Annotated in this window: 51 protein-coding genes and 3 pseudogenes (1 of these 54 running past the window's edge); 27 read left to right on the top strand and 27 right to left on the bottom strand. The window is 52.8% G+C overall.

Annotated elements, in window-relative coordinates; translation table 11 throughout:
• Positions 1–462, bottom strand: partial view of a siderophore-interacting protein gene (locus BG55_RS07195; RefSeq protein ID WP_420889609.1) — the 5' portion only. 333 nt of this gene lie to the left of the window's left edge; the window shows 462 of its 795 coding nt (coding positions 1–462); the start codon lies at positions 460–462; its stop codon lies off the left edge, out of view.
• A gap of 383 nt (positions 463–845) precedes the next feature.
• On the opposite strand from BG55_RS07195, the gene BG55_RS07190 reads away from it, so the two are divergent.
• The gene (locus BG55_RS07190) at positions 846–2,618 is read left to right on the top strand and encodes a putative phage tail protein (protein ID WP_152542676.1); all 1,773 of its coding nucleotides are present in this window, start codon (positions 846–848) and stop codon (positions 2,616–2,618) included.
• Positions 2,619–2,731: 113 nt separating this feature from the next.
• On the opposite strand, the gene BG55_RS07185 is transcribed toward BG55_RS07190, so the two are convergent.
• On the bottom strand, positions 2,732–4,108 hold the full coding sequence (locus BG55_RS07185) for an NAD-dependent succinate-semialdehyde dehydrogenase (protein ID WP_034935959.1): 1,377 nt from the start codon (positions 4,106–4,108) through the stop codon (positions 2,732–2,734).
• 136 nt (positions 4,109–4,244) lie between these two features.
• Between BG55_RS07185 and ptrR the strand changes: the two genes are divergently transcribed.
• Positions 4,245–5,132, top strand: coding sequence for a putrescine utilization regulator PtrR (gene ptrR, locus BG55_RS07180; RefSeq protein WP_034935958.1), 888 nt, complete (start codon positions 4,245–4,247; stop codon positions 5,130–5,132).
• Between the two features lie 229 nt (positions 5,133–5,361).
• Here the strand turns inward: ptrR and BG55_RS07175 are convergent, their stop codons facing one another.
• From BG55_RS07175 to BG55_RS23400, 4 genes and pseudogenes are all read right to left on the bottom strand, one after another.
• The gene (locus BG55_RS07175; RefSeq protein ID WP_071994990.1) at positions 5,362–6,081 is read right to left on the bottom strand and encodes a carbonic anhydrase family protein; all 720 of its coding nucleotides are present in this window, start codon (positions 6,079–6,081) and stop codon (positions 5,362–5,364) included.
• A 576-nt stretch (positions 6,082–6,657) separates the two neighbouring features.
• A complete protein-coding gene (gene fabV, locus BG55_RS07170; protein ID WP_034935988.1) occupies positions 6,658–7,854 on the bottom strand; it encodes an enoyl-ACP reductase FabV in 1,197 nt (398 codons plus the stop codon).
• Between the two features lie 213 nt (positions 7,855–8,067).
• A pseudogene (gene eptB, locus BG55_RS07165) lies at positions 8,068–9,725 on the bottom strand (kdo(2)-lipid A phosphoethanolamine 7''-transferase).
• A gap of 228 nt (positions 9,726–9,953) precedes the next feature.
• Positions 9,954–10,076, bottom strand: a complete 123-nt coding sequence (locus tag BG55_RS23400; RefSeq protein ID WP_268745053.1) for a hypothetical protein — start codon at positions 10,074–10,076, stop codon at positions 9,954–9,956.
• Positions 10,077–10,359: 283 nt separating this feature from the next.
• Between BG55_RS23400 and BG55_RS07160 the strand changes: the two genes are divergently transcribed.
• Entirely contained in the window at positions 10,360–11,634 is a 1,275-nt protein-coding gene (locus BG55_RS07160) for a Glu/Leu/Phe/Val family dehydrogenase (protein ID WP_034935955.1), read from the top strand.
• Between the two features lie 217 nt (positions 11,635–11,851).
• Here BG55_RS07160 and BG55_RS07155 read toward each other — a convergent pair whose 3' ends face one another.
• The 3 genes from BG55_RS07155 to BG55_RS07145 all read right to left on the bottom strand — a co-directional run bounded on the left by BG55_RS07155 (position 11,852) and on the right by BG55_RS07145 (position 14,048).
• Entirely contained in the window at positions 11,852–12,298 is a 447-nt protein-coding gene (locus tag BG55_RS07155; RefSeq protein ID WP_034935954.1) for a DUF441 domain-containing protein, read from the bottom strand.
• Positions 12,299–12,453: 155 nt separating this feature from the next.
• Complete coding sequence (locus BG55_RS23200) at positions 12,454–13,053, bottom strand: OspG family effector kinase (RefSeq protein WP_034935951.1); 600 nt, start codon at positions 13,051–13,053, stop codon at positions 12,454–12,456.
• A 359-nt stretch (positions 13,054–13,412) separates the two neighbouring features.
• The gene (locus BG55_RS07145) at positions 13,413–14,048 is read right to left on the bottom strand and encodes a hypothetical protein (RefSeq protein WP_034935948.1); all 636 of its coding nucleotides are present in this window, start codon (positions 14,046–14,048) and stop codon (positions 13,413–13,415) included.
• A 242-nt stretch (positions 14,049–14,290) separates the two neighbouring features.
• Between BG55_RS07145 and hpxO the strand changes: the two genes are divergently transcribed.
• Positions 14,291–15,448 (top strand): FAD-dependent urate hydroxylase HpxO, encoded by a 1,158-nt coding sequence (hpxO, locus tag BG55_RS07140; RefSeq protein ID WP_034935945.1) that lies wholly within the window; start codon positions 14,291–14,293, stop codon positions 15,446–15,448.
• Between the two features lie 76 nt (positions 15,449–15,524).
• On the opposite strand, the gene xdhC is transcribed toward hpxO, so the two are convergent.
• The 4 genes from xdhC to guaD are packed head-to-tail and all read right to left on the bottom strand — an operon-like array spanning position 15,525 to position 21,423.
• Positions 15,525–16,304, bottom strand: a complete 780-nt coding sequence (xdhC, locus tag BG55_RS07135; RefSeq protein ID WP_034935942.1) for a xanthine dehydrogenase accessory protein XdhC — start codon at positions 16,302–16,304, stop codon at positions 15,525–15,527.
• Entirely contained in the window at positions 16,294–18,660 is a 2,367-nt protein-coding gene (gene xdhB, locus BG55_RS07130) for a xanthine dehydrogenase molybdopterin binding subunit (protein ID WP_034935941.1), read from the bottom strand. The genes xdhC and xdhB overlap by 11 nt, the downstream gene beginning before the upstream one ends.
• On the bottom strand, positions 18,650–20,095 hold the full coding sequence (xdhA, locus tag BG55_RS07125) for a xanthine dehydrogenase small subunit (RefSeq protein ID WP_034935940.1): 1,446 nt from the start codon (positions 20,093–20,095) through the stop codon (positions 18,650–18,652). The genes xdhB and xdhA overlap by 11 nt, the downstream gene beginning before the upstream one ends.
• On the bottom strand, positions 20,092–21,423 hold the full coding sequence (gene guaD / locus BG55_RS07120) for a guanine deaminase (RefSeq protein ID WP_034935939.1): 1,332 nt from the start codon (positions 21,421–21,423) through the stop codon (positions 20,092–20,094). Before guaD ends, xdhA begins: the two co-directional genes overlap by 4 nt.
• A gap of 384 nt (positions 21,424–21,807) precedes the next feature.
• Here guaD and ydfG point away from each other — a divergent pair, with 384 nt between their 5' ends.
• Positions 21,808–22,554 carry a bifunctional NADP-dependent 3-hydroxy acid dehydrogenase/3-hydroxypropionate dehydrogenase YdfG gene (gene ydfG / locus BG55_RS07115; protein ID WP_034935938.1) on the top strand — a complete coding sequence of 249 codons (747 nt, stop codon included), beginning with the start codon at positions 21,808–21,810 and terminating at the stop codon, positions 22,552–22,554.
• Between the two features lie 52 nt (positions 22,555–22,606).
• On the opposite strand, the gene BG55_RS07110 is transcribed toward ydfG, so the two are convergent.
• The 4 genes from BG55_RS07110 to xopJ all read right to left on the bottom strand — a co-directional run bounded on the left by BG55_RS07110 (position 22,607) and on the right by xopJ (position 26,300).
• On the bottom strand, positions 22,607–23,626 hold the full coding sequence (locus BG55_RS07110) for an SMP-30/gluconolactonase/LRE family protein (RefSeq protein ID WP_034935936.1): 1,020 nt from the start codon (positions 23,624–23,626) through the stop codon (positions 22,607–22,609).
• Between the two features lie 11 nt (positions 23,627–23,637).
• Positions 23,638–24,210, bottom strand: coding sequence for a cupin domain-containing protein (locus BG55_RS07105; RefSeq protein WP_034935934.1), 573 nt, complete (start codon positions 24,208–24,210; stop codon positions 23,638–23,640).
• 132 nt (positions 24,211–24,342) lie between these two features.
• Positions 24,343–24,669 (bottom strand): YnfA family protein, encoded by a 327-nt coding sequence (locus BG55_RS07100; protein ID WP_034935987.1) that lies wholly within the window; start codon positions 24,667–24,669, stop codon positions 24,343–24,345.
• 587 nt (positions 24,670–25,256) lie between these two features.
• Complete coding sequence (xopJ, locus tag BG55_RS07095) at positions 25,257–26,300, bottom strand: YopJ family type III secretion system effector XopJ (RefSeq protein WP_034935933.1); 1,044 nt, start codon at positions 26,298–26,300, stop codon at positions 25,257–25,259.
• A 436-nt stretch (positions 26,301–26,736) separates the two neighbouring features.
• Between xopJ and BG55_RS07090 the strand changes: the two genes are divergently transcribed.
• The 6 genes from BG55_RS07090 to BG55_RS07065 all read left to right on the top strand — a co-directional run bounded on the left by BG55_RS07090 (position 26,737) and on the right by BG55_RS07065 (position 31,898).
• Complete coding sequence (locus tag BG55_RS07090) at positions 26,737–27,333, top strand: recombinase family protein (protein ID WP_034935932.1); 597 nt, start codon at positions 26,737–26,739, stop codon at positions 27,331–27,333.
• Entirely contained in the window at positions 27,326–28,978 is a 1,653-nt protein-coding gene (locus BG55_RS07085) for an IS481 family transposase (protein WP_034935931.1), read from the top strand. Before BG55_RS07090 ends, BG55_RS07085 begins: the two co-directional genes overlap by 8 nt.
• The gene (locus BG55_RS07080; RefSeq protein ID WP_034935929.1) at positions 28,978–29,955 is read left to right on the top strand and encodes an ExeA family protein; all 978 of its coding nucleotides are present in this window, start codon (positions 28,978–28,980) and stop codon (positions 29,953–29,955) included. The genes BG55_RS07085 and BG55_RS07080 overlap by 1 nt, the downstream gene beginning before the upstream one ends.
• A 169-nt stretch (positions 29,956–30,124) precedes the next feature.
• Positions 30,125–30,847 (top strand): hypothetical protein, encoded by a 723-nt coding sequence (locus tag BG55_RS07075; RefSeq protein ID WP_052018729.1) that lies wholly within the window; start codon positions 30,125–30,127, stop codon positions 30,845–30,847.
• 355 nt (positions 30,848–31,202) lie between these two features.
• Complete coding sequence (locus BG55_RS07070; RefSeq protein ID WP_034935928.1) at positions 31,203–31,550, top strand: DUF1283 family protein; 348 nt, start codon at positions 31,203–31,205, stop codon at positions 31,548–31,550.
• Positions 31,551–31,598: 48 nt separating this feature from the next.
• Entirely contained in the window at positions 31,599–31,898 is a 300-nt protein-coding gene (locus tag BG55_RS07065) for a DUF1161 domain-containing protein (RefSeq protein ID WP_084276243.1), read from the top strand.
• 462 nt (positions 31,899–32,360) lie between these two features.
• Here BG55_RS07065 and BG55_RS07060 read toward each other — a convergent pair whose 3' ends face one another.
• Genes BG55_RS07060 through BG55_RS22470 form a run of 3 tightly spaced genes read right to left on the bottom strand, consistent with a single transcriptional unit; the run spans position 32,361 to position 33,378 of the window.
• Positions 32,361–32,597 (bottom strand): hypothetical protein, encoded by a 237-nt coding sequence (locus BG55_RS07060; protein ID WP_034935926.1) that lies wholly within the window; start codon positions 32,595–32,597, stop codon positions 32,361–32,363.
• Positions 32,594–33,109, bottom strand: coding sequence for a T6SS effector amidase Tae4 family protein (locus tag BG55_RS07055; RefSeq protein ID WP_034935925.1), 516 nt, complete (start codon positions 33,107–33,109; stop codon positions 32,594–32,596). The genes BG55_RS07060 and BG55_RS07055 overlap by 4 nt, the downstream gene beginning before the upstream one ends.
• Before the next feature lie 38 nt (positions 33,110–33,147).
• Positions 33,148–33,378: a hypothetical protein gene (locus tag BG55_RS22470; protein WP_152542674.1), complete on the bottom strand. Its 231-nt coding sequence runs from the start codon at positions 33,376–33,378 to the stop codon at positions 33,148–33,150.
• A 150-nt stretch (positions 33,379–33,528) separates the two neighbouring features.
• Here BG55_RS22470 and BG55_RS07050 point away from each other — a divergent pair, with 150 nt between their 5' ends.
• Genes BG55_RS07050 through osmV form a run of 4 tightly spaced genes read left to right on the top strand, consistent with a single transcriptional unit; the run spans position 33,529 to position 36,993 of the window.
• Complete coding sequence (locus BG55_RS07050; RefSeq protein WP_034935984.1) at positions 33,529–34,245, top strand: ABC transporter permease; 717 nt, start codon at positions 33,529–33,531, stop codon at positions 34,243–34,245.
• Positions 34,246–34,270: 25 nt separating this feature from the next.
• Positions 34,271–35,197 (top strand): glycine betaine ABC transporter substrate-binding protein, encoded by a 927-nt coding sequence (locus BG55_RS07045; RefSeq protein WP_034935924.1) that lies wholly within the window; start codon positions 34,271–34,273, stop codon positions 35,195–35,197.
• 9 nt (positions 35,198–35,206) lie between these two features.
• Positions 35,207–35,854, top strand: a complete 648-nt coding sequence (gene osmW / locus BG55_RS07040) for an osmoprotectant ABC transporter permease OsmW (RefSeq protein ID WP_034935922.1) — start codon at positions 35,207–35,209, stop codon at positions 35,852–35,854.
• Positions 35,854–36,993, top strand: a complete 1,140-nt coding sequence (gene osmV, locus BG55_RS07035; RefSeq protein WP_034935921.1) for an osmoprotectant ABC transporter ATP-binding protein OsmV — start codon at positions 35,854–35,856, stop codon at positions 36,991–36,993. Before osmW ends, osmV begins: the two co-directional genes overlap by 1 nt.
• Positions 36,994–37,037: 44 nt before the next feature.
• Here osmV and bioD read toward each other — a convergent pair whose 3' ends face one another.
• The 3 genes from bioD to BG55_RS07020 all read right to left on the bottom strand — a co-directional run bounded on the left by bioD (position 37,038) and on the right by BG55_RS07020 (position 40,190).
• The gene (gene bioD / locus BG55_RS07030) at positions 37,038–37,709 is read right to left on the bottom strand and encodes a dethiobiotin synthase (protein ID WP_034935920.1); all 672 of its coding nucleotides are present in this window, start codon (positions 37,707–37,709) and stop codon (positions 37,038–37,040) included.
• 244 nt (positions 37,710–37,953) lie between these two features.
• On the bottom strand, positions 37,954–39,171 hold the full coding sequence (gene mlc, locus BG55_RS07025; RefSeq protein ID WP_034935919.1) for a sugar metabolism global transcriptional regulator Mlc: 1,218 nt from the start codon (positions 39,169–39,171) through the stop codon (positions 37,954–37,956).
• A gap of 125 nt (positions 39,172–39,296) precedes the next feature.
• Positions 39,297–40,190, bottom strand: a complete 894-nt coding sequence (locus BG55_RS07020) for a LysR family transcriptional regulator (RefSeq protein ID WP_034935918.1) — start codon at positions 40,188–40,190, stop codon at positions 39,297–39,299.
• 157 nt (positions 40,191–40,347) lie between these two features.
• Between BG55_RS07020 and BG55_RS07015 the strand changes: the two genes are divergently transcribed.
• Positions 40,348–41,538 carry an MFS transporter gene (locus BG55_RS07015; protein WP_152542683.1) on the top strand — a complete coding sequence of 397 codons (1,191 nt, stop codon included), beginning with the start codon at positions 40,348–40,350 and terminating at the stop codon, positions 41,536–41,538.
• 116 nt (positions 41,539–41,654) lie between these two features.
• Here BG55_RS07015 and msrA read toward each other — a convergent pair whose 3' ends face one another.
• Together msrA and BG55_RS07005 are read right to left on the bottom strand one after the other, a co-directional pair.
• Positions 41,655–42,182: a peptide-methionine (S)-S-oxide reductase MsrA gene (msrA, locus tag BG55_RS07010; RefSeq protein ID WP_034935916.1), complete on the bottom strand. Its 528-nt coding sequence runs from the start codon at positions 42,180–42,182 to the stop codon at positions 41,655–41,657.
• A gap of 10 nt (positions 42,183–42,192) precedes the next feature.
• The gene (locus BG55_RS07005) at positions 42,193–42,855 is read right to left on the bottom strand and encodes a TetR/AcrR family transcriptional regulator (RefSeq protein ID WP_052018728.1); all 663 of its coding nucleotides are present in this window, start codon (positions 42,853–42,855) and stop codon (positions 42,193–42,195) included.
• A 306-nt stretch (positions 42,856–43,161) separates the two neighbouring features.
• On the opposite strand from BG55_RS07005, the gene bhsA reads away from it, so the two are divergent.
• From bhsA to tus, 5 genes are all read left to right on the top strand, one after another.
• Positions 43,162–43,416: a multiple stress resistance protein BhsA gene (gene bhsA, locus BG55_RS07000; protein ID WP_034935914.1), complete on the top strand. Its 255-nt coding sequence runs from the start codon at positions 43,162–43,164 to the stop codon at positions 43,414–43,416.
• Positions 43,417–43,462: 46 nt separating this feature from the next.
• Positions 43,463–43,720, top strand: coding sequence for a hypothetical protein (locus BG55_RS06995; RefSeq protein ID WP_034935912.1), 258 nt, complete (start codon positions 43,463–43,465; stop codon positions 43,718–43,720).
• Positions 43,721–44,138: 418 nt separating this feature from the next.
• Positions 44,139–46,181, top strand: coding sequence for a choline transporter (locus BG55_RS06990; protein WP_034935910.1), 2,043 nt, complete (start codon positions 44,139–44,141; stop codon positions 46,179–46,181).
• Between the two features lie 775 nt (positions 46,182–46,956).
• Positions 46,957–47,358: an H-NS family histone-like protein gene (locus BG55_RS06985; protein WP_034935908.1), complete on the top strand. Its 402-nt coding sequence runs from the start codon at positions 46,957–46,959 to the stop codon at positions 47,356–47,358.
• 172 nt (positions 47,359–47,530) lie between these two features.
• Positions 47,531–48,460, top strand: coding sequence for a DNA replication terminus site-binding protein (gene tus / locus BG55_RS06980; RefSeq protein ID WP_034935907.1), 930 nt, complete (start codon positions 47,531–47,533; stop codon positions 48,458–48,460).
• Between the two features lie 73 nt (positions 48,461–48,533).
• Here tus and fumC read toward each other — a convergent pair whose 3' ends face one another.
• The gene (gene fumC / locus BG55_RS06975) at positions 48,534–49,931 is read right to left on the bottom strand and encodes a class II fumarate hydratase (RefSeq protein WP_034935906.1); all 1,398 of its coding nucleotides are present in this window, start codon (positions 49,929–49,931) and stop codon (positions 48,534–48,536) included.
• Between the two features lie 194 nt (positions 49,932–50,125).
• Here fumC and manA point away from each other — a divergent pair, with 194 nt between their 5' ends.
• The 3 genes from manA (at position 50,126) to add (ending at position 54,352) form a co-directional block, all read left to right on the top strand.
• A complete protein-coding gene (gene manA / locus BG55_RS06970; RefSeq protein ID WP_034935904.1) occupies positions 50,126–51,307 on the top strand; it encodes a mannose-6-phosphate isomerase in 1,182 nt (393 codons plus the stop codon).
• Positions 51,308–51,642: 335 nt separating this feature from the next.
• Positions 51,643–53,145 (top strand): YdgA family protein, encoded by a 1,503-nt coding sequence (locus BG55_RS06960; RefSeq protein WP_034935901.1) that lies wholly within the window; start codon positions 51,643–51,645, stop codon positions 53,143–53,145.
• Positions 53,146–53,353: 208 nt separating this feature from the next.
• The gene (gene add / locus BG55_RS06955; RefSeq protein WP_034935900.1) at positions 53,354–54,352 is read left to right on the top strand and encodes an adenosine deaminase; all 999 of its coding nucleotides are present in this window, start codon (positions 53,354–53,356) and stop codon (positions 54,350–54,352) included.
• Between the two features lie 130 nt (positions 54,353–54,482).
• On the opposite strand, the gene BG55_RS06950 is transcribed toward add, so the two are convergent.
• Positions 54,483–55,526 carry an oxidoreductase gene (locus tag BG55_RS06950; protein WP_034935898.1) on the bottom strand — a complete coding sequence of 348 codons (1,044 nt, stop codon included), beginning with the start codon at positions 55,524–55,526 and terminating at the stop codon, positions 54,483–54,485.
• A gap of 64 nt (positions 55,527–55,590) precedes the next feature.
• On the opposite strand from BG55_RS06950, the pseudogene BG55_RS23195 reads away from it, so the two are divergent.
• From BG55_RS23195 to BG55_RS21385, 3 genes and pseudogenes are all read left to right on the top strand, one after another.
• A pseudogene (locus tag BG55_RS23195) lies at positions 55,591–55,879 on the top strand (recombinase family protein); the annotation flags it as partial.
• Positions 55,880–55,953: 74 nt separating this feature from the next.
• Positions 55,954–57,033, top strand: coding sequence for a hypothetical protein (locus tag BG55_RS06940; protein ID WP_152542596.1), 1,080 nt, complete (start codon positions 55,954–55,956; stop codon positions 57,031–57,033).
• Positions 57,033–57,671 (top strand): annotated as a pseudogene (locus BG55_RS21385) (hypothetical protein); the annotation flags it as partial. The gene BG55_RS06940 and the pseudogene BG55_RS21385, both read left to right, overlap by 1 nt.

Below are 57,671 nucleotides of genomic sequence, written 5' to 3'. Positions count from 1 at the left end.
ACCGCTCTCGTCACAGACATACAGCTGAAAGTGGTAATCCTCCGGCACAATCAGTGAACCGCGTGGGCCTCCGACAGCCAGCCTGTCGCCAGCCTGAGCACGAGACGCCCAGTCGCTGGCAAGACCTGAGGCGTGCAGGTAGAAATCCACCGTGAGGCGACTGATACCATCAAAAAACAGCGGCGTGTAGTCACGAGCCGCAGGCCGAACGCCCTCTTTCCACACCACGCCCTCCTCTGTTATTTCCGGCAGATGAAACTCACCGGTTGCAGCATCCGGAAAAAACACTTTGATGTGATCGTCAAAACCCGCTGATGTAAACCCTGCCAGCGCCTCACCGCCAAACTCAACGCGGTAAAAGCTGTTGGCAATCAACGTTTTTGACAGTACTTCCACCGGGCGAAAACGTAATTCGTTTCTGATGCGGCGTGGCAGGCGTTCTGAAGACTTTGACAAGTTGATTCTCCTCTGAGCAATTGGACGGCAGGTGGATGTGCACCAGCGGTAAGAAATATATCTGTGATATATCTTAACTGCAAGCGCGTCTGCATCACAAAGGCCACTACTGGTTGGCGAACAGGCTGTATTCTGTTAAACAAAAGTAAACATTCAATCATCCCCGCCCTTAAAAAAAACCAGTGAATTGCTGAATTTTACTGCGCTTTTTCCACAAAATTTTCAGCAGAAAAATAAACACAGGCCGGGCGCGCAATAAAACAGAGGGTGGTGTTTTTTGCTCTGTATCCCGCGTCATTCCCGGCTCCAGTAAAGAGTGGCAGTGAAGGTTTTACCTCGCCACTCCGCTTTATAATCTGCTGACCAGTTTATAAAAAGAGGCAAAAACCATGTCACCAGCTCTTCGCTCCGGAACGTCACCCAGTGTGGTTTATACGTTACACAGTATTGATGAATTACGTAATCATGAACCCTATGAACATGGCGAGCTTGCCATTGTGCTGGAATACAACAGCGGGACACAATTTGGCGGAGGTATCTTTGTCTATGACATGGATGATACGCATTCGCGCGACGATGGCGGTTACATTTTTATTACCCGGGGAGGAAAGCGCTGGAGACGTCACCTCAACACGCTGAACGATCTCAACGTGGTTCATTTTGGCGCGGTTGCCGATGGGCAGACTGACTGCCTGGATGCGGTAAAGCGGATGTGGGAATGGTCACGTATAGAAACCGATGGCATCCGCCTGAACGAAGATATTGGCATCCGCTTTCCTGCCGGACGCTTTTTTATCTCCTCATTTGATATTGCCGATGAATTTATTGACTGGGACGCGACGAAATTCCGTCTGGCCGGTGAAAGCGTTAATTTTGGCTATCACAATAATACTTTCCTGGTTTCCAACAACGACAGTAACTACATGTTCAGGGTGAAAGCCCGCTTCGTTGAGATAACCGGTCTGGCGATTGATGGTCGCAGTGATTTCGACGGCGCACGCAATCACAAAGGTTTTTATGAAAATACCAACCCTGGCGGTCAGTTCCTGCGCGTTTCAGGCATGACTTTCTGTAACATGGGGGGCCGCAGTCTCAGCCTGATAGACACTCTCGATTGTAAAATCGACCAGTGGTATGCCTCCAACTGTCACGAAACGGTCATTCATGCCAGATGGTCCGATCAGGTCATCGGTTCCTGGGATCACGTTACCGCCATTGAGCTGACCAACTTTAATATTCAGGGGGGCCGCAACAGCCATATGCTGTGGCTACCGCGTGCCACTCAGTGTCTGATCTGGAATGGCTGGATTGAGCATACCGAATTCCCGGGAAATATTTCTAACGGCCAGTGGACGCTGACCGCACTGAATATTGAAAACTGCCCTAACCCCCTTCTTGCGCACTACACCCGTATCGTCTCTTCACAGCTTAACCTGCAATCCGGCTCGTGGATTGATACCAGCGAACAGGGTGAAAACTGGCTGAATGAGTGGGAAATGGGCCGCACCTGGTATGAAAACCACGGGGTACGGCTGGAAGGTTCGCTGAGTTACGATTACATCTCGTCCACTGAGTTTATGGATAACCAGAGACAGGATGAAGCCTGGTTTCTGCTGGGCAATATGCACATGGAAAACTGGCAGTCTAATACGCAAATCAAACTGATTGGCAGCTCCGAATGGTACGTTATGCGACAGACTCAAACCGACTTTGATCCCGGCACCGCCGAAGGACGTGCCGATCTCTTTTTGCATAACGTGCAGGGAAGCGTCAGCGGTGCCTGGTCCTGTATCGGCTCGTCCCCTGTTACCCGGGTCCATCTGGAGAGTACCGGCAATAACCGCGTCAATATCTATCTGAAGATCAACAAATTTACCGCATGGGTGAAAGCCTTCGTGACCACCAATTCGCCCGATCGCTTCAACGCCGGGGTCACCTTCAGATTTGACAAAAAGTATCAGCGAATTGAAGACCAGGGAAAAATCAATGAGCTGGACAACGCGGCGGTTAACTGTTTCAACCAGACGTGGATCGGCAACCGCCAGGTGGGAATCGGTTACAACAATGATAATGAGCTGCTGTTCCGGGGGCAGATTGATAATAATCAGCTGCTGATTCGGGTCAACGGCCAGCGCTATGGCATTCCGTTGACCCGGCGCTGATTGCTAAGCATGGCCGCATTGCTGTGCGGGGGCCTGAAAGAGGGATCTCATCAGGCCTGACGTCAGGGCGGTTTGCCAGCCGCTGTTCAGGGCGGCCGGCAACCCGGACTGATTCAGGACGCCAGCCAGACGGTCTGCGCATTAGTGAATTCGCGGATACCAAAGTGCGACAGTTCACGCCCAAAGCCACTGCGTTTCACGCCACCAATGGGTACGCGGGGATCGGAGAAACTGGGCGAATTGATAAACACGCCACCGGTCACTATCCGCGTCGCCAGCTGACGGGCCTTCTCCAGGTCCTGACTCCACAAACTGCCGCCCAGCCCGAACTCAGAATCATTGGCCATGGCAATGGCATGTTCCGCATCCTGAGCCACGATCAGCGAAGCCACCGGCCCGAACAGCTCCTCAGTGAAGCTGGTCATTCCCGGCGTGACGCGACTGAGTACGGTTGGCGCATAGAAATTGCCCTTACCGGGGATGATATGCCCGCCGAGCAGACATTCTGCCCCTTCTGCCAGCGTGGCCTGCACCTGGGCATCCAGTTCATCACGCAGATCATAGCGCGCCATCGGCCCGATGTAAGTTGCCTCATCCGTGGGATCGCCCACCACCATCTCTTTCACCGCGGCGACAAATTTGTCGCGGAATTCGGCAAACACCGCCTCTTCCACGATGATCCGCTTGGCGGCTATACAGATCTGCCCGCTGTTCATAAAGCGCCCGGAAATGGCTCCCTGAACAGCCGCGTCAATATCCGCATCGGCCAGCACGATAAACGCATCTGAGCCCCCCAGTTCCAGCACGCTTTTTTTCAGGGCTGCACCGGCAAGGCTGGCAACAGCGGCACCGGCACGTACGCTACCGGTCAGCGTCACCGCAGCAATCCGGCGATCGTTAATGATGGTCGCCACCGCATCATTGTCGGCGTTAACCACGGAAAACAGCCCGTCCGGTACCCCTGCCGCCGCCAGAATATCCTGCAACAGCAGTGCCGTGCCGATCACATTCGGGGCAGGTTTTAACAGGTAACTGTTACCCGCCATAAATATGGGTACGGCACCGCGCAGCACCTGCCAGACCGGGAAATTCCACGGCATAATGGCCAGAATCGGACCCAGCGGCAGATAGTGTACCGATGCCTTATTATCTTCTACCAGCGTCGGTTCAGGCGCGATAAAACCCGGTCCCTGCTGCGCATACCACTCGCACAGACGGGCGCATTTTTCCACTTCCGCCTGGCTCTGGCCGATCGGTTTACCCATTTCTGCGGTCATCATCCCGGCCAGTTCAACGGCACGCACTCGCAGCGCTGTTGCCATATTCAGCAACAGTTCACTGCGGGCCTGCGGCAGGCTCAGCCGCCACGTTGCAAAGGCGCGGCTGGTCTTCTCCAGCACGCTTTCCACTTCAGCCGCAGAAGCAAATGGCGTCTGGCGAATCACTTCACCGGTAAAAGGATTTCGGGATTCAGAACAGGTAGCAGTCATAAAACAGCCCTCCAGTGACCACGGCAACAGCACATTGCCGGTATAAACGATAATTAATGGCCTCCAGCATAGGCGGCTTGTACCTTTCTGAAAAATGAATAATAGTGAAAATATCCTGCTCAAAATGAGAATAGTTATGGATCTGACCCAACTGACCGTCTTTCGTGCCATTGCCGAACAGGGAAGCTTCACCGCTGCTGCTGAAAAGCTGCATCGCGTTCCCTCCAATATTTCCACGCGTTTACGCCAGCTGGAAGATGAGCTGGGCACCGAACTTTTCACCCGTGAAAAACTGCGCCTGCACATCACCGATGCCGGGCGAACCCTGCTGGATTATGCCTGCCGTATTCTGGCACTGGTCGAAGAGGCGCAACAGCAGGTTTCCGGTTCGCATCCTGCGGGCATTTTCACTCTGGGTGCCATTGAAAGTACCGCTGCCGTTCATCTTCCGCCGCTGATCGCCCGTTATCATCAGGCCTGGCCGCAGGTGGAACTGGATCTGTCAACCGGCCCTTCAGGGGAGATGATCGACGGATTACTGGCTGGCCGGTTCAGCGCGGTGTTTATTGACGGACCGCCCAGACATCCGGAGCTGGAAGGTGTGGCGGTATTTCCGGAAGAGATGGTGGTGATCTCGTCGCTCAATCACCCACCGGTCACCAGTGCCGACAATATCGCCGGGGCGACGATATATGCTTTTCGTGCCAACTGTTCTTATCGCCGATTGTTTGAAAACTGGTTTTCCCGTGCAGGCTCTGCACCGGGAAAAATATTTGAAATGGAGTCCTATCACGGCATTGTGGCCTGCGTCAGCGCCGGTGCCGGACTGGCAATGATCCCGCTGAGTATGCTGAAGAGTATGCCGGGCCGGGACAGCGTGCAGGCCTGGCCGGTTGCCGATGGGATGGGAGAAATTGCTATCTGGCTGGTATGGCGTAAAGGCAGTGCCCCGGCCAATCTGCGCGCTATGCTGGATCTGCTGGAAACGCGTCAGACGAACAACGATGAGCGCGATAAACGATAGCGAAAAACCGCCAGCACAGACATGTACTGGCGGGGGTGCAGCTAATGGTTATGAACACTCCTTTGTTCAGCCATTAACAGGTGGTGGCTACACGGAGAACATATTTTCAGACAGACTAACCAGGGTATATCCGGCACGGTAAGAGCCTGTGTCATCATGGCTGGTTACCTGCCATTCTGAACATGGGCGCTGCCCGAAATCCTCACATACTTCGGAATAATAAAAAACCTTATAAGAATTCCAGTCTGCCGCCTTCGAGATGATACAGCGTCCCAACTATTTTAATTTTCCGGTCACTCTCAAGAGAAGCAAGAACGGCACTTTTATTACGGATATTTTCGATGGTCAGCAATACATTGCTCCTGGCAATCGCATCAATATATTGATAGTCGTTAACATCCTTTTCGCCGGAATAGTTCGTTTTTTCAATTGCAGGCTTAATTTTTTCCAGCAGAGAGGTCAGATTACCCAGTTTAGCATCAGATGCTGCGCCTTTAATGGCACCACATTTGGTGTGTCCCATCACCATCACCACTTTCGCCCCGGAGAGCGCACAGGAAAACTCCAGACTACCGAGAATATCGTCATTTTCAATATTACCCGCCACACGACAATTAAATAACTCGCCAATACCGGTATCCGTGATAATTTCGGCAGGTGTTCGGGAATCAATACAGCCCAGGATGACCGCAACCGGATACTGTCCGCCACGGCTGGTCCGTTTTTGAGAAAGAAAGTCATGTTCGAGCTTTTCACCATTTCTGAAACGCTTATTCCCCGCTTTAATCATCTCAATCACCTGGTCTGGCGAAAGATTATCGCGTTCCTCTTTAGTGAGCAGCGCAGATTTTGCTGCGGCATTGAAAGGGATCCCGGAAAGAAAACCGCTGGCAATAACCGTTGAAAAAAGCGTGGCTTTTTTAATGAAAAAACGTCTGTCAGACTGCATAAACACCTCATGCTGATTCAGAATTTATTAACGGTAATCCGGCAGGCACGACAGTATTTATCTCTGTTGATATCATCACCAGATTAATTTTTTACAATGGAAAAAGACCAATTATTTGCAGACAAACAGCAGAAGCGTTTGCACTGAAATAATATTTACTCAATCATAGCCAAAAAATATCTGGTGATGAAGAAAAAACAGGGTGGCGTTGTTATTTTTAACATCTGGTGAGAAATATTTCAGCAGTCATTCTCATCAGTTGCATAAGCTGCCTGATATTTAATGGTACAGATAAATAAAGATTGTGATTATTCAGGCTATTTAATTGCAGGGAAAAAGCCAGCGTTACCAGATATAAATACCGCCACTAATAAGCAAAGTAACCGATTAGTCAGGGAGATGAGATCATCATTCTGGTGACATATTTTGTTGCACTTAGATCCTCTGCGCAGGCAAATGCGCGGATGTCCTGTGCCAAAAAAAGACTGCCCCACTGAGCCGCAAGCCGACAGGCTGACTAAGTAAAAGGCAGTCCATATTATGCCATCGCGTTTTTTAGCGACGGGTTACTGTTAATTACATCTGCACCAGATGATTGATTTTGACATCGGCATTAACATCCGCGTCGTAGTCAACGCCGTCGAGGCCGAAACCAAACAGCTGCATGAACTCTTTTTTGTAGCCGACGAAATCGGTCAGTTCATTCAGGTTTTCGTTGGTGACGGTGGGCCACAGTCTGACGACTTCGTCCTGCACCGCTGGCTGCAACTCTTTGTAGTCAGCGCGCAGACGACCTACATCATCCATGACCGGGGATGCGCCGTACAGGCTCTCTTTAAACAGGCCATAGACCTGCTCAATACAGCCTTCATGGGTGCCTTTCTCTTTCATGACTTTGAACAGCAACGACAGATACAGCGGCATCACCGGGATGGCAGAACTGGCCTGAGTGACCACCGCTTTCAGCACTGATACCCGCGCATCGCCACCCTTCTCAGCCAGCGTCTCACGGATCGACAGGACACGCTTGTCGAGATCTTTTTTCGCTTCCCCGATGGAGCCGTTCCAGTAGATATCATGGGTGATTTTCTCGCCCAGATAGGTAAAGGCGGTGGTTTTCGCGCCGTCAGCCAGCACACCCGCCTCTTTCAGGCAGTCAATCCACATCTGCCAGTCGTCACCGCCCATCACCGCAACCGTACCGGCGATCTCTTCCTGCGAGGCAGGTTCCAGGGTGATGTCGGTAATGGTTTCTTTATCGGTGTTCAGACCGCGAGTGGTCAGCGATTTACCCACCGGTTTCAGCGTGGAGTTAAACACTTCGCCGGTTTTCGGATGGGTACGGCGCGGCGCGGCCAGGCTGTATACCACCAGGTCAACCTGCCCCAGATCCTGTTTAATCAGCTCAATGGTCTTCTGCTTGACTTCATCAGAGTAGGCATCGCCATTAATGCTGGTGGCATAAAGCCCTTTTGCTTCGGCAGCGGCTTCAAACGCAGCGGAGTTATACCAACCGGCGGTGGCAGGTTTACTCTCTTCTCCGGGGCGTTCGAAGAATACGCCCAGCGTATCGGCACCACAGCCAAAGGCTGCCGAGATGCGGGCCGCAAGGCCGTAACCGGTGGACGCGCCAATCACCAGAACCTTTTTCGGACCATCGGCAATGGGTCCCTGCTGAGTGACATACTCAATCTGTTTGTCAACGTTAGCTTTGCAACCCGCCGGATGGGCAGTCACACAAATAAAGCCACGGATGCGTGGTTTAATAATCATGTCAACCTCAATGGAAACTGTCTCAGTAAATTCGGGCAACAGGATACCTGCTTGTGGCGATTCAGGCAAAGATGACCACCACTTATCACTGGAGCCCGGCCAGATATCGCGGGTACGCGGTGAACCACAGGGTAAAAACGCCGCCAGCCGCGCTAATGTACCGCTGCCGATCGGCCAGTCTCCAGTCGGCAGCAGCCCGTCCTTCAGGTCATATTACTGACTGACGTGGCACCAGTTACGCAGCTGATTAATTCCACCATCCGGTGAGGTAAAGCCGCTACAGCCGAGGATGCTGTCAAACAGCTTCTCGTGAAATACCGGCGTTTTATCTTTTGCCAGCGTCTGCAACTGCCGGAATGCCGAGGCATTATCAGGCTGTTGCAGAAATTTATCCGAAGCCCAGACCATAATCGGAATTGAACGTTGCTCAATGGGCGCCTGATCGCGCGGGGTGCCATGAAAATGCATGTTTTTTGAAATCGACTCGCCGTGGTCCGATGCGTAAAACACAATGGCGTTACGGTTCCTTAACTGGTCAAAGATCTGCTTCAGCACGTAATCGGTGTAAAGCAGGCTATTGTCGTATGAGTTGATCATCTCTTCGGTGGAACAGCTGTCGTCAATGCCTTTACATTCCGGCTGATAGCGGGCGAACTCACGCGGATATCGTTCGGTATACAGATAGTGCGAACCTTTGGTATGCAGTACCACCAGATGTTTGCCCTGCGGGTGGCGATCCAGTGAATCTTTCAGTTCGCTGACCAGCGCCATATCGTCGATGGGTTTGCCGACGTTGCGCTTTTCCGACTGAATGGTTTCACGCAGCGCATAATCGTCAGCCATCACTTTGTTATAAAACCAGGCCTCGCTCTGCATGGCAAATAACTCTGAAGAGAAGCCCTGTTTTTTCAGTACGGTAAAAACGTTCATCTCTTTCAGGGTACGTTCCGGCGCTTCTGAAGCCCCGCCTTCCCTTACAAACATGCAGCGCAGTGACAGCTTGGTGGAGGTATCGCAGGAGTAGCCCTGCAAAGCCGCAAGGTGGGTTTCTTTATCAAGATAAGGCGTATTGTCACGACTGTAGCCGTAGACGCCCATATGGTCGCGGCGCGCACTTTCACCAATGACGAATACCACATACAGATCGTTAACGTCCTCAGGTGGCTGGTAAGTAAAGTGCGCTGCGGGGTCAAACAGATTACGACTGTCTTCTGCCTGGCTCCAGCTGCTGTAAGCCAGCAGTCCCATTCCGGAAAGCCGGTTTGATGGCGAGTAGCTGCCCGCCACCACACCACCGTAGCTGGCCATCATGCGGTTATGCTGTTTGTCCAGGTTCTCCTGATGGTCACCCATGACTTTCAATGGCAACCAGCAGACCAGCCCGGCGACAATCATTACCCCGCCGCGACGCAGGAAGGCCGCGCCATTTTGACGACGTATCGCCGCTTCCGGCAATGGCGTCAGCCACAGCATCAGCATCGGTAACAGACTCACCAGTACCAGCCACAGCGCAAAATTCCAGCCAACGGATTCTTTTGACAGATCCAGACTGTCGGTGGTCATTACCGCGGCAATAATGCCGTAACCAATATCGACGTTGAAAAAATCATGTAATAGCTGGCGGTCACCGAAAAAATCACCAGCAGCGAGAGCAAAATTCGAAACAGCAGACGTCCGGCCATTGAGGCCAGCAGGGTGGTAAACAGCACCAGTGAAAAGGCCGCGATCACCTCAATGGTGGTTGACAACGCGGCATCATAGTGTAGCTGGTGAAAACGGCGGAAAAAGATCGGCAGGTTTAACACTATCCCGATGTAAAAAGCGATAAAGCAGCAGACCCGGGTCTGGGTCAGAAAATGCAGTTTTTTCATCTGTGTCGTCGTTATTGTTGCAGGTGAATGTAATGCCAGAAACAGACCAGATTTGCTCTGCATACTGCCATAGCGAAAATGTTGCAAAAAATCAGACAAAGTAAAGCGCGGTGAGTTTACTCCGCCAGTGTGAAACCAGAGTGTAAACTTGTAACAAGAAATGTGAGAAAAGCGTAAAGTTCACGCTGGTATCAGCGGCGATAATCTTATTACCCCCGACTGAGTGGCTCAGCCGGTCAATCGGGTTCCTTCCGCCATGCCCTGTTGCTGGTTGCCTGTGGTCTGCGCCAGGGCATGACCGGGTTGCCATTGATAAGCTGTGATGTGATGTTCTCCACAGAAAGGCAGCATAATTTGATCACATTCAAAATTCTGAAAATTAACATAAATTCATTATTTATGCATAAAATTCGCATAAACAACAAACCCTCTCAGGCCGCACCGAATTTGTCTGGTGACAGGATAATTAATTATTCGTCGCCCCCGCGCTATTGACCCTCTGGCAGTGAAAATTCACATTAATTTAAAAAACAAAATACATAAATTTAATGATAGATTTTGTCGCGCTGGAGATACAAGCACTGAATATTTACCGGTTAAACAGAATAAATAACTAATTTAACTAAGGTTTTTTATGGATAAGCTATCTTACGTTGCTGAAGGCAGCACAACTGCCTGGTCTACCTACCTTGCTCAAATCGATCGCGTCGCCCCTTATCTTGGTGAACTCAGCCGCTGGATTGACACCCTGCGTCATCCGAAGCGCGCGCTGATAGTGGATATTCCTCTTCAGATGGACGACGGTACGATTCGCCACTTCGAAGGATTCCGCGTGCAGCACAACCTTTCCCGCGGGCCGGGCAAAGGCGGGATTCGTTACCACCCTAATGTGGATCTGAACGAAGTGATGGCGCTGTCAGCCTGGATGACCATTAAATGTGCTGCGGTCAACCTGCCCTACGGCGGAGCAAAAGGCGGGATTCGCGTCGATCCTTTTACCCTTTCCGAAGGTGAACTTGAGCGTCTCACCCGCCGTTACACCAGTGAAATTGGTCTTATTATCGGCCCGCAGAAAGATATTCCGGCACCGGATGTCGGCACCAACGCCAGGGTGATGGCGTGGATGATGGATACCTATTCAATGAATCACGGCACCACCATTACCGGGGTGGTAACAGGGAAACCGATTCATCTGGGTGGATCGCTGGGACGTGAAAAAGCGACAGGACGCGGCGTCTATATCACCGGTCTGGAGGTGGCTCGCCGCTGTAATATTGAAATTGAGGGAGCCAGAATCGCGGTACAGGGCTTTGGTAACGTCGGCAGCGAAGCCGCACGGTTATTTGTCGCCGCCGGCGCACGGGTGGTGGTGATACAGGACCATTCCGCCACGCTGTATAACGCCGACGGTATTGATTTAACCGCGCTAAGCGACTGGCAGGCCAGCAACAAGATGATTGCCGGTTTCAGCGGTGCAGAAGAGATCGCCAGTGACGACTTCTGGACGGTGCAGATGGATATCCTGATCCCGGCGGCGCTGGAAGGCCAGATTACCCGGCAGCGGGCGGAGCAACTGAGCTGTAAGCTGGTGCTGGAGGGCGCAAACGGCCCGACCTATCCTGATGCAGACGATGTGCTCAGCGCACGTGGCATTACCGTGGTGCCCGACGTGGTCTGTAATGCCGGCGGGGTTACGGTCAGTTACTTTGAATGGGTGCAGGATATGGCCAGCTTTTTCTGGAGCGAAAGCGAAATCAATGACCGGATGGACAGGATCATGACCGATGCCATGACCCACGTCTGGGAAAAGGCCAGCGAGAAAGAGTGCAGCCTGCGCACCGCCGCCTATATTGTTGCCTGCGAGCGAATTCTGATGGCACGTAAAGATCGCGGCATTTATCCGGGATAACCCTCTCACCCGGCGATACAGCGGTGTGTACAGCCGAAGAGATATCAGCGCATCCTGTTCTGCCGGGATTTTACATATCGCAATCGCAGGCCCGCTGCCCTTACTGCACAGTGCGTAACAAGGCGGGCAGAAACAGACGCTGCGGCACAGGATCGCCGCAGCGGGATGGTTAAGCATCCCCTGTTGCAGGCAGAGAAGAGAGGAGAATCGCCAGCGATTACATTTTACCGATGAGGAGTGAAACCAGGCCGGCAGCAATTAACGGCCCGACCGGTACGCCACGAAACAGAGAAACACCAATAATAGTGCCAATCAGCAAGCCACCCACCACTGACGGTTGAGAACTCATCAGCGTCACCCCGCGCCCCCCCACCCAGGAAACGAAAATTCCGACGGCAACCGCCAGCAACGATTTCCAGTGCAGGAAAGAGTGCATCAGCGTGCTGGTGGGAATGGTGCCGCTGGCAATCGGGGCCATCACGCCAATGGTCAGAATAATGATGCCCACCGTGACGCCCTGTTTTTCTATCCAGGGGAAAGTGGCACTGAGCGGCGTCATCCTCACCACGATTAACACCAGCAGGGCGATGGCAACGGTCAGGTTGTGACTGAAATAGCTGAGGCCAGCCAGCAACAGCAGGATAAACAAAGTCAGGTCAAACATGGTTTTCTCAGTAAAGCGCTAAGGTATTGAGCCTTAAGCTTAATGCGCTTTCTGTTCCCACTCTACTTTTTTGACGCGGCCCCGGGGTACATGAGGATTTCGAGCACTGCCCGGGTTCAAAATTGCAGATAAACCAGCCCTGATGGGCCATATTTTTAATCGCAGGCAAGGTATTTTTTTCTGTCAAGTAAAGAATAAAAATCATTAACACGCATCTGCAATCGTTTATCTATGTATTTTCTCTCTTCAGCACCTGCCGAGTAATAGCGCTGATATATATCCCGAAAATCAATCGGAAACAGACTGTCACTCTCTTTGTCGTATAACATATTACCTGTATTAAGATCATAATGAATCATTCCTGACTCATTTAGTTTACATATAAGCTGTAAATAAAGCCTTTCCAGATTATCGGGTATATCAGCAGTTTCGATTTCACTGAGGGGAATGCCTGGTACTCTTAACATTCTCAAATAAATTTCACCACCATCACGAATGACCAGCGAAGCATCATCGCCATAAAAAGAATTAAATAATTCGGATTCCTGTACAGCCATACTCAGTACCTCATTGTACTGATTTCCCACCAGATGATATTTTTTATACAAAATTGAGCTATTGTACTTATTTTCATACACTTCAGCTGTCGTTCCTGTGCCAATCAGTTGACCACATTCGGGGGAGGACTCAATACCCCTCGCAACGGGATTGTTTTCATTCAGCGGCTGAAATGGAGTGAAATGTTCTATTTTCATAAGTCACAATCCTGTATTGATATAAAAAATTATTTCTACAAAAAAACTGCTTCGTGATAAAAATAACAACAAAAAAGAATACGAAGACTATTTAATGCCACACCCAACGTCAATATTATATTTCCTCACCATTAACAGAAACTTTGATATTAACATTGACTTAAGGTGATTTATCGACAGAAATACAGATCATTTTTTCTGCACTATGCGATGAACCTCCGAAAATACTTCGGTGACTGAATGTTTTTTTATTTCCTCATCATGACAAAGACAGCAGCGCTGATTTCTCTCCCTGAACAGGGAGAGAGGCATACTGTTTTAATTTAACGCCCTGCGACGTAAAAACGTCTGGCAATACCTCAGGTCACCGCATCGAGCGCGGCCCGCAGGCTGGCAGAGGGTACGGTCAGCACCGGCACCGGCGAGCCGAACAGTGCCTCAGCCCCGGTCATTGAACTCTGCGCCAGCACGATGCAGCCCGGCGATTGCGCAAGACATTGCCGGGCGCTGGCGGCAATCTGCTGGTGATAGCCCGCACTGTCCTGACGGGTGAACCGCTCCCAGGCTTCCGGCACCAGCGTCACGCTGAGGCGATCGGCGGCAATGCAGGTTTCGAACAGCTGACGGGTAGACGCCAGGGTGCCAGGCGCGGTGCAGAGCACCGCAATATGGCCTTCACAGCGGGAAGCGACGCCGGCAAGCACCGCATCCACCCGCAACACCGGTTTACTGAACAGCCGGCTATCGCTGGCGACCACGCCCAGCGTGGTGCAGGTGACGATCACCACGTCCGCCTGCTGACAAAGCTGCTGTAAAATATGGCGGGTAGCTTCTGCAATCTCCCCTGTGACTTCCCCGGCGGCGGTGGCCCGGGCCAGCAGTTCGCTCTCCACATGATGTAACAGCCGAACCGCGCCAGCCCCGGCCAGGGGCAACGCCTGTTCAAATACGGCAATATTGCTCTCTGCCGCGTGCAGGCAGGCGATGATTGTCATGCTGAGATCTCCGGAACAGTGAAGGCAACACTGTGGCAAATTTCAACTGGCTTGCCAACGTCATGGAAATAATAAGTGGCAATAGTTTCACCGACACCTCACCAGCATGGTGCATTAGCCTGGGTTTATACCCTGCGATGATGAAACAAAGGTTTCAGTCACCGGTAAAACCGCGCCGGAGTGGTCATCAGCAAATGGTATGGAAATTGCTTGTTTAAGCGGATGCTCAACAGGAGAAACCGATGAAAGCAATCATAATTGGCGCCGGGATTGGCGGGCTGTCTGCCGCCATCGCCCTCAGACGTTTTGGCATTGAAACAGCGGTATTTGAAGCCGTTAAAGAGATTAAGCCGGTCGGTGCGGCTATCTCCATCTGGCCAAACGGTGTGAAATGCCTCAATTTGCTGGGGATGAAAGAGCCGCTGCGCGCCCTGGGCGGCACCATGAACAGCATGGCCTACTATGACTTTCAGCACGGGCATCCCCTTACCCGTTTCAGCCTCGATCCGCTGGTCGCAGCCTGTGGCGAGCGTCCTTATCCGGTGGCCCGCGCCGAATTGCAGGCGATGCTGCTGGCGACCTGTGGTCCTGAGCAGGTGCAGTTTGGTAAACGTGTGGCCCGGGTTGAGCAGGATGACCACGGGGTAACCGCGTGGTTTGAGGATGGCAGCGAGGCACGGGGCGATCTGCTGATTGCCTGCGACGGCACCCATTCAGTGGTGCGCAAATATGTACTGGGGCGGACGGTTGAGCGACGCTATGCCGGGTATGTTAACTGGAACGGTCTGGTGCAGATCGATGAATCGCTCGCGCCGCCGCAGCAGTGGAGTACGTTTGTCGGGGAAGGCAAACGCGTTTCTCTGATGCCCGTTGCCGGTAACCGGTTCTATTTCTTCTTCGATGTGCCGCTGCCTGCCGGGCTGGCGGAAGACCGTAATACATTACGTGACGACCTGAAACGCTATTTCCACGGCTGGGCAGAGCCGGTGCAAAGGTTGATTGAGCAAATCGATCCGCAGACCACCAATCGGGTGGAGATCCACGATATCGATCCCTTTGCACAACTGGTTAAAGGCCGGGTGGCGTTGCTTGGCGATGCCGCGCACAGCACCACGCCGGATATTGGTCAGGGCGGTTGTGCGGCGATGGAGGATGCGGTGGTGCTGGCTAACGTGTTGCAGGCCCACTCGCTGGGAATAGAAGACGCGCTGCTGCGCTACCAGCAGCAACGCGCCGACCGGGTGAAAGATCTGGTACTCAAAGCGCGTAAACGCTGCGATGTCACCCATGCCAGAGAGATGGCAACCACCCGCCAGTGGTATGAAGAACTGAAAAGTGAAACGGGGGAACGCATCATCAGCGGCATGTGCGATACCATTCTGGGTGGTCCGCTGGCCTGAAAATGTCCCGCTCCCTGAATGATCTTCAGCCGGGGCGGGATTAGAGGGTTACGCTGCTGTTGCTGTTCAGCACGCTTTACTCCCCGGCTTTTTGCTGATAGCAGGCAATAATCTCTCCGGCCACCGCCACCGCAATCTCCGCCGGTAGTTTACCCTTCACATCCGGCAGACCAATCGGGCAACGCAGGGTGTCCAGCTGCTGGCGACTGAATCCTTTCCCCTCCAGCCGGTAGTCGAAACGCGCCCGCTTGTTTTCAGAGCCGATCAGGCCAAAATAGCGATAGTCACCGCGTCGCAGGATGGCTTCGCATAACGACAGATCGCGCGGGTGATGGTGGGTCATCACCACGTAATAGCTCCCTGCAGGCATCAGACCGACCTGATCGGCGGGGTCCTCCGGACAACAAATTGTTACGCCCGCCGGTACAGAAGTAAATTGTTCCGGCCGCTCATCCACCCAGAAAACGTGACAGGGTAACGTTGACAGGAGGCTGACCAGCGCCTGACCGACGTGCCCGGCACCAAACACCGCGATTTGCGGCTGTGGCTGAAGCAGGGGTTCAAACAGCACCGTGGTCATGCCGCCACAGCACTGCCCCAGCCGCGCACCCAGATTAAAATGTTCGGTCTTTGGCTGGGTTTGCCGGGTTTGCAGCATCTCTCTGGCGGTGGCGGTACAGCTGAATTCCAGATGGCCGCCGCCGATGGTCAGCCAGCTGTTATCTGCGGTGATCACCATTTTGCTCCCCCGGTCGCGCGGCACCGATCCCTTTTCATCCAGCACGGTCAGCAGCACGCAGGGCTCACGCCGTTCGCGCAGCGAGGCCAGCACCGAAATCCAGTCATCAGTCGCCATCTTTCACCTCTGCCTGCATTTTCGCCACCCCCCAGAACACCCTTTCCGGCGTGGCGGGGGCATCCAGCAACGGATGGTGTTGATAATTGCCGACGCTGGCGACCGCATCCTGCAATGCACTCCATACCGCAATCCCCAGCATAAAGGGCGGCTCTCCCACCGCTTTCGAGTGAAATACCGTCTCCTTCGGGTTTTTTCGGTTTTCCACCAGCCGAACCCGTAAATCGGCAGGCACATCGCCAATTGCCGGGATCTTGTAGCTGGCCGGCCCGTCGGTCATCAGTCGGCCCTGTTCATTCCACACCAGTTCTTCACAGGTCAGCCAGCCCACGCCCTGCACAAATCCCCCTTCCACCTGGCCGGTATCAATGGCCGGATTCAGCGACGCACCTACATCATGCAGGATATCGGCCCGCAGCAGGCGATATTCCCCGGTCAGCGTGTCAATAATCACTTCGGCACAGGCAGCGCCAAAGGCGTAGTAATAGAAAGGCGTACCGCGCCCGGCCAGGCGGTCATAATGGATGCCGGGCACTTTATAGTAGCCGGTGGCCGACAGCGGCACCTGATTCAGCCACGCCAGCTGCGCCACATCCGCAAAGGTGAAGTGTTTCTCCCGGACTTTGACAATTCCGTTGCTGAAACCAACCTCGGCCGGGTCGCAGTCATGCAGCTGACACAACATAGCCGTCAGCCTGTCACGCAATATTTCCGCCGCATTTTGCGCCGCCTTACCGTTAAGATCGGCCCCGCTGGAGGCTGCCGTGGGCGAGGTATTCGGTACTTTCCCGGTGTCGGTTGCGGTGATCTGGATCTGACTGACGTCAATCTGGAGCACCTCCGCCACCACCTGCGCCACTTTGGTATTCAGCCCCTGGCCCATTTCGGTGCCACCGTGATTCAGTTGCACCGTGCCATCGGTGTAGATCAGGATCAGCGCCCCGGCCTGGTTGAGGAAGCTGGAAGTAAATGAGATGCCAAATTTTACCGGCGTCAGCGCCAGCCCGCGTTTAAGATACGGACTGCCCGCGTTAAAGGTGGCAATGGCCTGTCGCCGTGCGGCATAGCTGCTGCTCTGTTCCAGGTCGGCGGTCATCTCATCCAGCAGATTGTCTTCAACCTGCTGATAATAATGGGTGATATTACGTTCTTCTTTGCCGTAGTAATTACGCTTGCGCACCTCTAACGGGTCAAGCCGCAGGTGACGGGCAATGTGGTCGATAATCTGTTCAATCGCCACCATCCCCTGCGGCCCGCCAAAACCACGATAGGCGGTGTTGGAGGCGGTGTGGGTACGACAGCGGTAGCCGGTGATCAGCGCATCGCCCAGATAATAGGCGTTGTCAGCATGAAACATTGCCCGATCGACAATCGAACCGGAGAGATCCAGCGAATAACCACAGTTTGCCGCCAGGTCTATTTTCACCCCGCAAAAACGGCCCTGCCGATCGACGCCCACCTCATAGCGAACATAAAATGGATGGCGCTTGCCGGTGATACGCATATCATCCCGGCGGGACAGGCGCATTTTTACCGGCCGGTTGTTGCGTCTGGCGGCCACGGCACACAGACAGGCCACTCCGGCGGCCTGCGTCTCTTTACCGCCGAAACCGCCGCCCATCCGCCGCATATCAATGGTGACTTTGTTCATGGTGATGCCCATCACCGAGGCGACCAGCTTCTGCACCTCGGTCGGGTTCTGGGTTGACGAGAAAACCTGTAGCGACTGGTCTTCGCCGGGAATGACCATCGCCACCTGCGTTTCCAGATAGAAATGTTCCTGACCGCCAATATGAAACTCACCCTGTAACCGGTGGCTGGCCCGCGCCAGTGCGCCCGCCACATTGCCACGCTGATGAATATGTGGCTGCTGCACGAAATGCTGTTGTTCGAGCGCCTCTTTAACGTCAAGCACCGGCGTAAGCACCTCGTATTCAATCACCGCAGCCTCAGCTGCCTGTCGCGCTGCCTGAGGGCTTTCCGCCGCCACCACCAGCACAATCTGCCCGGCATACTCCACCCGATCCCGGGCCAGCAGCGGGTCGCCGGGTTCCAGCGGGCCAATGTCCAGCTCGCCCGGCACACTCTGCCAGGTTAACACCTCCACCACGCCAGGGATGGCGTAACAGGGTTCGGTATTGATATTCAGAATACGGGCATGAGCATGTTCACTCAGTCGTGGGCAAAGATGCAGCATCCCCGGCAGTTCCAGCCGATCGTCAATATAGACAGCTTCGCCACTGACGTGCTTGTCGGCGCTTTCATGCTGGTTATTTTTCCCCACGCCGGTACTGATGCCGCTGAGGTACTGGCTGGCGATCACTTCCTGGGCAACCACGGGACGATTATGGGACATAGTCAGTCACCTCCAGCAGCGACAGTTGATCGCCAAGCGCAGCGTGGTAGCGACGCAGCAGGTTTTTTGCCACCTGAAGCCGGTAATCCGCCGACGCGCGTAAATCACTCAACGGCCGGAAATCCTGCGATAAGGCGCTACAGGCCCGTTCCACCGAGCTTTGTGTCAGTGGCTTACCCACCAGCTGTTGCTCACAGTGGGTGGCGCGTTTTGGAATTTCCGCCATGCCACCAAAAGCAACGCGGGCTTCACGTACCACGCCGTCGCCATCCGTCTCCAGCAGCATGGCAGCGCACACCGCCGAAATGTCATCTTCATAGCGTTTGGAGACTTTCCAGACGCGCAAATTTTGTGACGACGTCACTTTTTTAATCCTTACCGCGCGGATAAATTCCCCCTGCCGAAGGGCTGTTTTACGGTATGAGAGGAAAAAGTCGCTGAGCGGCAGTCGGCGCAGCGATTCGCCCTGTTGCAGTTCCAGCGTGGCATTCAGCGCCAGCAGTAACGGCGGGGTGTCACCAATCGGTGAGCCGTTGGCAATATTACCGCCCAGCGTACCCTGATTGCGGATTTGCAGAGAGGCGAAACGATCAAGCAGTGCGGCAAACTGCGGAATATGCTGTTGCAAAAACGCCTGGCAGAAATGCAGTGACGCGCCTGCGCCAAGAATAATTTCGTCGTCGCTGACGTAGCACTGCTTAAGTTCTTCAATCTGCCCCAGCGCAATCATCAGCGGCAGCGCATGATGACGCTGGGTCACCTCCAGCGCCAGATCGGTGCCGCCAGCCAGCAGTTTTGCCTGAGGATGTGCCGTCAGCAGTTCGGCCAGCTGGGTCGGGGTTTTTGGCAACAGACAGCGGTTGCCGTTAAGGGCCATCTCCTGCACCTGGTCATTTTTCAGCGCCAGCAGACGCGCAACGGTAGCGGCCTCCTGCTGACGGAAACTGTCCTGCTCCGGCTGCTGGCAGGCCTGGCGCGCCGCATCGACAATTGGACGGTAACCGGTACAGCGGCACAGATTTCCCGCCAGCGCCTGTTCCGCCTGTTTGTGCTGCCAGCCATCGCTGTTTTTCTGCAAGGTAAACAGCGACATTACAAATCCCGGCGTACAGAATCCGCATTGTGAAGCATGGCAGTCCACCATCGCCTGCTGAACCGGGTGAAGTTTGTCGCCCTGCTTCAGATCTTCAACGGTAATCAGCTGCTTACCCTGCAATGCGCTGACAAAGGTCATACAGCTGTTGACCGTCTCCCACACCATCGCGTCGTTTTCCACGCGACCAAGGGTGACCGTGCAGGCACCACAGTCGCCGGATGCACAGCCCTCTTTGGTGCCACAGCGACGTTTGTTCTGACGCAGGTAATTAAGTACGGTCAGATTAGGGTCCAGTGACGCTTCCGAAACCAGCGTCTGGTTGAGCAAAAACTGGATCATGCGGCCACCCCCTTCTCCTCTGGCTGCCAGATGCACTGGCCGTTCACCCAGGTGCAGGCAATGTTACGGTCATCACCCAGCGTCATCAGGACGAACAGCTTCTCCCAGATATCACGGCTGTTGGCGAAGCGCATGCGCTGAAGCGCCGACACGCCCGGGTCCAGCACCACAAAGTCAGCCTCTTTGCCGGGCATGAAATTGCCGATACGGTTGTCCAGATCCAGCGCGTGTGCACCGCCGAGGGTGGCATGATAAAAGGCCTCACAGGCGGCCAGCTTGTACTGCTGCAACTGCCCGACCTTATAGGCTTCTCCCAGCGTCTGTAACATACTGAAGGTGGTGCCCGCCCCAACATCGGTGCCGATCCCCAGCCTGACGCCCTTCTGCCAGCAGGTTTTTAAATTGAACAACCCGCTGCCAAGAAACAGATTGGAAGTGGGGCAAAAAGCCACGGCTGACGAGGTGTGATGCAGACAATCCCACTCTTTATCTTCCAGGTGCAGGCAGTGTGCGAACAGACTGCGACGCCCGGTCAGCCGGTGCTGATGATAAACATCCAGATAGCCGTCGTGCTCCGGAAACAGCGCTTTAACCCACTCCACTTCCTGCGGGTTTTCGCTGAGGTGAGTGTGGATCCAGGTGTCGGGATACACCTCTTTTAACTGGCGGACCTTCTCCAGCAGCGCCGGTGATGAGGTGGGCGCAAAACGTGGCGTCAGCGCGTAGCCCAGGCGACCCCGGTTATGCCAGCGCTCAATCAAATCGCGGGTCTGCTGATAGCTTTGCTCCGGCGTTTCCGTCAGGTAATCCGGCGCGTTGCGGTCCATCATCACCTTTCCGGCAATCAACCGCATTCCCAGTGTCTCTGCCGCACTGAACAGCGCCTCGACCGACTGCGGATGCACGGTGCCAAATACCAGTGCGGTGGTGGTTCCATTGCTCAGTAACTGATGCAGAAAGAAAGCTGACATGCTGGCAGCATGATCCGGGCAATGGTACTGGCTTTCCACCGGGAAGGTGTAGTGTTGCAGCCACTCTAATAACTGTTCACCAAAAGCACCAATCATCTCCGTTTGAGGGTAATGGATATGGGTATCCACAAATCCGGGAACAATCAGTTTGCCGCGATAGTCCGCAAGGGGTATGGCGTCGTTAAGCAGATGCTGCCCTTCTTCCCAGCGCTGCAACGAAACAATTTCGCCGCCGTTAAGCAGCAGCAGGCCATCTTCGATAAAACGGGCATACTCCGGCAGCTGTGCCGGATCGGTGACCGTTTGTGTGACATCGAAAAAGCTGCCGCGTACAGCCTGGGTGACGGAGAGTGTCATAGTCGTTCCTTTTGAGCGCCAGTGGCGCGTCAGGTATCAGTGCAAGTAACAATGTCTTAAGTTAAGCAATTGTTATGCCACTGAGCATTTTTTAATTTTATGATTAATTATCAATACGTTATTCGATTTTTTCTCATAGCTGAAAAGACTTTCCCGCATATCCACTACGCAACCGTTTGCTGAGGATAGCAAACGGTTGCTGTGGCTGATTTCTGGCTGATGCTGCCCCGTCGCGTCCGGTCGTTGCGCCATTATCTGGCAGAGGTGCACAACCGCGCACCATTATCGTGCGCAGCTGCGCCGGGCGTTAACCTCGTGCTGACTTATCAGGCTGGCGGGAAAATGCTAAGGTGAAAAACCGCGAATGTGTTGAGGAACAGTAAGATGATTGTTTTTGTTACCGGTGCCACCGCAGGTTTTGGTGAAAGTATTACCCGCCGTTTTATCGCTCAGGGCCACAAGGTGGTCGCTACTGGTCGCCGCAGCGAGCGTTTGCAGGCGCTGAAGGATGAGCTGGGCGAAAATGTTTATACCCTGCAACTCGATGTCAGAAACCGCGCCGGAATTGATGCAGCACTGCACAGCCTGCCAGCCGAATGGCGCGATATCGATGTGCTGGTCAATAATGCCGGGCTGGCATTGGGGATGGCACCTGCGCATCAGGCCAGCATTGATGACTGGGAAGCGATGATCGACACCAATAACAAAGGCCTGGTCTTTATGACCCGTGCCATTCTGCCCGCCATGGTCGAACGTAACGTCGGACATATCATCAATATCGGCTCAACGGCGGGCAACTGGCCTTATGCCGGGGGCAACGTCTATGGCGCGACCAAAGCGTTCGTGCGTCAGTTCAGCCTGAATCTGCGCACCGACCTGCACGGCACGGCATTGCGGGTGACCGATATTGAGCCTGGCCTGGTTGGCGGTACGGAATTTTCTAACGTTCGCTTTAAAGGGGACAGTGATAAGGCTGACAGCGTCTATGACGGCACTGAACCCTTAACCGCAGAAGACGTCACTGAAGCCGTTTTCTGGGTGGCCTCACTGCCGAAACACGTCAACATTAATACGCTTGAAATGATGCCGGTAGGACAAACGCTGGCTGGTCTGAAGGTGCATAAAGCCTGATTCAGCTGCCTGCGCAGGCGCACCTGTTTTTGCTGAACAGGTGCGCTGCCGTTTACTTGTTAGCAGCAACCTCTGTGCTGTTACCAACCATTACGGGCATACGTAATACCAGACTGGCGGCGGTGACATAGAGCCAGTGGCGGTTGCCCGCATCAGTACATAATGCCAGATTTCCCGTATTGCTTGCCGGAATAAGAATTTTGCCCAGCAGCATTCCCTGCGGCGAGTACACCTGTACGCCCTCCTTGCTGCTGCTCCAGACATTGCCCTTTTCATCCACTTTGATGCCGTCCGGGATGCCAGGGGAAACCTTCGCAAAAATCCTGCCTTCTTCCAGATGCGTACCGTTAACGCGATAGGTAACAATCTGGTGCGCAAGCTTTTGATTACTGAAGTCATGCGCAATTTGTGTATCAGCAACATACAGCCGTTTACCGTCCGGGGAAAAAGCCAGGCCGTTGGGGGAATGGACTTCCGGCGTGTTCATTCGTGACAGGGTTTTGGTGTTCGTATCATAGCGATAGAGATATTCACCGTCCTGCTCAGGCTTGCCACCGTAACTTTCCGCTTTATTCAGCACGCCAAAGGTGGGATCGGTAAACCAGATCGCCCCGTCAGGGGCAACGATCACGTCATTAGGGCTGTTTAATTTTTTGCCCTGCCATGTACTGGCCAGCGTTACCCAGCGACCATCATGCTCCTGACGCAACACGGCACGTTGACCGTGTGATGCAGCAATGACCCGTCCCTGAGTATCCACCGTATGACCGTTCTGGTAGTGCGACGGGGACAGCCAGACCTCCAGCCCTTTTTGTTCAGACCAGCGCATCACTTTATTCTGCTTAACATCACTGAAGATAAAGTCACCCTGGTGCAGACAGGCCGGGCCTTCAGCCCAGACGGCCTTATCGGTTAATAACTGCGCCGTGCTGTTGCTGTTTATCAGGCTGGAGAATTCTGGCTGCTCCGCCACGATTTTTACCTGCGGTTGAGTGGCCTCAGCATGGCAGACGTTTGACAGGATGATGCCGCCCAACAGGGCAGCGGCTGACTGCTTCGCACTGAAAATCATCACTATTCCTCTTAACTGGCACAATTGCCTTTGGTCCGGGCACTGTTGGCACCGGGCTTCAGTTTTATAATTAACTGCACATTGGGTTCATTGCCCACCGTGCGCGTAATGTGACCGATATGTTGGTCATCAGCGCGCGGATGAGAGGTACTGTCGGCGTTAAACTGAACGTCGCCGGGTCCCTGAACCAGCGTGGTCCCGTCCGTGGTTTCAACTGACCACTTTCCGGACAGCGTAACGACCCACTGCGGACCCGGCGCATGATGCCAGTTGCCAACATAGCCTGGCGGAAGCACAGCCCAGGCGATGCTTTGCACCTCATCAGGTGAAACACCAATCCACTGCGGCGCTGAGGGCGGCGCATAGCTTTTATACTCCAGTCCCTCAAAACGACAGTGGCCGATGTGCGTGGTACCCTGCTCATCGGCCCAGACGGTAGCGTATTTCACCGGCGGCTGAACTTTTCCATTACTGATTGTTTGCGCCGGAGATTCTGCCTGTACAGCAGACATTTCGCCAGCAGCAAATGACAGCACAGGCAGGCAGCACAGCGCGGAAAGTATGAGTAATTGACTGTTTTTCATCCTTATTCTCTTCTGTGGCTGATTCAGAAAATAAGCGTAGACCTGAATAATCCACCACGCCTGATTTATTAATAAACCTTGATGATAAACAGCCGGGTGGAAGGCGGATGATGATACCCGGGGCGGTTATTTTCAGGCGCTTTCCCATCCCGCCACAATAATCATCATGCCGCAAAACGCCACCGTTGCGCCCAGCCAGTCGTAGTAGCTCAGTCTGACACCCTCCACCCATCGCAACCACAGCAGTGCCGTCACCACGTAGACGCCGCCGTATGCGGCATAAACCCGCCCGCTGGCCGCCGGATGCCATGTCAGCAGCCAGACGAACAGTGCCAGGCTACAGGCAGCGGGCAACAGAAGTAATGCTGAACCGCCCTTCTTCAGCCACAGCCAGGGCAGAAAACAGCCGATAATTTCGGCCAGCGCGGTAATAAAGAACAGCACCGTAGTCTTAAACAACATCCTGACCTCTCTGAAACATCAATGAGTTTGCTGCCCTGAGTGTGTGCCAGGGCTGGCTGATGATATAATAGTTCCGGCAAGGGTCGCATCCGCTGGCCGTGCGGGGAACAACCATTAAGTGTAGCGACTTGCCAACATAATCGCCTCTGCTCGCAAACATCGGGAATTCCTGCTCAGATTATCTGACAATGGAACAGACATCGTGCTCACGCTCTTTGCCAGGGTGCTCGCAAACATCCCACTCTGCCTGCAAACATCCACCACCTGCTCACATTAATTGCCAGCCTTACCCCATAGTGGGTCATTGCAGGCGAGAACCATCACGCCATCTCATACAATGTCAGTACAGTCATATAATTAAAGGGGAATTCTGATATTTAGCGGTATGAAGTCAATTGCATGCAGGGACTCAAATTCAGTAGGGTGATGAGTTCGTCATTCTGAACACAGGACAGGCATTTGAATGCTTTTCGGGAAAAAATATTATTATCTGAAAGGCCACCTGATGCGACAGAGCCATCAGGCGGCTTGTACAGCTTTAATATGTCATAGTGTCGTTTTGCCAGGGGCACAACGATTTATTGTCAGAGGTTTTCAATTGCCTTTCTAATCTTTCTGGCACGCGACGCTTCAATAGACATATTATACTGTGAACCCTCCTTCTCCACCCTGAAGTTCTGGACCCTTTGTGAAAGGGTCTCATGCGGGGCAGAGCGATTAGTAGATACATTTTTTCCCGACAGGTCGGGCTGGGCTTTCAACACATCCCTGATAGTCTGCCTTGAATGCGAATGTTTAAAGAATACTGCCGGCAAAATTTTCGTACCATCAATAAATTCCATACCGAGAGCATAATCGGAGTGTCTTCCTGATGAAAAACAGGAACCGTTATCGCGCAACTTCTCATGAAGGTCATTAAAAGTCTCGTGGTCTTTTTGATACGCTGCCAAAGCAAAATTCAGCGAAAAAATAATGCAGTCATGATGCGATTTCTGGGCATCGACTTCGATGACCGCCATTTTGCAGGAATTGGATAAATATTTGTCGATATTGTCACGTAAGGGGATATATCCTGGCAGGGTTTCGGCATGACCATTTTTATAAGTATGAGCGGTGGCAGACTCTATCACAAGCATGGTTTTTGTCTGGTCCGGATGGTTTCTCAGGTCGACAGCCACACGATGTTCAGAGTTACCGCTGAGTTTTACGATCGCCCGATATGCCCCTTCCTCATCATTATGATAAACATGACTGAGAAAGTCAGAACCGCTATTGAATACCTTAAGGTTTAGCGCCGGGAACGCATGGTTGTAAGCAGATGCCAGTGTTGAAATATTTTGAGCATCCAGATGGGTAATTTCCGCATCCGGTTTGCCCGCTTCAGCATTTTCCATAACCCGCTTTGCGTAATGAAGCAGTTCCGGCGCACTGTATTGCAGATGCCCTGAATCTATCGCCTGAGATAACTCATTGAATTTATTTCTTGCACGGTCAGGAAGGTTAGAATAAGACTCGAAATCATCCTCCTGATGTGGGATATCCTCATCATGCTGAGTTGAGCTTACGCTGGTGTGATCATGACCGTAATTTCCTTCATAGGTGGAAGGACGGGATACGCAGAGCCCCATAAAAAACCTCACTAAATAATTATTAACTGAACCTGAATGATGAGTGGCTAAAAACCCCGACTGGTTCGTAATACCTTACAAGAAATATGTGTTTACACGTTGCGTTTTCTCCCATTCTGGAAGGAGGAAAACACCTCATCCGGATGCCTTTTTTTCAGGATCCGGTTCAGGGAAGGAAAGTGGTAACCACATTTTTTAACGGGCACTGCCGCGTAAAAATCCGTGCACAAACCCTGTAGTGATTAACGGGTCGCTGAGATAACTGCCAGCTTTTCTTTAACCCATCATGACGCATAAACGAACGTTTTTGAGACATCCACACCAAGGGTGTCCTCACTCCCAAATTCCGCGACAAAACCTTCTCAAAACTGTTATTGTTACCTCTGTCGCAAAAATGCTACGCTTCCACGACTTTCGAGAACATTTAAGGGTGATTATGCGGATAGGATACGCCAGGGTCAGCACGATCGACCAGAATCCAGAACTCCAGCTGGAGGCTCTGAGACGCGCCGGTTGCGAGAAGGTGTTTACGGAGCGTGGATCCGGCTCCCGGGATGACCGACCTGAACTGAACCGCATCCTTTCCGATGTGTTACGGACTGGAGATACGTTGGTTGTCTGGAAACTTGATCGGCTGGCGCACTCACTGAAGAAGCTCATCGCGACGGCGGAAGAGCTGGAGCGGGCGGAGATCGGGCTTGTATCTCTGACCGAGAGTATCGATACGACGACGCCAGGCGGCATGCTGACCTTCCATGTATTCGGCGCTATTGCCCAATTTGAGCGCGCTCTGATCCGGGAACGGACGACGGCAGGACTGGCAGAGGCGCGACAACGTGGCCGCAAAGGCGGGCGCCCGCCCGCCATGCGCCCGGGCGACATTGCTGCCGCACGGGCCATGATGAAGGAAGGCTGCCTCCCGGTTCGCAATATTGCACAACGCATGGGCGTTTCTGTGGCCACCCTTTATCGGCATATCGGCAGGAAGGACGGCGATACACAGGCAGCCGGTGCCGGGGACGCTCATGGCTGATCGGAGAAAGCGGCCACCCGGAGAAGCCCTTATCGATATTCGGCGCCGGTTGTCGCTGCTTTCTCCCAGAGATCCGGGGCGCGTTGAGATCGTCGCGCGCGCCGCTGATGCCTACGGCGTTTCGATCTGGACACTCTATCGGGCGTTACGCGAGTTGAACCGCCCAAAATCGGTCAGGCGGGCCGACCACGGTACTTCCCGGATAGCCCCGAAGTCGGAGGTGGAAACCTATGCCGAAATCATCGCGGCCCTGAAGATCAGGACGGCAAATCGCAAGGGACGGCATATCTCCACGGCGCACGCAATAAAACTGCTTGAGGAAGACGGTGTGGAAACGCCAGACGGCCTGGTCCGGGCGCCGCCCGGATTGTTGAAACGGGCAACTGTTGACCGGCTGCTGCGTGTTTACGGACTCGACTATACGCGCGTGACCCGCCCGGTGGCCGCTGTCCGCTTTCAGGCGAGGCGCGCTAACGAACTCTGGCACTTTGACATGAGCCCGTCAGATCTGAAACAGGTCGAAAAGCCGCTCTGGATAGAGGAAGGTCGCGGTCGTCCGACGCTGATGCTGTTCTCTGTGGTCGATGATCGTTCCGGTGCATGCTATCAGGAATATCGCTGCGTCTACGGTGAGAATGCGGAAACTGCCCTGAGCTTTCTCTACAACGCTTTCGCCGCCAAACCTGAACCCGAGCTGCCGCTTCAGGGACTCCCTGCCGCGATCCATATGGACAACGGGCCGGTGAGCCGTTCCCGCGTTTTTCAGTCCGTTATGGGTAGCCTCGGCGTCAGGGTTCTTACGCATATGCCGCCTTCGGACAATGAGCGGCGCACGCCGGCCAGAGCAAAAGGCAAGGTCGAGCGACCGTTTCGCACAATCAAGGAAGTACATGAAACCCTGTACCATTTTCACAGGCCGAAGGACGAAGAGGAAGCCAATCTGTGGTTACGGCGTGCGCTGGTTACCTACAACAACGGAGAACACCGCACGGAATCTCATGCGCGCATTGAGGACTGGTTGCGACACCTTCCCTCTGATGGCGTGCGGGCCATGTGCTCATGGGAGCGGTTCTGCGCCTTTGCCCGCGAACCAGAACGGCGGACGGTTGCAGGCGATGCGACCGTATCGGTCGGGGGGGCTGCCTATGAGGTGGAGCCTGAACTTGCCGGAGAAACGGTGACTTTGCTCTGGGGTCTTTTCGATTATGAGCTGTTCGTCGAACATGAGGGGAAACGCTTTGGACCGTTCCAGCCATCGCGTGGGGCGGTCCCCCTCTTTCGTTATCGCAAATATCAGAAGAGCCGTACAGAAGAACGACTCGACAAAGTGGTGCGGTTGGCGGATCAGCTTGGACTTCCCCGTGCCGCAGTCACCGGCGGTGACCGCCCATTGCCGTCTCTGCCCCCAACCACGCTGGGACTGAGCGTACGGCGAATGCCGTTTCCGGAGCCGACGATAGAGGCCGCCTGGCCTACGGGCCTTGCAGCCCGCGCGGCGATTGTCGCCCAGCTCGGTCGCCCAATCGGTGCGATGAATGCCGTCGAACGCACCTTCATTGATGAACTGCTCGAGGAAACGCTCGATAAAGAGACGATCGCGGTCCGTATCCGCGAACGGTTTCAGATACGAAGGAGGGAAGAGTGATGCTCGCAGATGTCCAATCCAGTTACGGCCTGGAGCGACCTTTTCAGGGGGCAGGCAACTTCGAGACCGAACATCAACGGACCCTCATTCGCGAAGTTTGTGCTGCCGTCCAGACCGGCAGGCTTGTCGTGGTCTCCGGTCTGGTTGGTTCGGGGAAAACGCACCTTCTGCGCCGTATCGAGGCCGAACTGACCAAAGCTGGCAAGGTCTCGCTTGCTAAATCGCTGGCGGTCGACAAGCAGCGTACTTCGCTGCCGTCGCTGATTGAGGCCTTGTTTTATGACCTGTCACCCGGCGATCGTGCGCAGGTGAAGATCCCCAAACAGGCCGAACGGCGGGAGCGCGATTTGCGTGACCTGATGAAAAAAGGCAGACGGCCGATAGTCCTCGTGGTAGATGAAGCCCATGATCTTCACCATAAGACGTTAACGGGCCTGAAGCGGCTGATGGAGGTGGTGGCCGACGCCGGTGTCCTTCTCTCCGTGCTGCTGGTCGGGCATCCGCGTCTTCGCAATGATCTGCGGCGTCCCCAGATGGAGGAAATCGGTTACCGGACAACCACCTTTGACTATGAGGGACTCGGTGGCGCGCGGCGCGACTATGTGGCATGGCTGCTTGACGCCTGTGCGGCCGATGGAGTGAAAGTCAGCGAGCTTTTCGAAGAGGAAGCCATCGATCTCATTGCCGAACGGTTGCGCACACCGCTTCAGATCGAGATGCATCTGACCCTTGCGTTCGAGCAGGCCTTTCGCCTCGGCACCCGGCCCGTCACCGCCGAAATTGTCGAACAGGTTTTGTCGCGCGCTATCGACGATTTGGAACCGACCCTGACCCGAAACGGCTACGATGCAGCGGCTTTGATCACACAACTCAACGCGCGACCGTCCGACGTTCGCGCTTTCCTGGGGGGCACCCTTGATCCTGAACACACCCTCGAGCTGACAGAGAAATTGCGACAGGCAGGCGTCCCCATTTAACCCTGAACTCACATTAATTGCCAATGGCGTTGTTCATTAAAGAAGACATACTCACCCGTGAGATGAACTGTCCGCCTCTATTTTGCAACAATGTCTTTTGAATTCCTCTGTCTGGAACTAAATGTTTGGTTAACCACTAATAAAAACCATCAAAACAGTGAGGTTAACCATGTTTCATACAGTAGGTCAGACAAACCGCATTCAGTCCTCCCAGGTAAATGCCAGCACCAGCATTGACTCTAATATCAAAATTAATCCGTCGGTAAACGATCCTGTTTATGCGCTGGCAAACCTTTTTCAGGATAGCAAGCTTGTCTATCTGGGCGACACCCATGGCAAGCTTGCGATTCCTGAGTTTGTAGGTCATGCAATTCCAGAGTTGAAAAGGGCAGGGGTAGATCTGTTGGCGGTGGAGTTTGTTAAGTACAGAGATAACGCATTGTTTCGGGAAGCTCTGGATCATGGAAAAACCGCAGTAAAAAACCTCATCATGAATGCCTGGTCAAAACACGGCGAGGAATGGGTAGATAAAGTTGCAGGGGCGCTTCATAAGGCGCATGAAGCCGGTATTGCCCTGGCAGGTATTGATCGTCATATACCCGGTGACACGCCAAAAAAACCTCTGGATGCAATAAAATATTTGAACAAGCGACTGGCGCTGAATGCTGTGTGGGATGCTGCAACAGAAAAGGAAGAGCGTGCTATTGGCGCTTTTAAGACTCTGGTCTGGGGGGGTGCCACTCATTTTCGCCATAGCCGCGAGCAGGGGCCAAAGGATATGCGCCCAGGACCGGTTATTTCCTTTAATGTAAGCAGCGCTAATGAGAATGCTGGTTGTTCACTAAACGATAAAGATGATAACAGCCATTTGGTTATTCATTTACCGGCCTGAAATTGTATTAGTCGAGATTAGATCTTAAAAGGTTGAGAGTTACCGGTTTTGATATGGGTGTCGAATCCTTATAAAAAAATGAGGTAACTCTCCTGCTTCATACCAACAATCCCATCATTAAACATAAAGCTGGCCTGCCTGGGATAGTGACCGGGTAGCTGCGATAACTGCCACATTGGCAATTAAAGTGAGCAGACGACGGATGTTTGCGAGCAGGGTCGGATGTTTGCGAGCACCCTGGCAGAGAGCGTGAGCGTGAGCACCGCTCCATTGTCAGATAATTCGGGCAGAAATTATCGATGTTTGCGAGTAGAGGCCATTATGTTGGCAAGCCTCTACAATTAAGGAACCGATAATGAAAATGACGATGAAAACCTGGCAGAAAGTGACGCTGCCGTTACTGCTGTCTGTTTCGCTGTTCAGCATCGTGCAGGGCGCGCAGGCGCAAACCGATACGCTGGTTATTCAGAATGGCAGTAACCCTTTAAGTAACGAGCAGGCGCGTCAGCAGAAACAGCAGTGGGATCAAACGCAACGTCTGCGCAGTAAAGAGAACCTGCGCGATGAGAAAAATTTTGATAAGAATGACCGGGCCATCGATAACCGGGATGCCTGCGATCAAAGTCTTAATGTTAACGCCTACTGGGAATCCGGCACACAGCGCTGCCTCGACCGTCGTACCGGACGCCCGGTCGCGCCCTGACAGGATAATACTGCTATAGTTATCGCTGGTTTCATACAAAAGGACAGGATGATGAAAAAAATGAAGTGGATGTTAAGCGCACTGATTGTCGCCACTCCCCTGATGGTACAGGCATCATGCGAAACGGTAAAAGCAGATATTAACCAGAAAATTATTAAAAACGGTGTGGCCGAGGGCAGTTTTTCACTGGAAATCGTGCCCAGCGATCAGGCCGATCAGGCTGGCGGTCAGGTAGTCGGACATTGTGACAATGACAGTCAGAAGATCGTCTATAAACGTGATGGCAGTGAAAACAATGCGCCGGCACCGGCTAAAACCGGCACCTCGCAGGATGCCCCTTCATCCTGATGATGCAGACCTAGCCTGGCACCGTGACGAATGTTGCCTGCGGTGAAACTTCCCGGCAACGCTGTCAAATGGTTACGGCTGACCAGACAACAGCGCTACTGACCTGCTCTGGAAATGGCTGCTGATGCGGCCTTTTTTTATGCCCGCTGTGGCTGCTTGCAGGGAGCCAAACCCCATGGGGCTGAATTTTCCGGCAACTCGCCGAGCTGATTTTATTCAGCTATTACGCTGCAATGATGCATTAACGCGCCATGACTAGCTACACCATTGAATCTTCAGACTCGTTTGCATCGCGCAGACAGTATCGGGCAGTGAATGATAAAAATTTCAGTGTCTTACCGTAAAGCAGATTGCTGAAGGCTTAATCTGACATGATAACTATCAATTCATCGCCGGGCTGCTGAAAATTTGCCAACTGCACCACACACTGTAGAGCGACGCAGAGGGTAAAGCGCTGGATGTTCAGCGCTGGCGCTTTTTATTGAGGTAATACCGCATGTAAAGTCCGCCTGTCACTGCACCTGTAATCCCGGATAATGGTGTGCCAATAAGCAGTATTAAAGCGTTCTGATCCATCTGGTCATTGCTGACTATCGGCCCCGTTATTAAATGAGCCAGGGTTGGAAATAAACCAAGGAAAGCAAGCACCATCACCAATGTACAACCTGTGATTGAAATGAGAATTTTTAATCTGTTCATTTCATTTTCCAGAACCAGATTTCTTTTGAATCAAAAAGGTCACTAAGCACCCCTTCCCAGTGAAGCCCCCAATGAATCCTGAAATAACTGATATGGGTTGTCAGGCGCTTACCGTTCCAAAGGTCAATGTGATCGCCTGTCCTGTTAGCGAACGTTTCATTTCCCCTGCGCCAGAAATCTTTAAAAAATATTATCCCTCTGTTACCCCTGAGAAGAGCCTTAAAATTTTTATCTGTTAACTTAATCACAGGAGCCATGCCATCGAATGGATTCATGCGCAGGGCAAGAGCCAGTTCTTCAGCCCGCAATACGTGCCCCTCTTTTTTAGGGTGATGCCAGCAAAATGCCGCTCTCAATCGGGTAACGTCGCAGCCACAGCGGGCCAGCGCCGTACCCAGGCGAATAGCGCACTGATCATCAAAAGCTTTCAGGCCGTTGGACAGGCGACATGGGTTCGCATCGCCTTTGATTTCGGGGTGGGCATTCCACAGAGATTCAAACGATAAAGCCATAACGCAACTCCTGTAACGTTAGTGTCAGGCTGCATTGATTAGCATGACGCGCAGAAGATAACCACTGTTAAATACAGATCTGGCTTGCCTAATGGAGATGAAACCTGAACCTCTTCTTTAACTCTCTGTCTTCGACGTTTAATGACAGCACAAATCCCGCGCTTAAAACCACCTGATAGCGCCAGCTCGCGCCAATAAGTGACATTGTCACCAATATGACGATAAATATTGTTTATCAAGCCCAGGCCAGTATTTATCAGGGCTGCCATCGAATGCGCACATTTTCTATCCTGCTGATTTTCGGCCTTAAACTGGCATCTGTCGTCAGGAGCTGCTATAGCTTTTAATGCTCTTTTTACCTTTAAATAACAAAAAGCGCCATAAGCTCTATTTATTGACTGTCAGGGAGAATGGATAACATGCAAAACGCATCGCTTCTGCGGCGGGCATTGCTTGCCGTGTTTTTTATTGTCGTGGCGATTGGCCTGCTGGTTTACGGGTTAGGCATCGACACCATCAGGGCCCGTCACGTCGATCTGGTCTACCTTGGGCAAAAACATATGATGCTGGTTTTCTGGTCGATGCTGGCAGCGCTGCTGGTGGGTATCCCCAGCGGCATCATTCTGAGTCGCCCGTTTGCCCGCCGCTGGGCTGAATTTGTGATGCAGATTTTTAACGTCGGTAACACCCTGCCCCCGCTGGCTGTACTGGCAATGGCGATGGTTATCATTGGCATTGGTGAAAAACCAGCCATTATCACGCTGTTTCTTGCCTCACTGCTGCCGATCGTCCGTAACACCTATTCTGGTCTGTGTGCTGTCCCGGCCTCACTGATTGAGGCGGCTAATGGCATCGGCATGACCAAAGGACAGCGCCTGCGACAGGTGGAACTGCCCAATGCACTGCCGGTGATCCTTTCAGGCGTGCGCATTGCCACCGCCATCAATGTTGGTACTGCACCTCTGGCGTTCCTGATTGGGGCCAGTAACTACGGCGAGCTGATTTTCCCCGGTATTTATCTTAATGACTTCCCCACGTTGATTCTGGGCGCAGTAGCTACTGCACTGTTTGCGTTGATCCTCGACATGTTGCTGGCCGGACTGGGACGTTTACTCAGCCCGCATGCTGCCGCATAGAAGAATGAAGAAAAAGGAGTTAACCATGGCGCAGGCCATTAATCTGACCCGCTGGGTCCGCAATACCGCGCTGGCGCTCAGCGCCCTGCTGGCATCTGCTGCCAGCGTCAGTGCAGCCACACCGATTGTGATGGCCACTCAGAGTTATACCGAGCAGCATGTGCTGTCAGCCATGACCACCCTTTACCTGAGAAAAAAAGGGTTTCAGATTGAGCCAAAGACCAACATTGCCACCACCATCAGCCGCAACGCGATGATCAACAAGCAGATTGATATGACCTGGGAATACACCGGCACCTCGCTGATTATTTTCAACCATATCACCCAACCCATGTCTGCGCAGGAAGCTTACGAAACGGTCAAAAGGCTGGATGCGAAAAGGGGTCTTGTCTGGCTGAATCCGGCACCAATGAACGATACCTATGCTTTTGCCATGCAGCGCAAACGTGCTGAGGCTGAGCATATTGAGACGATGTCGCAGCTGGTGGCGAAAATTGAACAGGTACGCAAAACGGATCCTGAGCATAACTGGACACTGGGTCTGGACCTGGAGTTCGCCGGTCGTTCTGACGGCCTCAAACCGCTGCAAAAAGCCTACAATCTGACGCTGGACAGACCACAAATCCGGCAGATGGATCCGGGCCTGGTCTACAACGCGACCCGCGACGGTTTTGTCGATGCCGGACTGGTTTACACCACCGATGGCCGGGTAAAGGGCTTTGATCTGAAAGTATTGCAGGATGATAAAGGCTTCTTCCCAAGCTATGCGGTGACCCCGGTGCTGACCAAAGAGACGCTGGATTCACACCCCGGTCTTGCTGATGCGCTGAATATTCTGTCCCCGATGATCACCAATGAAGCGATTACGGAAATGAACAAACGTGTGGATATCGACCACCAGTCACCGCAGCAGGTGGCCAGTGATTTTCTGAAATCTAAAGGTTTGCTTTGAGGAGGCGGCATGGAAACTATCCATTATTTCATTGACAACTGGAGCTATTTAGCCAGCCTCACCTTTCAACATCTGTGGCTGGTAGGCCTGGCCGTAGGCCTGGCAATCATCATTGGCGTTCCGCTGGGTATTCTGATTGTGCGCTACAAATGGCTGGAAACCCCGGTGCTGGGACTGGCCACCATCGTGCTGACCATTCCGGCTATCGCGCTGTTCGGCATGATGATCCCGCTGTTCTCGCTTATTGGTCAGGGGATTGGCGTACTGCCAGCAGTAACCGCCGTGTTCCTCTATTCACTGCTGCCGATTGTCCGTAACACCCATACCGCGCTGGAAAACCTGCCTGACGGTTTACGCGAGGCTGGCCGGGGTATCGGCATGACATTCTGGCAGCGCCTGCGCTGGGTGGAAATCCCGATGGCGCTGCCGGTGATTTTTGGCGGGATCCGCACCGCTGTGGTGATGAACGTTGGCGTAATGGCCATCGCCGCGGTGATTGGTGCGGGTGGACTTGGCCTGTTGCTGCTGGACGGTATCAGCGGCAGTGATATTCGTTTGTTAATTGCCGGTTCGGTGATGATTTGTTTGCTGGCGATAATTCTCGACTGGCTGCTGCATCGTTTGCAGCTGGCGATGACACCTAAGGGGATTCGATAATGATAAAACTGGAAAACCTGACTAAAACCTTTACCCAGAAAAACGGTACCACGATAAATGCGGTGGATAATGTCAGCCTGAACGTGCCGGAAGGCGAGATGTGCGTGCTGCTGGGCCCCTCCGGCTGCGGCAAATCAACCACGCTGAAAATGATTAACCGCCTGATACCTTCAACCAGCGGCAAAATCCTGATTAATGGTGAAGATACCAGCGGGCTGGATACGGTAACCCTGCGACGTAATATTGGTTACGTTATTCAGCAGATTGGTCTGTTTCCCAATATGACCATTGAAGAAAATATCACCGTGGTGCCCAAAATGCTGGGCTGGGATAAAAAGCGTTGCCATGAGCGCGCCAGTGAGCTGATGAGTATGGTCGCGCTGGACCCGAAAAGCTTCCTGCATCGCTACCCGCGTGAAATGTCCGGTGGACAACAGCAACGCATTGGCGTGATCCGTGCCCTGGCTGCGGATCCACCGGTGCTGCTGATGGATGAACCTTTTGGTGCGGTAGACCCGATCAACCGCGAGGTGATCCAGAATGAGTTTCTCGATATGCAAAGGCAGTTGAAGAAAACCGTGATGCTGGTCAGTCATGATATCGATGAGGCCCTGAAGCTGGGGGACCGTATCGCTGTGTTCGGTCAGGGTAAAATCGTGCAGTGCGCCAGCCCGGACGAGCTGTTAGCTACGCCACGTAACGATTTTGTCGGTTCGTTTGTCGGTCAGGACCGAACGCTCAAACGCCTGCTGCTGGTTTCCGCAGGGGATGTTACCGACCAGCAACCCACCATTACTGTGCAGCTCTCCACCCCGCTTACTGAAGCATTTGGCGTGATGGATGATAACGATATGCGATCCATTACCGTAGTGGATGCGGAACAACGTCCACTGGGCTTTGTAAAACGTCGTGAAGCACGTGGCGGTAGCGGCAGCTGTAGCGACATACTGCACACTTTTAAAGTTACTGGCCGTGCGGAAGAGAACCTGCGTGTCGTGCTGTCAAAACTCTATGAGCATGACACCACCTGGATGCCGATTGTTGATGAAGACGGACGTTACAGCGGAGAGATATCACAGGATTATATTGCTAATTATCTCAGTTCGGGACGCACACGACGGGCGCTGAATCTGGCGTAAATAAACGGGCGACAGGATGATTTCTTTCTCCTGTCGCCATCCGGTCAGCCTCTCCCGACCACACTCAGGTCAAAATAGTTTGCCAGATCTCGCGTTTCAATTTTTGCCAGATAGGGTAACTCCCCCAGTTTGGGTGCCGGAATTTTGTTGCTCAACACATCAATAATTTCCGCATAATGCGCCAGACCGGGATTGATCCGGTTAGCAACCCAACCGAGCAGCGGCAGTCCATCATTTATAATTGCCTGCGCGGTCAGCAACGCATGGCTGATACAACCCAGCTTGATACCTACCACCATCACCACCGGCAGTTTTTCTGTTACTGCCCAGTCAGAGAGCGGCCGCATATCATTCATCAGGCTACGCCAGCCGCCGGTTCCCTCAACCACCACATGGTCGCTGCAATCGCTCAGCGCATGTAATCCCCTGCTCAGCAGCGAGTAATCAATGCAGCAGTCGCGGCTGGTGCTGATTTCATCATCAAGCAAGGTAATGGGATTCACAGCAGAATAAGGTAGCACCAGCGAAGAGGCAGACTGTAAAATCAGCGCATCTTTATTACGCGGCCCCGCTTCCGTATGTTGGCTGCTTTTCGCTACCGGTTTAAAGCCAGCCACGCATTTATTTCCTGTGGACAGTTTTTGCAGAAGCGCACGACTGACCACTGTTTTACCCACCTCAGTATCGGTACCAGTGACAAAAAAACGCTTTAACATGCTGCTCTCCACATCCCGATCCTCACCAAAATTGATAAGAATTAATGAACATTTAAGACGAAACATCTTAGGGCAGGCGCAGGGAAAACAGCTTGCGTTAGCGCAACATTTTCCGCGATAAAACGCAAAGTCATGGAAATATCAGGCAGGTTTTTCCGGTTAAAGCGCGATGCGACACCTGAAAATGTCTGAAACGCTGGCGGGTAAAAAAAGTGAAAACTTTATCCGTATAAACCTGAAAGGTTCAGCCCTGTAATAATTTTATCAGCAGCGTTCCGTTATACAGGGCGTCTTTAATTAACGCCGCGCCAGGCAGGGTGCCCTGATTTTGAAAAAAGGTTGGCAGTACTTCAGTGTCAGCGCTGTACGCCTGAAACGCCTGACGCCGGACAGACTCGCTGATGGCGGGATGGAGAATGTCACTGGCGCGATTAAGCGGCGAGCCAATCAGGATTTTTTGTGGATTAAACAGATTAACCATTAAGGCGAGTACCCGGCCGACACTGTGACCCACATCGATAATAATATCTCTGGCCAGTCGGTCACCCGCCAGTGCCGCATCGCACAAGCTGTCAACGGTCAGCGACTGCTGATGTAACAGACTGGAATCCGCCGCCCGCAGTCTTTGTGCTGCCATATCCAGCATGCTTTCGCAGCTGGCAACGGTTTCCAGACAGCCATGATTGCCGCAATAACAAGGCTTTCCATAGGGATCGACCTGCGTATGCCCAATCTCAACGCGTCTTATGCCGTCGCCGTGCAGCAGATGACCGCCGGTTACCACGGCGGCGCCGACATGATTATCAATCACCACCTGGATAACCTCAGTGGCGTCCCGGGCCGCGCCGAACAGCACTTCCGCCATCAGCCAGGCATTGATGTCATGCTGAAGGTAGACAGGCAGACCGGTACATTTTTCCAGCTCCGGTCCCAGCGGCATATCTTTGTCCGGGTAGAGCGGTATGCTGTGCACTATCCCCTGAACGCTGTTCAGAATTCCCGGCAGCGTGATGGCGATTGCCGTCAGCCTCTCCAGTCTTTGCTGATGGCGGACAAAGAAATGATTGATCTCTGTGATAATCCGTTCAGATAACGGCTGCGCATCCCCGGGCGGCAGCGGCCTTGATTCTTCCACCACCAGCGAACTGCTCAGGTCCCGCAGCGCCAGGGTGATTTCACCATTGCCGATACGTACTGACAGGTAGTGCCATGCTACGGTATCGAGGATCAGGCCAATGGCGGGCCGTCCCCGACTGCCAGGCTCCTGAAATTCCGTTTCCTGCACCAGATGAGCTTCAAGCATCTCACGCACAATTTTGGTAATGCTGGCGGGTGCCAGTTGAGCTTTGCGAGCCAGTTCAATACGCGAAATGGGACCAAACCGATCGATTAACCGGTAAACCACGCCTGCATTAGTCTGCTTAATCTGATCGATATGACCAGGCTGGCTTTCCATTATCACGCCCCTGCTCTCACTTATTTTCGCGCCTCTAAATAAACCCTCCGGTCATGGTGAAACACTTCCCTGACCACGTCAAATATTTGATTAAGAATGTGATTTACCGCACATAAAAACGCCCGAATGGCTTAATCAGGACCACTCAGCAGCAGATTTTTCATCTGCAATATTGTGGCGCTCAGCTCCCGCTGTCTTGTCCAGACCAGCCAGACTTCAGACCAGGCATCCTCTTCCTCAAGCGGCAGCCAGCAGATCGTTTCCAGCCGGGCACGGCGGAAAGAGGCGGGCAAAATGGACACCCCCAGGCCGGTTGCCACCAGGCCCAGAATGGTCATGGCTTCCCCCACTTCCTGAGCGATGGCCGGATAAACCGTATAACGATGCAGGAACGCCAGCGTCTCGGCATAAAGCGCCGTGCCAACCTGCGGATCAAAAAAAACGAAGGGCTCACCATGTAACTCCTTCACTGAGACGGAGCGCTGCGCAGCGAGGCGATGTGCACGGTGTACGACGGCACATAATGGCTCTCGCAGGATCAGCTGGTGCGCCAGCGTATCGGGCAACGAAGTGTTACGCATTACGCCAAGATCAAGCCGTCCTTCAATCAGTGGCTCCAGCTGCTGACGACTGTTGATCTCCTGCATGCGAATTTGCACCTCCGGATAGCGCTGACGGAAAGTGTAGAGCGCATCTGAAACGCTGCTGATGAAAGGGGCGGAAGAGGTAAATCCAATACGCAACTCTCCGGCTTCCCCGCGATGAAGCCTGGCCGCTTTGTTCGCTGCCAGAGAGACGTCCTGCATAATCTGCCGTGCGTCGGCCAGAAACTGCACGCCTGCGGCAGTCAGCTGAACACTGCGGTTAGTTCGCGACAGCAGACGGGCACCAATCTGTTGTTCGAGGATCTGGATTTGCTGACTCAGCGGCGGTTGAGAAATATTCAGACGACGGGCTGCGCGTCCAAAGTGCAGTTCTTCCGCCACAGCAATGAAATAGCGCAGGTGGCGCAGCTCAATATTCATATTTTAAAAGTATCATTTGAGATTATTAATAGATTAGACATCATAATAATCGCTTATTACAGTGGAGTAACTTGGTTTTATTCAGGAATTTACCGTGAGCCGTTTTACACAATCTGTTTCACTGGCGCAGCGTAGATCTGTTGCTTCCGCAACCGTAATGGCTGAAAAGGACTATATCAGGCGAGGGACCCCGCTGTTTATTCGCGCGACGCTGGCGCTTTTTTCCGCGGGCCTGGCTACCTTTGCCCTGCTCTATTGTGTCCAGCCCATTCTCCCGGTCCTGTCGCAGGAATTTGCTATTGATCCAGCGACCAGCAGCCTTTCTCTGTCGGTCGCCACCGGGATGCTGGCCCTGGGCCTGCTGGTTACCGGCCCGTTGTCGGATGCGATCGGCAGAAAGCCGGTGATGGTCGCCGGCCTGCTACTGGCTTCATGCTGCACCCTTGCCTCTGCCACCATGAACAGCTGGCACGGCATTCTGCTTACCCGTGCACTGACGGGCCTCTCGCTGAGCGGTGTGGCAGCGGTAGGGATGAGCTGGCTCAGTGAAGAAGTTCATCCGGGGGTGGTTGCTTTTTCAATGGGGCTGTACATCAGTGGTAATTCCATTGGCGGCATGAGCGGCCGTCTGCTGAGTGGCGTGGTAACTGATTTCAGCAGCTGGCGGCTTGCCGTGGCGGTAATTGGCTGTTTTGCGCTGGCCTCTGCCGTAATGTTCTGGAAAATTCTGCCCCCTTCCCGACATTTTCGCGCTGCGTCTCTCAAACCTCGTAGCCTGATGGTCAATTTCCGTCTGCACTGGCGCGATCCGGGGTTGCCGTTGCTGTTTGCTGAAGGTTTTCTGCTGATGGGCGCATTCGTCACCCTGTTTAACTACATTGGCTACCGTTTACTGGCTACGCCGTTTTCGCTCAGCCAGGCAACGGTTGGCGTTCTTTCACTGGTCTACCTGACGGGTTCATGGAGCTCTCCAAAAGCCGGAGCCCTGACAGCCAAACATGGACGGGCGGTCGTTCTGCTGTTTTCGACCAGCATGATGCTGGCTGGTGTGCTGATCACCCTGAGCGCTTCACTCTGGTTAATCTTTGCAGGGATGATGCTGTTTTCAGCCGGCTTTTTTGCTGCACATGCAGTCGCCAGTGGCTGGATTGGGCACCGCGCACGTCGGGCAAGAGGGCAGGCTTCATCACTGTATCTGTTCAGTTATTATCTGGGGTCGAGTCTGGCGGGTACGGCCGGAGGTATTTTCTGGCATCAGTTTGGCTGGCAGGGCATTACCGCATTTATCACCCTGCTGCTGCTAACAGCCCTGCTGGTTGCTGTACAGCTGAGAAAACGTCAATTGTGACACAATTTGACTTAAGGTGTTTTGAGTGAAAAGTGACCACCAGCCAGAACGATTTTCGCAATAATGCATTCTGGCTGGCGCAGCCGGTTTAATTTCATCAAACCGGCGGGTGGGGGTTATTTCGTCCGGCTCGCGTAACGCTTTTGCAATTTTTGCAGTTTGGGAGGAATAACCGCCAGACAGTAACGATTCTCCTGCCCTTCACCTTCCCAGTAATTCTGATGGTAATCTTCAGCCGGATACCACTCCCCTTTTTCAATGGTGGTTACAACCACTTCGCTGTACTCATCCTGAGCGCGGGCAATCGCCGCTTTCGCTTCCAACGCCTGATGTTCATCAAGCGGAAAAATCGCAGAGCGATACTGCGTGCCGATATCATTTCCCTGACGATTCAGCTGGGTAGGATCGTGAGTGGCGAAACTGATATCCAGCAGTTCACCATAGCTGATTTTTTGCGGATCGAATCCCAGACGGATGGCCTCAGCATGACCGGTTTCACCACTGCACACCTGTCGATACGTTGGATTGGGCAGATGACCGCCAATGTAACCACTTTCAACTGACTCAACGCCATTAATCTGCTTGAAGACGGCTTCAGTACACCAGAAGCAGCCTCCGGCGATGATTGCATACTCGATTGTCATGATGTTCTCCTCAATTGCCTGCCTGCTGACCAGCATAGCTGGCAGGTTGAATTAATACAGGCCATTGCAGCATAAGCATGTCGATAATGCTATCCAGTTCCTGCCGGCTTGCTCCTTCTCTGGCGCGTACCGACATCCCCTGAAGCAGACAGGCAAGATAGGTACTGAGCCTGCCGACATTGGTATCAGCGTGAATTTCCCCGGCTTGTTGCCTTGCCAGTAAAAAGGTGTTCAGGTCATTTTGCTGGCTGATATGGCGGGTCTGTAACATATGTGCGACCTCACCGGACTGAGCAGACAGCGCTGAGGAGGTGCAGATAAAAAAACAGCCTGCCGGTTTATCACCCGCCGTGAAACACGCAGCCGTGGAGCGGAAATAGTTTTCAACACCCTGCGCTACACAGCTCTCGGGGCAAACCAGTGCGGACTTACGTTGTGCGGCAAATTTTTCGATGTAGCGATCGAGCGCTGCACGGAAAAGACCTTCTTTATTAGTAAATTCAGCATACAGCGTCGGCGCTTTAGCGCCGGTGGCTGCAACCAGATCGGACAGAGATGTGGCTTCATAGCCATGCAGCCAGAACAGTTCCAGCGCCTTGTCCAGCGCCATCTCCCGGTCAAAGGTTTTTGGCCTGCCGCGACTTTTGGATGCACAATGTTGGTGGTCAGTCATCACTTCACCCCCTGCCTGTTCAGGCACATCAGATTAAATTACCAATCATTATAAAAAAATGCCCTGCGCCTGTCGAGCAGCCGGTATGCGAAACGTTTTCGGCCTGATTCAGCACTTTTCATCATCACGACAAAGCCATGTTTAAAATTTAATTTTCTATTTATATCAGCTTATTAGGCTATTTATTAGTGATCGATAATAAAATACTGTTGACCAGTCACTCCGAATAAAATACGATTAAATTATCGATCGTTAATTAATGACGACGCGACTTCTGAATCAACCTGAATTAAGTGAGAATTTATTATGAAAAATATCAAAATGTCCCTGATTGCTGTTGCTCTGACATCTCTTTCTTTTGGCGGCTATGCGGCTGAACTGGTGAATTCCGATCCCTCTGCGCAGCAGCAAGCCGGGGTGATTTCAGCAACCGGTAACAACCTTTCTGCGCTGGAAGCAAGTCTGTCAGCTAAGGCCGACGCACAGGGCGCAAAGGCATTTCGTATTACCTCTACCACCGGTAATAATCGTATGCATGCCACCGCAGTGATTTATCAGTAACAGAAGTTACTGGCAGATCGCGCAGAACAACATCTGAGGTATTGCCATGAAAAACATTAATTTTTTTCTGGCAGCCGTACTGTATAGCTTTTTTTCTTACAGCGCGACGGCGGCAGTGCAGGCTCACAACCTGCCCTGCCAACAGCAGGAAAGCGACATCGTTGCTGCAACGGGAAGCAGTAATTTGATCTCGCTGAAGAGACAACTCACTGATACAGCCTCGGTTACAGATAGCCTGTCGCCACAAGTAAGGTCAGTTTCTGTCCGCAACAATCTTCGTCTCACCACAGCAGTGTATAATTAGTCCCTCTCCCTGGCCGTCCCTCTTAACCTGTCGACGGCCTTGTTCGCTCCAGCAAAATATCTCATCCAACAACTTTTCCTTATTACTGATACTCCCGCTTCGCTTATGACAGTTAATTTAAGCCGTATCAGATTTTTCACAGCTTTATATATCCATAAGCTTTATATGTTTATTGTTTCATTACTTTTGAATGGACCTTTTTAAATTGAATGTTCAATCAATAAAAACTATGATTGTGCCAGTTTTTTAACATTCACAGCATAAAAATTACAGCAGCTCTTTCACCAATGCATTGAAAATCATGCAGATAGTTAACAACCCCTGATTAAATTGCCAGTGTGGTTAGCGGATACGGATGACAGTTTCCTGGTATGCGCTAAGACGCACTTTGCAACGCTCAGGCGCTTGCGGAGAAAATATGCCAACAACAGAAATACTGAAAAGAGAACAGCAGGATCGCATTAACCCGGTGGTTTTTTATACTTCAGCCGCGCTGATTTTATTATTTTCCCTGACCACCATCACCTTCACGGATTTTTCCGACCAGTGGATCAACCGTACTCTTCAATGGGTGTCTGCAACCTTTGGTTGGTATTATTTACTGGCCGCTACGGTTTATATCGTCTTTGTGGTGCTGATTGCCGCTTCGCGATTCGGTTCAATAAAACTGGGACCTGAGCAATCCAAACCCGAATTCAGCCTGATGAGTTGGGCCGCAATGCTGTTTGCAGCAGGGATTGGCATCGACCTGATGTTTTTTTCAGTCGCCGAGCCGGTGACACAATATATGATGCCCCCTGAAGGCCAGGCCGAAACAATGGAGGCAGCGCGCCAGGCGATGGTCTGGACTCTGTTCCACTACGGGCTGACCGGCTGGGCCATGTATGCATTGATGGGCATCGCACTGGGTTATTTCAGCTATCGTTACGGGCTGCCGCTGACAATACGCTCCGCGCTCTATCCGATTTTTGGTAAACGAATTAACGGTCCCATTGGTCACTCTGTCGATATCGCGGCGGTGATTGGCACCATATTTGGTATTGCCACTACCCTTGGCATCGGCGTGGTGCAGTTGAACTATGGTCTGAATGTGCTGTTTGATATACCAGAAGGACTTGCCGTGCAGGGGGGGTTAATTGCTCTCTCGGTGATTATGGCTACGATTTCAGTGACTTCCGGGGTTAACAAAGGGATTCGTTTTCTGTCAGAGCTGAATGTATTTCTGGCGGTTGGCTTGATCCTGTTCGTCCTTTTCGTTGGCGATACCCGTTTTCTGCTGAATGCTCTGGTGTTGAACGTCGGTGACTACATCAACCGTTTTATGGGAATGACCCTGAACAGTTTCGCCTTCGACCGCCCCACCGAATGGATGAATAACTGGACACTGTTTTTCTGGGCCTGGTGGGTGGCATGGTCCCCCTTCGTCGGGCTGTTTCTCGCGCGGATTTCACGGGGGCGTACCATCCGCCAGTTCGTGGTGGGTACGCTGACCATTCCATTTATTTTCACCCTGCTGTGGCTGTCGATTTTTGGTAACAGCGCACTGAATGAGATTATCCACGGCAACGCCGCTTTTGCGCAGGAAACGCTCGGACACCCTGAACGTGGGTTCTACAGCCTGCTGGCGCAGTACCCGGCCTTTACCTTCAGTGCGTCGGTGGCAACCATTACCGGTTTGCTCTTTTATGTCACTTCTGCGGATTCCGGTTCGCTGGTGTTAGGGAATTTCACTTCGCGCCTCAGCGATATCAATCACGATGCGCCAAACTGGCTGCGTATCTTCTGGTCGCTGGCGATTGGTGTGCTGACCATGGGAATGCTGATGGTCAATGGTGTCAGTGCCTTACAAAAAACCACGGTGATTATGGGTCTGCCATTCAGCTTCGTGATCTTCTTTGTTATGGCCGGGCTGTACAAATCGTTGCGCGTTGAAGATCACCGTCGTGCCAGTAGCGTAGTCAGTACACCGCCGGTGCCTGTTTTACGCGACGATCGTCTGAACTGGAAACAGCGCATTTCAAGGGTAATGCACTACCCCGGTAGTACCCATACGCGAAAAATGCTGGAAAGCATCTGCCGTCCGGCGATGGAAGAAGTGGCGCTGGAGCTTGAACGCAGGGGCGCTCAGGTACAGGTTAACGAACTTTCCCCCACCGGAGATGAGCGTCTTAACCATCTTGAAATGCTGGTCAGTCTGGCTGATGAACAAAGTTTTGTGTATCAAATCTGGCCACAACGCTATTCCGTACCGGCCTTTACCTATCGTGCCCGCAGTGGTAAGTCCGACTATTTCCGACTGGAAACGTTTTTACTTGAAGGCAGCCAGGGTAATGATCTGATGGATTACACCAAAGAGCAGATTATTAATGACATTCTTGACCAGTATGAGCGTCATCTGACCTTCCTGCATATTCACCGGGAAGCACCGGGTAACACCATGTCTTTCCCTGAAGTGCCCTAATCTCGCGGTAAAGCAGCAGATAAAAAAGGGAATAAACACTTTTTTATCTGCATATACCCTCTTTTTTTATCTGCCTGATGTATCCCTGCCAGACCGGTCCTGCGTGGTGCCTGATAAAAAAAGTTCCTTCGGGTTTGAGATAAAAAGCTGTAAATATCCTCTGTGACCTGCTGGCAATTGTTGTCCCTGGCTGTAAAGCCTTGTGGGATATTGACTTACCGCGACTTTTTTTTACAAGAATTACTAAAGATAACCGCGATGATTTTATTCATTAAACAGTATGTTGTAACTAAAATGATAATCATGCATCAGGTATTCTCCAGGTCTGCTACCCAACGGGTTAACCCCTGTACACTTCAGGAAATAAGTTGATAAAGGTTATTGTTACAGGAATAGCAGAGGCCTTCCTTAACACGTTGAAGAAGTTACTAACCGACGTAATTATTAAATGAGGTTCAGTGCGAGGTATGCCTGGCCTTTGCTGATTAGCTGAATATATGGCGCAGACCAGACCATGCTAATTATTCGCCAGCCCCACTTTTTCTCCTCATTACCCGTAATGGCGACAAGCAACAGGCAGTAAGACTAATCTCAATATTGTAAATATATGCGCAGTCATCGAGGGTTTATTCGCAAAAAATATGAAAAAGAAGGCGAATAAAGAAATATTTTCTTGTTGAGGTATTTTTTACTGAGCAATTTCTATGTACACTGACCATCGTTCGATTCAAACATTGATTAAGTTTAACCACTCACAACGCTACGGACTCCTTATATGAGCGAAACGCTGAAAGTATTAAATAACATCCGAACTCTTCGTGCTCAGGCCCGGGAAGTTTCTTTATCTGAACTTGAAGATATGCTGGAGAAACTCGAAGCGATTGTTAAAGAACGTCGCGAAGCTGAAGCGGCGATTGCTTCAGAAATTAAAGAAAAAGAAGAAAAACTGGCAAAATATCGTCAGATGTTGCTCGACGATGGCATTGATTTAAGTGAGCTGACTTCTGCTGAGACGACTTCTGGTAAATCTCGTGCCAAACGCGCTCCTCGCCCGGCAAAATACCAGTACACCGACGAAAACGGTGAGAAAAAATCATGGACCGGCCAGGGTCGTACTCCTGCGGTAATCAAGCAGGCGCTTGACGAAGGCAAGCAGCTGGATGATTTTCTGATCTAATCTCCGGCCACGCTGGTCACATCAGCGTGGCACCTTTTAACCCTTTTAGCTGATATTTATTCTCCCTGTCTGCCCTGCGCTCTCTTTTCCCAATAACAAAATTTTTCGCTGAATCAATTGATGCTATAAATCAAATCACCTGATGAGTATGTTGTAACTAAGGATTGAGAGGATGAAACGATACGATGCGGCTGAAAATCTGCGGTGCTGTATAGCCGATATTGAACACGCCCTGATGTTGTTAACAGAACAAATAGAACAACAGCGCCTGCTGGTCGCCAGAGTGTTCGAACTACCGCCAATCAGAAAAGGGGAAGATCATCAGCCCGTCACCGAAATTAAAGTCAAACAGCATCTGGGCAAGCCAGGGTTAAAAATGGCTCTGGCGCATTACAATCATCTGTTTATGCAGCATCAGTCAGAAACGCTGAGCACTAAATCCGCCGTGCGCCTGCCGGGTGTTATTTGCATAGAGGCTGATGCGCAACAGTCTGCCCTTCTTATCCAACAGATCGAAAAGATAAACGCGCTCAAAGCCAGGCTTGAAAAAATAATCACCGTTGACTCCGGTGTAACCAGTGAGGAAAGATTTGATTTTGTCCACAGGCAACTGCATGGACTGATTACCCTGAATGCCTATCGCTCAATAACCGTGCTGAACGGTGTAGATTCTGTTCGGTTTGGCTGGGCGAATAAGCACATCATCAAAAACGTTTCCCGGCAGACAATACTCGAACAACTTAAAAAAAGTCTTAACGCCGGCAGAGCCTCAGCCCCCTGGACGCGAGAACAATGGGCAGAGAAATTGCAGGAAGAAATAAATCTGATTAATTGTTTGCCAGAAAACATCCGGCTAAAAATTAAACGTCCGGTAAAGGTACAGCCACTGGCAAGGGTATGGAGTAAAGAACAACAGAAGCAAACCCAGCTGGCCTGTCCCTCTCCACTGTTAGTTCTTTGTGAAAATGCCAGTCAACTGCCAAAAACAGGTGAATTACTTAATTACGATGCAAAAAACGTCGTTCATCGTTTTAAACCTCGGGCAGAGACACTTTATTTACTTATTCCACGACTTCATCTCTACGGTGATCGACCGGGCTGACCGACCGGGGATTTTCCGGGTAAAAAAAGAGCGGAATATTTTCCGCTCAGGCCGCTCTTATTTCTTACTTACATCATGACTTCATACTGCCAACCATATCTTCGGGGCGCACCCAGGCATCAAACTCCTCTTCAGAGAGATAACCCAGCTTTAACGCCGACGCTTTCAGTGTCAGCCCCTCTTTGTGCGCTTTTTTAGCAATTTCTGCCGCTTTATCGTAACCAATATGGGTATTTAATGCGGTCACCAGCATCAGTGATTCATTAAGGAGTTGTGAAATGCGTTCCCTGACGGGTTCAATGCCTGTCGCACAGTGGTGGTTGAAGCTGTCCATACCATCAGCCAGCATGCGCACAGACTGCAAAAAGTTGTGGATGATCATCGGACGGTAAACATTCAGCTCAAAGTTTCCGGACGCGCCGCCCAGATTGATTGCCACATCATTCCCCAGCACCTGGCAGCAGAGCATGGTCATCGCTTCACACTGGGTTGGATTAACTTTGCCCGGCATAATCGAACTGCCCGGCTCATTTTCCGGGATGGCAATTTCGCCAATACCACAACGCGGTCCGGACGAGAGCCAGCGAACATCATTGGCAATTTTCATCAGCGAGGCGGCCAGTCCTTTCAGTGAACCGTGGGCATGAACCAACGCGTCACAGGTCGCCAGCGACTCAAACTTATTCGGCGCGGTAACAAAAGGATGACCGGTCGCTTCTGCCAGCGCTTTCGCCACGCGCACGGCATATTCCGGATGGGTATTAAGCCCGGTCCCCACTGCCGTACCCCCCAGCGCCAGCTCAGCAAGGTGAGGAATACTCTGCTCGATATGCTTCAGATTATGGCTGAGCATCGCCACCCACCCGGAAATCTCCTGCCCCAGCGTCAGCGGCGTGGCATCCTGTAAATGCGTCCGGCCAATTTTAACGATGTCTTTAAAGGCGTCCGCTTTCGCAGCCAGGGTTTTATGCAATACGTTCAGTGCAGGCAGAAGATGTTCACGCAGCGCGATGACCGCAGCAACGTGCATTGCCGTGGGGAAAACATCATTGGAACTCTGGCTTTTATTGACATCATCATTGGGATGGATGACGCGGGACATGCCACGCTCACCACCCAGCAGCTCACTGGCGCGATTAGCAAGCACCTCATTCATATTCATGTTGCTCTGCGTGCCCGATCCCGTCTGCCAGACAGCCAGTGGAAACTCATCACTGTGCTTTCCTTCCAGCACTTCATCAGCGGCGGAGACGATTGCTCGCGCTTTTTCTTCCGGCAACAGCCCGAGATCCTGATTAACTCTGGCGGCGGCACGTTTGGTCAGCGCCAGTGCATCTATCAAAGCAGCGGGCATTTTTTCCGTTGAGATGCGAAAATGTTCCAGTGAGCGCTGTGTCTGTGCGCCCCACAACTTTTCTTCAGGTACATCGATGGGGCCCATTGAATCTTTTTCAACGCGATTAGCGGCCATGACTGTCTCCTTTGGTTAAATGGCGGGAATAATTTGTTGCTGGTATTTGCGGTTATCAGGCGCAGGAAGCCGTTTTTCATACAATAATTTAACATTATGCAGTGTATACCTCTTTTCTGCACTGCCGATTGCCTTTTAGTAAAGGTTTTCTGCTTTAATAACCTTCGCGTCCACCTGATTATTTATGAGTTAATATGCAAAAATTAATCAATTCGCTGCAACATTATGCATGGGGTAGCCGCCATGCGCTGGACAGTTTGTATGGGATAAGCGATCCACAACAGCGCCCGGTTGCTGAAATGTGGATGGGAGCACATCCTAAAAGTTCCTCTTATATTGAAGTCAAAGGCGAAAATCGCTCACTCCGTGAGGTCATTGCCGAAAACCCGGAAAAGATGCTGGGTGAAGAGATCGCCGCGCGCTTTGGTGAATTGCCTTTTTTATTTAAAGTACTTTGTGCTGAACAGCCGCTGTCGATTCAGGTCCATCCCAGCAAGCCTGCGGCAGAAGCGGGTTTTGCCCGCGAAAATGCTGCCGGGATCCCCCTGAATGCCGCTGAACGAAATTACAAAGATGCTAATCACAAGCCTGAGCTGGTTTTTGCTCTGACCCCATTTCACGCCATTAACGGCTTTCGTCAGCGACACGAAATCGTCTCTTTGCTGCAGCCGGTAGCCGGGGCGCATCCTGCCATTGCTCATTTTCTACAGTTATCTACCGACGGTCTGCCTGAACTGTTTTCTGCGCTACTTTCCATGCAGGGGGAGGAGAAAAAACGGGCGCTGGATGTTCTGAAAAGCGCACTGAGCGGTCAGCCCGGTGAGCCCTGGCAGACCATTGCCCGGATTGCAGACTTTTATCCTGATGACAGCGGTCTGTTTTCACCGCTGTTGCTGAATGTCATCACCTTACAGCCCGGTGAAGCAATGTTCCTGTTTGCCGGCACCCCTCACGCTTACCTGCATGGCGTGGCACTGGAAGTAATGGCTAACTCTGACAACGTATTGCGTGCCGGACTGACGCCCAAACATATTGATGTTGCGGAGCTGATGGCAAATCTGCAATTTGAGTCCCGCCCTTTCGACAGCCTGCTGACGCGGCCCGTCCGGCAGAACGAGATGCTGTCATTCCCGGTGCCGGTGCCGGATTTTGCCTTTTCCGTGCATCTGCTGAGCGACACAGCGTTGACTGTCAGGCAACAAAGCGCCGCTATTTTATTCTGCATTGACGGGCAGTCGGAGATAAGCGACGGCCACCGCAGGCTGAAACTGGCTCCCGGAGAAGCTTGTTTTGTGCCCGCCGCCAGCGGCCCGTTGACATTAAGCGGCACGGGTCGCACGGCGAGGGTTTATAACCGGGTGGGAGATTGCGGCTGACGGCATCGGCCACAATTGCTATTATCAATCAGGTTGATACGTTCTCTGTTTCAGCAGTGGCTCTGGCAAGCCTGCACGATGAGAGCGGGGACATTTTCTGTCGTTCCTGTAGCGGATTTTCAGGGTCAGCATTCGGAAAGAGCGCAAATCTGTCTGCACTGGCTGAAAGGTGAAAAATTCCGCCACCGCCTTTCATCACGACAGGAACAGCTCTTCCGCCTGAGGGACAGGGATGAGACCAAAAACGCCTGTATGGCGTTTTTTAGTTCGTGGGACGTTAACCGACCGGCGGGTGATGCCGTAGTCAGCGACTTGAATAAAGGACAATGTTACAGATGAAGAGAACAAAGATAGCAATTGGCGTAGTGGTTGCGCTTGGGGTGGTCTGGACAGCTGGGGCATGGTACACCGGTAAACAGCTGGAAAAAAATATGGACGAACTGGTGCAGAATGCCAATGCTCGTATGAACGAGATGGCACCGGAAAGCCGCCTGCGGTTGAGCTACCAGAACTTTAAACGCGGCCTGTTCAGCAGTACCGCGCAGGTAGTGATTCAGTCCAGCTCACAAACAGAAGATAACGCCTTACTGAAACCTGGTCAGAGCATCGTGTTCAATGAAAAAATCGATCACGGTCCCTTCCCTTTTGCCCAGTTGAAGAAATTCAATCTGATCCCCAGCATGGCTTCCGTGCACAGTCAGCTGGAAAACACTGACGCAGTGAAAAAGCTGTTTGAAGTCACCAAAGGTCAGTCGATTGTTCAGGTTGATACCCGCGTGGGTTACAGCGGTAACACGGTGTCTGATGTCACCCTGCTGCCCGTTGATTACAGTAATCCTCAGACCAGCGAACGTTTCGCCTCCAGCGGGGGCAAGCTGCACATCAGCGCCGATGAAAAAGGCGATAAGGTGAATTTCAGTGGTCAGCTGGACAGCCTGACCCTCACCGCGCAAAACCAGCTGAATATGCCGGTGCTGTTTACTGCCAACGGCCTCAATCTGGATGCCGAGACTCAGCTCAGTCCGGAGGGAATGCGTGTTGGCGATCAGAGCATCAACCTGAAGACGCTGGCGGCGACGGTCAACGGTCAGCCTGCCTTTAACGCAGAAGGGCTGAATGGTAAGTCTTCGTTCAGCGCCGAAAACAGTCTTATTTCAGGAACGATTGATTATGCTCTGGCATCGTTGAAGGTGCAGGGCCAGGATTTTGGTCAGGGCAAGCTGGCAATTAAGCTGACTAAATTCGACGCTAACGGGATGAAAGCCTTCTCGGAAAACTATAACCGTCAGGCACAGGCGCTGGCCAACGATCCCGCCCTCAACGCTAATCCGGAATTGTACCAGCAGCGTCTGAGCCAGGTGCTCAGTGCCAACCTGCCGCTGTTGCTGAAAGGCAATCCGCAGCTCGATATTGCCCCGCTGAGCTGGAAAAATGCCAAAGGTGAGAGCAGCCTTAACCTCGCGGTTCAGTTTAAAGATCCGGCTACCGGCGTGGCGCAGCCGCAGAATGTGACTGAAGCCGTCGATAAAGTGCTGAAAACACTGGATGGTAAACTGTCCATCTCGATGGATATGGCGACCGAACTGATGACTCATGTGGCGATGGCGGAAGGTCACAAACAGGATGACGCTGCCAGACTGGCAGAGCAGCAGGTGAAAGGCATGGCTGCGATGGGCCAGATATTCCGCCTGACCACGCAGCAGGACAACAACATCATCACCAGCCTGCAATATGCTGAAGGTCAGGTGACGATGAATGGCGAAAAAATGACGCCAGACCAGTTTTTCTCCCGCTACACGCTGGGCGGCAGCGCACCAGAAGCCGTTCCGGCCCCCTGAACAGCCAGTACGGTGACCATTATCTTTCTCAGGGCGCCCATCTGGCGCCCTTTTTATTTTATGACGGCTGGGCGTCCGGCCCTCATGGCCTGAAAACAGGGTCAAATAACCAACAATTAACCGTCCGATGGCGCAATTTTCTGGCAGAAAAGCGCTAAATGTTTTTATACTGTTCTGCACTTTACCGCTAACTACAGAGTGCAACCGCATGATCGACAGCCAGCTCCCGCTTACCGATATCCACCGCCACCTTGATGGCAATATTCGCGCACAAACCATTCTTGATTTAGGCCGCCAGTATAACCTTACCCTTCCGGCCTCGACGCTGGAGACGTTGCGCCCCCATGTGCAGGTGACAGAAAACGAACCGGATCTGGTCAGTTTTCTGCATAAGCTTGACTGGGGGGTCAAAGTGCTGGCCTCGCTGGACGCCTGCCGTCGCGTGGCGCTGGAAAACGTTGAGGATGCCGCCCGTGCGGGGATCCACTACGCAGAACTGCGCTTTTCACCGGGCTATATGGCGATGACCCATCAGTTACCGGTGGCGGGCGTGGTGGAGGCGGTGATTGACGGTATCCGCGCCGGATGTCAGCAACACGATATTGAGATACGTCTGACGGGCATTATGAGCCGCACCTTTGGCGAAGAGGCCTGTCTGCGCGAACTGGAAGGCTTGCTGGCTCACCGTGATGGCATTACCGCGCTGGATTTGGCCGGGGACGAGCTGGGTTTTCCAGGCAGCCAGTTCCTCAGCCACTTCAACCGCGCCAGGGATGCGGGTTTCCGCATTACGGTTCACGCCGGAGAAGCCGCCGGACCGGAAAGTATCTGGCAGGCTATTCGCGAACTGGGCGCTGAACGTATCGGTCACGGCGTAAAAGCCGTTGAGGATCCGGCACTGATGGATTTCCTCGCCGCCCATCAGATAGGCGTGGAATCCTGCCTGACATCGAATATTCAGACCAGCACAGTGCCATCGCTTGCCCGTCATCCGCTGGCAACCTTCCTTGACCACGGCATTCTTGCCACCATTAATACCGATGATCCGGCGGTACAGGGTATTGAGCTGGCCCATGAGTATCAGATTGCAGCACCCGCGGCGGGCCTCAGCCAGGCACAAATCCGCACCGCTCAGGAAAACGGGCTGAAAATTGCGTTTTTAAGCGAAAGTGAAAAGCAGGCAATTCGCGCAAAAGTTGCTGCCTGAGGCGACCAGAAACAACCTGTTGTCCGGCAGCCGTTCGGGATAAAAAAAGCGGGGGATTAACAGCATCCCCCGCACTAATGTCACGGTACTTCGCCAGCTGGCTTTGCCATTCGGCCAGACTTTTTGCCAGCTACTTCAGCGACATAGTCTGGCGTTTTTCCGCCGATTGCAGGCCCAGTTCAATCAACTCCATCACCTGGATGGCCTCTTCCGCCGTCACCGGGTTATTCCCTCGACCGAGAATGGCATCGCGCACCCCGGCATAATAAGCAGGATAGTTACCCGGAGTGGTCAGCAGCGTCTCTTCCACCAGCGAACCGTCATCAGAGGCTATCGTCACCACGCCATCACGCATATCATAGCCCCACTCTTCCTGTGGTGGCCGGACGCCCGACTTAAGCCTGTCTTCCTGTGGATCCAGACCGAACTTTACGTAACTGCCTTTGGTGCCGTGTACCTGATAGCGCGCTGATTCAGCCGGCACCAGCATACTGGCGTGCAGAACCACCCGACGCTGAGGATAGGTCAGCACCGCATGAAAGTAGTCGGTGGTTTGTGCCCCAGGCCGCAGTTCAGTCATATCGACAGTGATGGCAACCGGTGAGCCGAACAGCTGCAACGCCTGATCGATCACATGCGGCCCTAAATCGTACCAGATACCGCTTCCAGCCCCTTTCTGTTCGCGCCAGCGGTTACGCACTTCCGGCCGAAAGCGGTCGAAATGTGACTCAAAATAGCGCACTTCGCCAAGCGTTCCCTGCTCCAGCAACGTTTTCAGCGTAAGGAAATCGCTGTCCCAGCGGCGATTGTGAAATACCGACAGCAGCAATCCGCTGGCCTTAGCCAGCGCGTCCAGTTCACGAGCCTGTGACAGTGTCACGGTAAAAGGCTTGTCCACCACCACATGCTTACCGGCATTCAGCGCGGCTTTCGCCAGTGGAAAGTGGGTATCATTTGGCGTGGGGATCACAATCAGCTGGATTGTAGGATCGTCAAACAGCGTCTGCGGATCGGCTACCACGCTGGCCGAGGGCCAGTCAGCGTGGACTTTAGCTGCATCACTACTGGAAACGACCGCCAGCTCCATTCCGGAAGTTCCGGCAATCAATGGCGCATGAAATGTCTTGCTGGCAAAGCCGTAGCCAACCAGCCCTACCCGAATTTTATCGCTCATTTGCACTCCTTTTGTCACATATCCAGATGATTTAAGACCATCAATCGGGTAAGAACAAGCAGGAATGACCCGAATTGTCATCGGGCAGCTGTCTGCCATCAATAACATGCTTATCGATTTGATGGCCATAGTCTTTCATAAGGACTGGCTGAACCGCCGCCAGCACTAAAAGCAGGAAATTGAACGGGGCCATATGCGGAATAAATACCGGGGAAAAAAGGCCGACCATCAGTAGTATCAGAAAGTCCTCTATTATCGGCAGGAAGAAATTGAGCATTCGTGAAACGGCAGACGTGACAGGATACAGCCCCTCCCGGTTATGCTGCATTCAGGCACCAGACCGGCAACCATAAACGGAAAATTTTGGCTGAGTCACGCCAGGTGTATGATGGCCGGTATTAAACCAGAGCAACTAAAAGGATTTGGTATGCTTAAGACACAAAATGCTCCGCTGCTCCCGACCATACGCTGGCCGGTACCAAAAAATAACCGGGGTGGAGAGTTCAGTAACCTCCGCGAAATTCTGGCACATCTTGAGGGTGAAGCCGCCGGGCACTGGCTTATTGGCCGCCACGGCATGTGGCACGGAGGCATCCACATCAGTGATGCCACCACCCCATGGTGTGCGCTCAGCGGTCAGGCGATGAATGAGGCTCTGGATTTTCCGCTGCCATTTCCGGGAGAGCAGCCCGTGCGGTGTATGGTGGACGGTGAGGTGGTGGCGTACCGGATTAACCGGGATTACCTCAGCGTGCCGTGGTACGGGGGGGATTTATGCTACTCCGGGTCTTTTGTGCTTATTCGCCACCGTATTCAGCCAGGGAAAACGACAGAGGGCGCGCTGACCTTTTACACACTGTACATGCACCTCGCGCCGTGGCTGGCCTACCCGGGGCAGGACAGTACGGCGTTTAAGGTGGCGGACGGCCGGCATCTGAATGCGTATGTCGACATGTCCCGGCAGTGGATGGCGACGGTGCTGCCATCCGGCACGCGGGTGACATGGGACAAAGCGGACAGCGCCGGCATGATGACCGGAAGCAACGGGCGACAGTATGCGTACGTCACGCTGGCGGAGCCGGTTTCGGGCAGAATGAGCCTGAAAACCGGGGACCGGGTGTGGACGCTGTGCGACAGCGGCAATCTTCTTCCGGCCCGCGACAGCGCCACCCGTCCGGCGTGGTGGTCGCCATTCCTGCCGCCGTCACGTGAAGCCGTGCAGTTTGATACGGTGGTATGCCCCACCCCCTGCCCCATTAACGCCGGAGACCCGGTGGGCCATCTGGGGTATTTTCAGGTTCCCACTGAGGACGGGCATGAAAAACGCTATCAGGTGCATATCGAATGCCTGACCACGGATGACCTGCCGCGCTTCCTGAGCAATCCGGAAGGCACGGGGCGTGACACGCCCGCCTTTGCCCGCTGTCCGAAGGGCATTCCGGTGTACCTGAAAGACAGTGACGGAAAGGTATACCCGGGCCTGATAACCACGCAGACCGAAAGGTGATGGCGCTGTCCGGGCAGGCTGTGACGGACCAGGAAGGGAAACGCTACTGGCCGGGCGGGACATCGCACGGGCTGCTGGCAGAGTCGGATATGCAGTTGCTGTCGCAATATGACCTCACCGGTCGGGGTTTTGAAACGACGACAGACAGCCCGGCGAGCTTTGACCATCTCGATGGAAAGAAGCAGCCGAAAGGGCTGGTGAAGACAATTTTTGAGCGGTTTTTCAGCGTGGCGGATAACGACGGGAAGCCCTGGAGCAAGGCGGTGGCGTTCAACTACCGACAGCTGCTGAACAAAATTGACGACGTAAAATCTACCGGCTACTACCCGGAACAGTACCGGCGGGCGGTACAGAACCCGTCAATGCGCGATTACCTGTACCGTCTGTGCGTGAAACATCCCTGTGAGTGGTACTACTCATCGGAAGATCCGATCTGGAAGTCTTTCTTATCACCCACGATGAAGAAGGAATCGCCGGAATGGTACGCCTGGAGCGTGAAGATTCTGACGGACACGCGCTGGATGCATCTTGTGCCTTACATGGAAGAAAATCAGTGGCATATGCACCCGCTGGTGTTTCCTGACGCACTCAGGGCGAAGAAAAAACAGGGATGGGCACACAGCCCGTTTGCTGAGCTG

The organism is Erwinia mallotivora, assembly GCF_000590885.1.
Lineage (GTDB): Bacteria > Pseudomonadota > Gammaproteobacteria > Enterobacterales > Enterobacteriaceae > Erwinia > Erwinia mallotivora.
Note: the sequence above shows the minus strand (reverse complement) of the source record. Positions and strands in the feature narration are given on the sequence as shown.

Excerpts from the sequence above, each read along its gene's own strand:
- BG55_RS07190 (WP_152542676.1), top strand. The coding sequence starts at position 846 with ATGTCACCAGCTCTTCGCTCCGGAACGTCACCCAGTGTGGTTTATACG.
- BG55_RS07185 (WP_034935959.1), bottom strand. The coding sequence starts at position 4,108 with ATGACTGCTACCTGTTCTGAATCCCGAAATCCTTTTACCGGTGAAGTG.
- ptrR (WP_034935958.1), top strand. The coding sequence starts at position 4,245 with ATGGATCTGACCCAACTGACCGTCTTTCGTGCCATTGCCGAACAGGGA.
- BG55_RS07175 (WP_071994990.1), bottom strand. The coding sequence starts at position 6,081 with ATGCAGTCTGACAGACGTTTTTTCATTAAAAAAGCCACGCTTTTTTCA.
- fabV (WP_034935988.1), bottom strand. The coding sequence starts at position 7,854 with ATGATTATTAAACCACGCATCCGTGGCTTTATTTGTGTGACTGCCCAT.
- BG55_RS23400 (WP_268745053.1), bottom strand. The coding sequence starts at position 10,076 with ATGCTGCCTTTCTGTGGAGAACATCACATCACAGCTTATCAATGGCAA.
- BG55_RS07160 (WP_034935955.1), top strand. The coding sequence starts at position 10,360 with ATGGATAAGCTATCTTACGTTGCTGAAGGCAGCACAACTGCCTGGTCT.
- BG55_RS07155 (WP_034935954.1), bottom strand. The coding sequence starts at position 12,298 with ATGTTTGACCTGACTTTGTTTATCCTGCTGTTGCTGGCTGGCCTCAGC.
- BG55_RS23200 (WP_034935951.1), bottom strand. The coding sequence starts at position 13,053 with ATGAAAATAGAACATTTCACTCCATTTCAGCCGCTGAATGAAAACAAT.
- BG55_RS07145 (WP_034935948.1), bottom strand. The coding sequence starts at position 14,048 with ATGACAATCATCGCCTGCCTGCACGCGGCAGAGAGCAATATTGCCGTA.
- hpxO (WP_034935945.1), top strand. The coding sequence starts at position 14,291 with ATGAAAGCAATCATAATTGGCGCCGGGATTGGCGGGCTGTCTGCCGCC.
- xdhC (WP_034935942.1), bottom strand. The coding sequence starts at position 16,304 with ATGGCGACTGATGACTGGATTTCGGTGCTGGCCTCGCTGCGCGAACGG.
- xdhB (WP_034935941.1), bottom strand. The coding sequence starts at position 18,660 with ATGTCCCATAATCGTCCCGTGGTTGCCCAGGAAGTGATCGCCAGCCAG.
- xdhA (WP_034935940.1), bottom strand. The coding sequence starts at position 20,095 with ATGATCCAGTTTTTGCTCAACCAGACGCTGGTTTCGGAAGCGTCACTG.
- guaD (WP_034935939.1), bottom strand. The coding sequence starts at position 21,423 with ATGACACTCTCCGTCACCCAGGCTGTACGCGGCAGCTTTTTCGATGTC.
- ydfG (WP_034935938.1), top strand. The coding sequence starts at position 21,808 with ATGATTGTTTTTGTTACCGGTGCCACCGCAGGTTTTGGTGAAAGTATT.
- BG55_RS07110 (WP_034935936.1), bottom strand. The coding sequence starts at position 23,626 with ATGATTTTCAGTGCGAAGCAGTCAGCCGCTGCCCTGTTGGGCGGCATC.
- BG55_RS07105 (WP_034935934.1), bottom strand. The coding sequence starts at position 24,210 with ATGAAAAACAGTCAATTACTCATACTTTCCGCGCTGTGCTGCCTGCCT.
- xopJ (WP_034935933.1), bottom strand. The coding sequence starts at position 26,300 with ATGGGGCTCTGCGTATCCCGTCCTTCCACCTATGAAGGAAATTACGGT.
- BG55_RS07090 (WP_034935932.1), top strand. The coding sequence starts at position 26,737 with ATGCGGATAGGATACGCCAGGGTCAGCACGATCGACCAGAATCCAGAA.
- BG55_RS07085 (WP_034935931.1), top strand. The coding sequence starts at position 27,326 with ATGGCTGATCGGAGAAAGCGGCCACCCGGAGAAGCCCTTATCGATATT.
- BG55_RS07080 (WP_034935929.1), top strand. The coding sequence starts at position 28,978 with ATGCTCGCAGATGTCCAATCCAGTTACGGCCTGGAGCGACCTTTTCAG.
- BG55_RS07075 (WP_052018729.1), top strand. The coding sequence starts at position 30,125 with ATGTTTCATACAGTAGGTCAGACAAACCGCATTCAGTCCTCCCAGGTA.
- BG55_RS07070 (WP_034935928.1), top strand. The coding sequence starts at position 31,203 with ATGAAAATGACGATGAAAACCTGGCAGAAAGTGACGCTGCCGTTACTG.
- BG55_RS07065 (WP_084276243.1), top strand. The coding sequence starts at position 31,599 with ATGATGAAAAAAATGAAGTGGATGTTAAGCGCACTGATTGTCGCCACT.
- BG55_RS07060 (WP_034935926.1), bottom strand. The coding sequence starts at position 32,597 with ATGAACAGATTAAAAATTCTCATTTCAATCACAGGTTGTACATTGGTG.
- BG55_RS07055 (WP_034935925.1), bottom strand. The coding sequence starts at position 33,109 with ATGGCTTTATCGTTTGAATCTCTGTGGAATGCCCACCCCGAAATCAAA.
- BG55_RS22470 (WP_152542674.1), bottom strand. The coding sequence starts at position 33,378 with ATGGCAGCCCTGATAAATACTGGCCTGGGCTTGATAAACAATATTTAT.
- BG55_RS07050 (WP_034935984.1), top strand. The coding sequence starts at position 33,529 with ATGCAAAACGCATCGCTTCTGCGGCGGGCATTGCTTGCCGTGTTTTTT.
- BG55_RS07045 (WP_034935924.1), top strand. The coding sequence starts at position 34,271 with ATGGCGCAGGCCATTAATCTGACCCGCTGGGTCCGCAATACCGCGCTG.
- osmW (WP_034935922.1), top strand. The coding sequence starts at position 35,207 with ATGGAAACTATCCATTATTTCATTGACAACTGGAGCTATTTAGCCAGC.
- osmV (WP_034935921.1), top strand. The coding sequence starts at position 35,854 with ATGATAAAACTGGAAAACCTGACTAAAACCTTTACCCAGAAAAACGGT.
- bioD (WP_034935920.1), bottom strand. The coding sequence starts at position 37,709 with ATGTTAAAGCGTTTTTTTGTCACTGGTACCGATACTGAGGTGGGTAAA.
- BG55_RS07020 (WP_034935918.1), bottom strand. The coding sequence starts at position 40,190 with ATGAATATTGAGCTGCGCCACCTGCGCTATTTCATTGCTGTGGCGGAA.
- BG55_RS07015 (WP_152542683.1), top strand. The coding sequence starts at position 40,348 with ATGGCTGAAAAGGACTATATCAGGCGAGGGACCCCGCTGTTTATTCGC.
- msrA (WP_034935916.1), bottom strand. The coding sequence starts at position 42,182 with ATGACAATCGAGTATGCAATCATCGCCGGAGGCTGCTTCTGGTGTACT.
- BG55_RS07005 (WP_052018728.1), bottom strand. The coding sequence starts at position 42,855 with ATGACTGACCACCAACATTGTGCATCCAAAAGTCGCGGCAGGCCAAAA.
- bhsA (WP_034935914.1), top strand. The coding sequence starts at position 43,162 with ATGAAAAATATCAAAATGTCCCTGATTGCTGTTGCTCTGACATCTCTT.
- BG55_RS06995 (WP_034935912.1), top strand. The coding sequence starts at position 43,463 with ATGAAAAACATTAATTTTTTTCTGGCAGCCGTACTGTATAGCTTTTTT.
- BG55_RS06990 (WP_034935910.1), top strand. The coding sequence starts at position 44,139 with ATGCCAACAACAGAAATACTGAAAAGAGAACAGCAGGATCGCATTAAC.
- BG55_RS06985 (WP_034935908.1), top strand. The coding sequence starts at position 46,957 with ATGAGCGAAACGCTGAAAGTATTAAATAACATCCGAACTCTTCGTGCT.
- tus (WP_034935907.1), top strand. The coding sequence starts at position 47,531 with ATGAAACGATACGATGCGGCTGAAAATCTGCGGTGCTGTATAGCCGAT.
- fumC (WP_034935906.1), bottom strand. The coding sequence starts at position 49,931 with ATGGCCGCTAATCGCGTTGAAAAAGATTCAATGGGCCCCATCGATGTA.
- manA (WP_034935904.1), top strand. The coding sequence starts at position 50,126 with ATGCAAAAATTAATCAATTCGCTGCAACATTATGCATGGGGTAGCCGC.
- BG55_RS06960 (WP_034935901.1), top strand. The coding sequence starts at position 51,643 with ATGAAGAGAACAAAGATAGCAATTGGCGTAGTGGTTGCGCTTGGGGTG.
- add (WP_034935900.1), top strand. The coding sequence starts at position 53,354 with ATGATCGACAGCCAGCTCCCGCTTACCGATATCCACCGCCACCTTGAT.
- BG55_RS06950 (WP_034935898.1), bottom strand. The coding sequence starts at position 55,526 with ATGAGCGATAAAATTCGGGTAGGGCTGGTTGGCTACGGCTTTGCCAGC.
- BG55_RS06940 (WP_152542596.1), top strand. The coding sequence starts at position 55,954 with ATGCTTAAGACACAAAATGCTCCGCTGCTCCCGACCATACGCTGGCCG.